This window comes from Streptomyces ardesiacus, from assembly GCF_003112575.1.
Taxonomy (GTDB): domain Bacteria; phylum Actinomycetota; class Actinomycetes; order Streptomycetales; family Streptomycetaceae; genus Streptomyces; species Streptomyces ardesiacus.
In genome coordinates this window covers 1,300,432-1,354,498 of the sequence record NZ_BEWC01000001.1, presented here as the reverse complement: position 1 = coordinate 1,354,498, position 54,067 = coordinate 1,300,432, and the positions used below count along the sequence as shown (strand labels likewise).

Genomic DNA, 54,067 nt, shown 5'->3' with positions numbered 1-54,067 from the left:
CCGCGGCCCGGGTGTGCGCGAAGCCGGAGCCCGGACCGGACCGGGCGCCCGAGGGAGCGGTGAGCGTCGACCCGGGGGTCGTCGGCGACCTGGCCGCCAAGACCCGCAACAGCCCCGCGCACACCACCTTCTGGCTCATGCCGGGCAGGCACCGGCTGGAGTCCGACCGCTTCTCGCAGGTCGTCCCCAAGGAGGGGAACCGGTACGTCGGCGCGCCGGGCGCGGTGCTCGACGGCCGCGGCACCAACCAGTACGCGTTCGGCGGCACCGCGCGCGACGTCACCCTCAGCCACGTCACCGTGCAGGATTTCGCCGCACCGCACGACGAGGGCGTCGTCAACCACGACTCCGCCGACGGATGGGTGATCGAGCACGCCACGATCCAGAACAACTCCGGCGCGGGGCTGATGGCCGGCGACCGGCAGGAGGTCCGCGCCAGTTGCCTGCGCGGCAACGGCCAGTACGGCATGAACGCGTACAAGGGCGACGGCGTCATCCACGACCTGGTGGTCGAGGGCAACGAGATCACGGGCAACAACACCGGCGACTGGGAACGCAGGCGGCCGGGCTGCGGCTGCACGGGAGGCGTCAAGTTCTGGGCCGTCCAGGGTGCCGACGTGCGGGGCAACTGGGTGCACGACAACCGCGGGACCGGCCTGTGGGCGGACACCAACAACAACGACTTCCTCGTCGAGGACAACGTGCTGGAGTCCAACGACGGCGCCGCGCTGATCTACGAGACCAGCTACAACGCGGTCGTCCGGAACAACACGATCCGGCGCAACAACTGGGTGGAGGGCCGCGAGAACACCGACGGCGGCGACACCTTCCCCTACGCGACCGTCTACATCTCCGAGTCCGGCGGCGAACCGAGGGTCGAGGCCCGCACCGACCGCATCGAGATCTACCGGAACGTGCTGGAGGACAACTGGTCCGGGATCACCCTGTGGGAGAACGCCGACCGGTTCTGCAACAGCCCGGCCAACACCTCCTCCGGTGACTGCACGCTGCTGGTCGAGGACACCGACCGCTGCGCACGGCCGGGGATCGCCAAGGCGCCCCTGTACGCGGACTGCCGGTGGAAGACCCAGCGGGTGGACATCCACGACAACCGCTTCGTGCTGGACAAGACCGTCGTCGAGTGCGCGGAGAACTGCGACCGCATGGCGCTGCTGGCCAACTACGGCACCTATCCCGACTGGTCCCCGTATCAGGGCGAGCGGGTGGCGAAGGCCGTCACGCTTCGGCAGGACAACCGCTGGCACGACAACGTCTACGTCGGACCGTGGCGGTTCGTCGCCCACGACCCGAGCCGGGTCCTCGGCTCCGAGGCGTGGCGGGCCGCGCCCTACCGGCAGGACGCGGGCAGCACCTTCCGTGCCGGGGAGGGTGGTTGAGATGGCCGGGGACCGCACGCCGAAGCTGGTCGGGACCGCCTGGGGACTGCTGGTCCTCAACACGCTGGGCTCCACGGGGGCGGAGACCGTCGTCCCGCTGCCCCGCTCGCTGATCCAGATGGTGACCATGGGCGCGCTGGCGCTCGCGTTCACGCTGGCGCTCGCGCTCAATCTCCGGCTGCGCGTGCGTCCCAGCGCCTACCTGCTCCTGCTCACCCTGCTGCTGGTGCCGAGCGTGATCTCCAGTGCCGACCTGCAGTCCGGGCTCGGCGCGCTGTTCCGCTGCGCCCGGCTGGCCCTCTTCGCCGGCACCCTGTGGCTGCTCAGCCGCTGGTGGGACGGTGGCACGACGTTCGTACGGCACCACATCCGGTGGTACTTCGTGGTCCTGTGCTCGGTGGCCGCCGGTGCGCTCGTCTCTCCGGGGGCGGCCATGCCGGACCTGTACGGCGGGCGGCTGGTCGGCGCGTTGTGGCCGCTGACCCCGCCGCAGATCGGTCAGTACGCCGCGGTGATCATCGGGCTGTCGGTGCTGCTCCTGCTCGGCGGCCGTACCGACCGGCGCAGCGCGGCCCTGGTGATCGTGCCCTCGCTCGTCCTGCTGCTGCTGACGCACACCCGTACGGCCACGCTGGGGCTGCTCGTCGGCCTGGCGCTGGCGATCGGCTCGCTCACCCTGACCAGTGCCGCCGCCCGGCGGTTCTTCTCCTGGGCGGTGCTGTGCGCCGCGGTGGCCGCCGTGGTGTTCGCCTCGGCGCTGCAGGCGTGGTTCCTGCGGGGGCAGAGCGAGGAGAACTTCAGCAATCTCACCGGCCGGGCCAAGGTCTGGGACGCGCTGCTGGCGGCACCCCGGACGGCCGGGGAGAAGGTGTTCGGCACGGGTCTGGGCGACAAGTCGTTCGACGGCCTGCCGATCGACAACAGCTGGCTGGCCGTCTACCACGAGCAGGGCCTGATCGGCGTCGCGCTGGTGGCCGCGGTCCTCGCCGTGCTGGGCGGCGTCGCGCTGCTGCGGCCGCCGTCGCCGGCGAGGGCCTGCGCGATCTTCCTGATCGGCTACTGCGCCCTCGCCTCGTACACGGAGGCGGGTCTCGGCGACGCCTCGCCGTACCTGCTGCACCTGGCCGTGGCCGCCTCCCTGCTGGCGCCACCGGCCCCGGCCGTACTCCCGACGGCCCCCGCACCCCCTCGGCGCCGCGTCCCGCGCTGGGCCCGTACCTCGGAGGTGGCCTGAGCATGCACGTCGTCGTGGTGCACAACCGCTACAACTCGGCCCAGCCGAGCGGCGAGAACAACGTCGTCGACCAGGAGGTGGAGCTGCTGCGCGGCGCCGGCCACCGGGTCGGGGTGTTCGAGCGGCGCAGTGACGACATCGCCGGCCGGTCCCTGCCCGGCAAGGCCGCGGTGCCGCTCCTGGTGCCGTGGAACCCGGCGGTCCGCAGGGAGCTGGCGGCCCGGCTGCGTGCCGAGCGGCCGGACGTGGTGCACGTCCACAACGTCTTCCCGCTCCTGTCGCCCGCGGTGCTGGCCGCCTGCGCCGACGCGGGGGTGCCGGCCGTCGCCACGCTGCACAACTACACGCAGGTCTGCCCGCCCGGCACGCTGCGGCGCGAGGGCCGGCCGTGCACCGAGTGCGTCGGGGGCACGCCGCTGCCCGCCGTGCGGCACGGCTGCTACCGGAACTCGCGGCTGGCGACGGTGCCGCTCGCGGTCAGTCTGTCGGCCAACCGGCGGCGCTGGTGGTCGGGGGTGGAGCGGTTCTTCTGCATCTCGGCGGCGCAGCGCGACATCCTGGTCGCGGCGGGCATGCCGGCCGGGCGGCTGACGGTGAAGCACAACTTCGTGCCCGACCCGGACGCCCGCCGCTCGGACACCGGCGAGCACGTGCTGTACCTGGGCCGGCTGGCGGAGGCCAAGGGGGTGCGGCTGCTGATGGCGGCGTGGGACGAGATCGCCGCCGGCCAAGGCGTCGGGGTGCCGCTGGTCGTCGCCGGGGCCGGTCCGCTGGAGCGCGAGGTGACCGCGTGGGCGGCGGGCCGGGACGACGTGCGGTACGTCGGCCTGTACGACCCGGAGCAGTGCCGTCGGGCGGTGGCGCGGTCGGTGGCCGTGGTCGCGCCCTCGACGTGGCTGGAGGCGTTCGGGCTGGTGGTCGTGGAGGCCATGGCGGCGGGGGTTCCGACCGTCGCCGCGGGGCACGGTGCCTTCGTCGAGCTCGTCGAGGACGGGGTGACCGGGCTGCTGCACCGGCCGGACGACAGCGCCTCGCTCGCCGCGTGCCTGCGCCGGATCACGGCCGAGCCCGGCCGCAACCGGCAGATGGGCCTGGCGGCCCGGCGCCGTTACGAACAGGGCTTCAGCCCGGCCGTCGGGCTGGAGCGCCTGCTGGAGGGGTACCGCACCGCGATCGCGGGGCGGTCGGCAACGGCTCGCGGCGGGGACACCCCCGCGGGCAGGGGGGATGGGGGCAGAAGATGACACGATGCCGACTCTGCGGCTCGGCGGCGATGGAGAGCGTCGTCGATCTGGGAGCGACACCGCCGTGCGAGAGCTTCCTCGCCGCGGACGAACTGGACCGGCCGGAGCCGGCGTACCCGCTGCACCTGCGGGTGTGCACCGACTGCTGGCTCGCGCAGATTCCCGCGCTGATCACGCCGGAGGACACGTTCACGCAGTACGCGTACTTCTCGTCGTACTCGACCTCCTGGGTGGAGCACGCGCGGACGTTCGTCACCGGCGCCGCGGAGCGGCTGGGACTCGGTCCCGACTCCTTCGTGGTGGAGGTGGCGAGCAACGACGGGTACCTGCTCAGGCACATGGTGGACCGCGGGATCCGCTGCCTGGGCATCGAGCCGTCGGTGAACGTCGGGGCGGCGGCGCGGGAGGCGGGCGTGCCCACGCTCACGGAGTTCCTGAGCCCGGACACCGGCGCGGGGGTGCGCGCCGAGCACGGACCGGCGGACCTGGTCGTGGCCAACAACGTGTACGCGCACATCCCGGACGTCATCGGCTTCACCAAGGGGCTGCGCGCCCTGGTCGCCGACGACGGCTGGGTCTCGATCGAGGTGCAGCACCTGCTGACGCTGATCGAGGAGAACCAGTACGACACGATCTACCACGAGCACTTCCAGTACTACACGGTCGCTTCCGCGATCAGGGCGCTGGCCAGCGGCGGCCTCGCCCTCGTGGACGTCGAGCTGCTGCCCACGCACGGGGGTTCGATCCGGCTGTGGGCGCGGCCGGCCGAGGTGGCCGGTGAGCCCGGCCGTCGGGTGGCGGACGTGCTGGACCGGGAGAAGGCGGCCGGGCTGCGGGAACTGTCCGGGTACACCGAGTTCTCCGCCCGGGTGGCCAAGGTGCGCCGGGACCTGCTGCGGTTCCTGATCGAGGCGGCCGAGCGGGGCGAGACGGTGGTGGGCTACGGCGCGCCGGGCAAGGGCAACACGCTGCTCAACCACTGCGGCATCCGGCCCGACCTGCTCCCGTACACCGTCGACCGCAACCCGTACAAGCACGGCAGGTTCACCCCCGGCACCCGCATTCCGGTCCTGCCGCCCGAGCGGATCGCCGCCGACCGGCCGGACTACGTCCTGGTCCTGCCGTGGAACCTGCGGGCCGAGCTGGTCGAGCAGCTCGCCTTCGTGCACGAGTGGGGCGGCCGGCTGGTCTTCCCCGTCCCGGAACTGAGCGTCGTCGAGGGCCCGTCCCGAAAGGTCACAGCATGAAGGTCGTACTGTTCTGCGGCGGTTACGGGATGCGGATGCGCGAGGGCGCCTTCGACGACGTGCCCAAGCCGATGGCGATGGTGGGCCCGCGGCCGCTGATCTGGCACGTGATGCGCTACTACGCGCACTTCGGGCACAAGGAGTTCATCCTGTGCCTGGGCTACGGGGCGCATCACATCAAGGACTTCTTCCTCAACTACGAGGAGACGACGTCCAACGACTTCGTGCTGCGGGGCGGGCGGACCGAGCTGCTGTCCACCGACATAGCCGACTGGACGATCACGTTCGCCCAGACCGGCATCGAGTCGCCGATCGGGGAGCGGCTGCGCCGGGTGCGGCACCACCTGGACGGCGACGAGATGTTCCTCGCCAACTACGCCGACGTGCTCACCGACGCGCCGCTGCCCGAGATGATCGACTCCTTCGCGCGCCGGGACGCCGGTGCGTCGATGATGGTCGTGCCGCCGCAGTCCTCCTTCCACTGCGTGGACCTCGGTGAGGACGGCCTGGTGGGGGGCATCACGGCGGTGAGCGATCTGCCGCTGTGGGAGAACGGCGGCTACTTCGTGCTCCGCCAGGAGGTCTTCGACCACATACCGGAGAACGGGGACCTGGTCGCCGACGGCTGCACCCAACTGGCCAAGCGCGGACGGCTGGTGGCGCACCAGCACCGGGGTTTCTGGAAGCCGACCGACACGGTCAAGGAGCGGGCCGCGCTCGACGCCGCCTATGCCCGGGGCGAGCGTCCGTGGGCCGTGTGGGAGCGGGTCGGCGCGGGTGCGGCCGCCGGGGTGAGCGCGTGAGGCACCTCAGCGCCGGGCGCCCGGACCGGGTCGTCGCGGTGGGCGCGCACTGCGACGACATCGCCATCGGCGCCGGCGGCACCCTGCTGACGCTCTGCCTGGCACGGCCGGGGGTGCGCGTGGACGCGCTGGTGCTCTCCGGCGGTGGCGGCGACCGGGAGCGGGAGGAGCGGGCGGCGCTGGCCGCCTTCTGTCCGGGCGCCGACCTGCGGCTGACCGTGCTGAAGCTGCCGGACGGCCGGGTGCCGGCGCACTGGGAGGAGGCCAAGGCCGCCGTCGAGGAGCTGCGCGGGCGGACCGATCCGGACCTCGTGCTGGCCCCGCGCACCGACGACGCGCACCAGGACCACCGCGGCCTGGCGAAGCTGATGACCACCGCGTTCCGCGACCATCTCGTGCTGCGCTACGAGATCGTCAAGTGGGACGGCGACCTCGGCCGTCCGTCGGCGTACCAGCCGCTGACGCCACAGATCGCCGAACGGAAGGTGCGGCTGCTGCAGGAGCACTACCCCTCGCAGCGGCACCGTCCCTGGTACGACCGGGAGGCCTTCCTCGGGCTGGCCCGGATCCGCGGCATCGAGTGCCACGCCCGCTACGCCGAGGCGTTCGACGTCGCCAAACTCACTCTCAACCTGGGGGGTTGAACCTTGCGCGTACTGCTCACCGGACACCAGGGGTACCTGGGCACCGTGATGGCCCCGGTCCTCACGGCCGCCGGACACGAGGTGGTCGGCCTCGACGCCGGTCTGTTCGCCGACTGCGTCCTGGGCCCGGTGCCCGACGACCCGCCCGGGCGGCGGGTGGACCTGCGGGACGTCACGGCCGAGCACGTGGCCGGGGTGGACGCGGTGATCCACCTGGCCGCGCTCTCCAACGACCCGCTGGGCTCGCTGGCGCCCGAGCTCACCTACGACATCAATCACCACGCGTCCGTGCGCCTGGCCCGCCTGGCCCGGGACGCGGGCGTGCAGCGTTTCCTGTACGCGTCCACGTGCTCGGTCTACGGTGCCGCGGGCGGCGACGAGCTGGTGACCGAGGACGCGCCGCTGCGCCCGGTGACGCCGTACGCGGAGTCCAAGGTGCGGGTGGAGGACGACCTGCACGCGCTGTCCGACGGCGACTTCAGCCCGGTGTACATGCGCAACGCCACCGCCTTCGGCTACTCGCCCCGGCTGCGCGCGGACATCGTGCTGAACAACCTGGTGGGTCACGCGCTGCTGTCCGGCGAGGTGCTGGTGCTCTCCGACGGCACTCCGTGGCGTCCGCTGGTGCACGCCGCCGACATCGCGCGGGCCTTCGCCGCCGCGCTGGTCGCGCCGCGGGAGGCCGTGCACGACCGGGCGTTCAACATCGGCAGCGAGGTCAACAACGTCACGGTCGCCGAGATCGCGGAGGAGGTCGCCGCCGCGGTGTCCGGTTCGAAGGTGGTGATCACCGGGGAGACGGGTGCCGATCCGCGCTCCTACCGGGTGGACTTCTCCCGGTTCCGGGCCGCGGTCCCCGGCTTCGACTGCGCGTGGACGGTGAAGCAGGGCGCGCTGGAGCTCGCCGACGCCTACCGCGAGCACGGGCTGACCCGGGAGGACTTCGAGCGGCGCTTCACCCGCCTGGCCGTGCTGCGCGGGGCCTCGGAGGCCGGCGTCGTCGACGACACCCTGCGGTGGCGCCGATGACCGAGTCCGGGGAGGAGATGTACGCGCTGGTGGAGCGGATGTACCCGCTGTGCCGGAGCATCACGGGCGACGGTGTGCGTGCCACCCTGCGGATCGTCGACGAGTACATCCCTCTGCACGTGCACGAGGTACCGACCGGCACCCAGGTGCTGGACTGGACGGTGCCCAAGGAGTGGAACGTCCGGGACGCGTACGTCGCCGACGCGGCCGGCCGCCGGGTCGTCGACTTCGCCGCGTCCAGCCTCCATGTGCTGGGCTACAGCGTCCCGGTGTCGGCGACCATGTCGCTGGCCGAGCTGCGCGAGCACCTGCACACCCTGCCGGAGCAGCCGTCCCTGGTGCCGTACCGCACGAGCTACTACGAGGAGCGGTGGGGTTTCTGCCTGGCCCAGCGGACGCTGGACGCGATGGCGGAGGGCGACTACGAGGTCCGCATCGACTCCACGCTGGCCGACGGCCACCTCACCTACGCCGAGCACGTGGTCCCGGGGCGGGTGCCCGACGAGGTGCTCGTCTCCTGCCACGTCTGCCACCCGTCGCTGGCCAACGACAACCTGGCCGGCATCGCGGTGGCGGTGTTCCTGGCGCGGGCGCTGGCCGAGCAGAACCCGTACTACACCTACCGGTTCGTCTTCGCGCCCGGGACCATCGGGGCGATCACCTGGCTGGCCCGCAACAGGGAGCGGGTGGAACGCGTCAAGCACGGCCTCGTGCTGGCCTGCGCGGGCGACCCCGGCGACCTCACCTACAAGCAGAGCAGGCGCGGGGACGCGGAGATCGACCGGGTGCTGCGGCACGTGCTCGACGCCTCCGGACGCCCGCACCGGATCACGGAGTTCACCCCGTACGGCTACGACGAGCGGCAGTACTGCTCGCCCGGCTTCGACCTCGGCGTGGGTTCGCTCACCCGGACCCCGTACGCGGGCTACCCCGAGTACCACACCTCGGCGGACGACCTGGACTTCGTCTCCCCGGCGGCGATGGCGGACACCCTCGCCGTGTGCCGCGAGGCGTTCTCCCTGCTCGACCGCAACCGGCGGTACGTCAACCTCAGTCCGTACGGGGAACCGCAGTTGGGCAGGCGCGGGCTGTACGGCTCGCTCGGCGGCCGCAGCGACGCGAAGGAGGCCCAGATGGCCATGCTGTGGGTGCTCAGCCTCTCCGACGGCACGCACGCGCTGCTGGACGTCGCCGAGCGCTCCGGCCTGCCGTTCGACACCGTCGCCGCCGCCGCCGACGCCCTGCACGGCGCCGGGCTGATCAAGGCGTGACGCAGATGACCGTCGAGGGGGAGAAGTCCACGGCAGCGGCGGGATCCGCCCGGCGGGGCGTCGTCGGCAGGCTGTCCTGGGGGCTGGCCGACCAGGCGGCCTCCAGCCTGTCCAACTTCCTGGTGGGCATCTACGTGGCCCGCTCGCTGGGGCTGACCGCGTTCGGCGTGTTCAGCCTGGCCTGGGTGACGTACGGCGTGGTGCTCAACGTCTCCCGGGGGCTGGCCACCGACCCGCTCGTGGTCCGCTTCAGCGCCGTGCCGGAGGCCTCCTGGCGCGGTGCGGTGGCCCGCTCCTCGGGCGCCGCGCTCCTCGTCGGCACCTGTATCGGCACGGTGTCCCTGGTCGCCGGTCTGAGCATCGGCGGCCAGGTGGGCGCCGCGTTCGCCGCCCTCGGCGTCGTCCTGCCGGGGCTGCTGCTGCAGGACGCCTGGCGGTACTCGTTCTTCGCCGCCGGTGTCGGGCGCAAGGCGTTCGTCAACGACGTCGTGTGGGCGGTGGCGCTCGTCCCGGCGATGGTGGTGGCGGCCCAGGTGGGCAGCGTGACGGCCTTCCTCCTCGCCTGGGGCGGCTCCGCCGCGGTGGCCGCGCTGTACGGCTGCCTCCAGTCGGGCGTCCGCCCCAGGGTGACCGGGGCACGCGAGTGGCACCGCGACCACCGCGACCTGGGCTACCGGTACCTGGTCGAGAACGTCGGCGTCAGCGGTGCGAGCCAGATACGGGCGTACGGGCTCGGCGCGATCGTCGGGGTCGGCGCGGTGGGCGTGATCCGGGGCGCGGAGCTGCTGCTCGGCCCGTTCCTCGCGCTGCTGATGGGGCTGTCGCTGGTCACCGTGGCGGAGTCGGCGCGGGTGCTGCGGCAGGCCCCGGAGCGGCTGGGCAAGTTCTGCTTCCTGCTCGGTGCCGGGCAGACCGTCGCCGCGCTGCTGTGGGGCGCGGCGCTGCTGCTGGTGCCGGACCGGCTCGGCGAGCTCGTCCTCGGCGACGTCTGGAGCGCCTCCTCGCAGCTGATCGTGCCGGTCACGCTCAGCGTCGCGGGCGCCGGGCTGGGCACCGGCGCGGCGGCCGGACTGCGGGCGCTCGCCGCGGCCCGGCGCAGTCTGCGCTGCCAGTTGTTCGCCTCCGCCTGCTACGTCGCCGGCGGGCTCGGCGGCGCGGTCGCGGGCGGCACCGTGGGCTCGGCCTGGGGTGCCGCCGCCGCGTCCGTCTGCGGCTCGGTCGCGTGGTGGCTGCACCTGCGGGCCGCCCTGCGCGAGCGCGACCACCATCCCCTTCCCGAAGTGAGGACCACATGACCCCCCACCCCCGGCTGAGCGTCGGCCTTCCCGTCTACAACGGCGAGGAGTACCTGGCCGAGTCGCTGGACGCTCTCCTCGGGCAGACCTACGAGGACTTCGAACTGGTGATCTCCGACAACGCGTCGACCGACGGCACCGAGGACGTCTGCCGCCGGTACGCAGCACAGGACTCCCGCATCCGGTACATCCGGCTGCCCCGGAACGTCGGCGCCGCCCCCAACCACAACTACGTGTTCACCCAGTGCCGCGGGGAGCTGTTCAAATGGGCCTCGCACGACGACCTCTACGCCCGGGACCTGCTGCGCCGTTGCGTAGAAGCCCTGGACGAGCGGCCGGACGTGGTGCTGGCGCACAGCGGCCAGGCGGTCATCGACGGCGACGGCAAGGTGAAGGTCCCCTACGAGTACGGCCTCGCCACCGACTCGCCGCGCGCTCCCGAGCGCTTCCGCAGCCTGCTGTTCGAGCCCGGGGGCGACGACTTCTACGGGGTGATGCGGGCCGACGTGCTGCGCCGGGTCAAGCCGCACGACAGCTACCACCACGCGGACCGCACCTTCGTCGCCGAGATCACCCTGCACGGGCGCTTCCACCAGGTTCCGGAGCTGCTGTACTTCCGCCGCGACCACCCCACCCGTGCGGAGCGGGCCAACCCCTCCAAGCGCTCCCGGTGCGTCAACCTGGATCCGCGCCGGGCGGGTCCGCTGCACCCGACGCCGCGCCTGCTCGCCGAGTACGTCTGGGGCTTCGTCTCCGCGATCGGGCGGGCCCCGCTGTCCTCGGCCGACCGGCGCGCGTGCCACCGGCATCTGGCCGCGTGGATGACCAGCCGGGTCCGGCCGGGCGCCGGCGAGCGGGTCGAGGACCGTACCCCCGTCGGCCCCGGCCGGCTCACCGTCTCCGTCGACGCCCTCGTCGCCGGCCGCGAGAAGAGGCAGGCATGACTTCCGACGAAACTCCGCTGCGCGTGGGCCTGTTCGGCCTGTTCGGCGCCGGCAACAGTGGTAACGACGGGTCGCTGGAGGCCGTGCTCGACCACCTTCGTGCCACGCGCCCCGGGGCGGCGGTGGACGCGATGTGCGGCGGTCCCGAGACCGTCGCCACCCGGTACGGGATACCGGCGACGCGGCTGAACTGGTACCGCGGGGAGTACCGGACCGCCTCCCGTGCGAGCGCGGTCGCGGGCAAGGGGCTCGGCAAGCTCGTCGACGTCGTCCGCACCGCCGCCTGGGTGCGCCGGCACGACGCGGTGATCGTGCCGGGCACGGGTGTCCTGGAGACCACGCTGCCCCTGCGGCCGTGGGGCTTTCCGTACTCACTGTTCCTGCTCTGCCTGACGGGCCGGCTGTTCGGCACCCGGGTCGCCCTGGTCAGCGTGGGGGCGGGCCGCATCGGCAACCGGCCGACCCGGTTCCTGACCCGCTGGTCGACGCGGCTGGCCGCCTACTGCTCCTACCGGGACGTCCAGTCGCGCGAGGCGATGCGGGCGATGGGGGTGGACACCGGGCGCAACGAGGTCTACGCGGACCTCGTGTTCGCCCTGCCGTCGCCGTCGGCGAACGAGTCCGCGGGCCTGCCGGGGCCGGTCTGCGTCGGTGTCATGGACTTCCACGGGAGCAACGACGAACGCGACCGGGCCGAGGAGATCCACCGGCGCTACCTCGACGGGACCACGCGGTTCGTGCGCGCGCTGGTCGCGGAGGGCCGGCCGGTGCGGCTGCTCACCGGCGACGAACTCGACCGGCCGGTGGCGGCCGCGATCGTCGACGCGGTGGGCTCGCCGCTGGTCACCGTCGCCGAGGCCGCCTCGCTGGCCGACCTGATGAAGGAGACGGCGTGTGCCGACAGTGTGGTGGCGACCCGCTACCACAACATCGTCTGCGCCCTGAAGACCGGCACACCGACGCTCGCCCTCAGCTACTCGGCGAAGAGCGACGCGGTCATGGCCGAGATGGGGCTGGGCGCGTACTGCCACCCGGTCCGCGAGGCCGACGCGGACCGGCTGCTCGCACAGTTCCGCGAGCTGGAGCGGGACTCGGCCCGGCTGCGGCGGACGCTGGCCGAGCGCAATCTGGCCGTCGCCCGGCGCGTCGAGCAGCAGTTCACCGACCTGGCCGCGGCGCTGTTCCCGGCGGCCGGCCGTACCGATGCCCCGCGGGAGACACCATGAAGGCGAAAGAAGTTCCCCAGATCGCCGGCGCCCACCTGTTCGAGCCGACGCCGCACGCCGACGCACGCGGCTTCTTCTGCCGCACCTTCGACGCCGACGTGGTCCGCTCGGTGGGTCTCGACCCGGCCGCCTTCGTCCAGGACAGCGTCTCCCGCTCGGTCCGGGGCGTGCTGCGCGGCCTGCACCTGCGCTCCGGGGCGGGCGAGGCCAAGCTGGTGCGGTGCTCGTACGGCAGGATCTTCGACGTCGTCGTGGACCTGCGCCCCGACTCGCCCACCTACCTGGGCCGGGCCTTCTTCGAACTGTCCGGCGAGACGCAGGCGACCCTCTACGTCCCCGCGGGGTGTGCGCACGGCTTCCAGTCGCTGACGGACGTCTCGGACGTGTCGTACCGGATCGACCGCCCGCACGATCCCGCCGAGGACGTGACGATCGCCTTCGACGACCCGGACCTCGCCATCGACTGGCCGCTGCCGGTCACCTCGGTGTCGGAGCGGGACCGGCGGGCGCCGAGCCTGGCGGAGGTCCTCAAGCAGAGGGAGGAGGGAAGCCCGAAGTGAACGCGCAGGAGCCGGGTCTGCCCCGGTCGCGGCAGGCGAACGAGCGGCTGCACGCCCTGGTCCCGGGGGGTGCGCACACCTACGCCAAGGGCGACGACCAGTACCCGCAGGACCTGGCCCCGGTGATCAGCCACGGCAGCGGCGCCCACGTGTGGGACGTCGACGGCAACCGGTACATCGAGTACGGCTCGGGCCTGCGGTCGGTCAGTCTCGGCCACGCCCATCCCCGGGTGACCGAGGCCGTGCGGCGCCAGCTCGACCGGGGCAGCAACTTCGTCCGGCCCTCGGTCGTGGAGGTGGAGGCGGCGGAGCGGTTCCTGGCGACGGTGCCGACCGCCGAGATGGTGAAGTTCGCGAAGAACGGCTCCGACGCCACCACCGCCGCGGTCCGCCTGGCCCGTGCCGCCACCGGACGGCCCCGGGTGGCCGTCTGCGCCGACCATCCGTTCTTCTCCGTCGACGACTGGTTCATCGGCACCACGCCGATGTCCGCGGGTGTCCCGGCGGAGACCGACCGGCTCACCGTGGCGTTCCCGTACGGCGACCTGGCCGCCACGGAGGAGGTGCTCACCCGGTACCGGGACGAGGTGGCCTGCCTGGTCCTCGAACCGGCCACCCACACGGAGCCGCCGCCCGGTTACCTCGCCGGTCTGCGCGCCCTGGCCGACCGGTACGGCTGCGTCCTCGTCTTCGACGAGATGATCACCGGTTTCCGCTGGTCGGAGGCGGGAGCGCAGAGCCTGTACGGCGTGGTCCCGGACCTGTCCACGTTCGGCAAGGCGCTGGGCAACGGGTTCGCCGTCTCGGCGCTGGCCGGGCGCCGCGAGCTGATGGAACGGGGCGGGCTGCGTCACTCGGACGAGCGGGTGTTCCTGCTGTCCACGACGCACGGTGCGGAGACGCACGCGCTGGCGGCCGCGATGGCGGTGCAGGCCACCTATGCCGAGGAGGGCGTCACCGCGCGGCTGCACGCCCTCGGGGAGCGGCTGGCGGCAGGTGTCCGCGAGGCGGCGGCCGGAATGGGCGTGGGCGACCACGTCGTGGTCCGGGGCCGGGCCAGCAATCTGGTCTTCGCCACCCTCGACGAGCACCGGCGGCCGTCGCAGGAGTACCGCACCCTGTTCTTGCGCCGGCTCCTCGCCGGCGGGGTGCTGGCCCCGTCGTTCGTGGTGAGCAGCGCGCTCACCGAGGCCGACATCGACCGGACGGTCGACGTGGTGGCGCAGGCCTGCGCGGTGTACCGGAAGGCGCTGGACGCCGCCGACCCGGCGCCGTGGATGGGCGGACGGGCGGTGAAGCCCGTCTTCCGGCGCCTGGCGTGACGTGAGGGGGACGGCGGAGGGGGACGACGTGACCGGACGCGGTGTCAGCGCAGCCGCTGCCCGCCGGCGTCGACGCTCCGCTCGTCCTCGGGGCCGGCCGGTCCGGCGGCCCTGCGGAGGGCCAGCCGGTCACCGGTCCGGTCGACCAGCCACGCGCTCACCGGCAGCACCGCGAGCGCGGTGCAGCAGCCGCCGAGGGTGTCGGTCGCGTAGTGGGAGCCCAGCGCGACCTGCGCCCAGCCCATGACCGCGCCGGCCACCAGCCCCGCGGCGCACACGAGGGACGTGCCCGCCGCCCTGCCGAGACCGAGCCGGTCGGCCGCGAGCAGCGACACCATGAGGGCGAGGGCCGTGAGGAAGGCGGTGTGTCCGCTCGGAAAGGACAGGTTGTCGCCGTGGATGGTGCGTCCCACCACGGGTTTGAGCAGGGCCGTCGTCCCCACGGTCAGACCGGAGCCGGTCACGAGGAACACCGCGGCGCGCGGGTGCCGCAGCAGCAGGCAGCCGGTCACCAGGGCCGTGACCAGCAGCACGGCTCCCACGGGCTCGCCGAGGAAGTCCGTGGCCACGGCGACGTGCCGCCACGGCGCGCCCACCCCGTCCACCGCGGCGAAGATCCGCGCGTCCGTCGGGCCGGGTTCGCGGTCGCCCGCGTACGTGGCCCCGAGGACGAGGACCACCAGCGCGGCGACGGACGCGACGATCCCGAGCAGGCCGCGCAGCGACGGCGGCAGCACCGGCTCGCGCGGGCCCGTCGCACGTCCGCCACCCCCGGGGGACCTGTCGTACTCTCCCACGTTCTCGTCCACTCCCCCGGGTCGCCCGGCGCACGGGCGGTCCCACCGATCACCCGGGCCTGGGCCACCGTAGTCGCTGCCGCTCGGCTGACAGAAGCCGATTCGAGCCATGGGACCAAGGGTGCCGTGAATTGTTCGGCGGTGTCCCGAAATCCGCCCGCCGCAAGGGGGTTCGGGCCCGGACAAAGGGGCACCGGTCGACGCGGCATCCCTGCTAAGGTGCGCGGATGTCGTCGATCAGACAGGTCCAGATCACCTTCGACTGTGCGCAGCCCGAGCGCGTCGGCCGCTTCTGGTGCGAGGTACTCGGATACGTCGCGCCGTCCGCGCCCGAGGGGTTCGCCACGTGGGACGAGTTCAACCGCTCCCTGCCTCCCGGGGAACGGGACGCCTGGTTCGCGTGCAGTGACCCCTCAGGGGTGGGCCCGCGCCTGTACTTCCAGCGCGTGCCCGAGGGGAAGACCGTCAAGAACCGGGTCCACCTCGATGTGCGGGCCGGCACCGGGCTGGTGGGTGAGGAGCGCCTCGCCGCGCTCGAGGCCGAGTGCGCGCGGCTGGTCGCGCTCGGTGCGGTGCAGCAGCGGGTCCTGCTCGCCGACGAGGAGAACGAGTCGTGCATCGTGATGCAGGACGTCGAGGGCAACGAGTTCTGCCTCGACTGAGCCTCGCCTCCGCCGGATCACGGCTTGCGGGCCATTCCGGCGGCGATGAGACGCTCCCACACGGTCAGCTCCCGCACCCCGCCGTCGTTCCACGCGGTGCCGGCCGCCCCGGCACGCCACCGGGGCGCCGGCACTATCCCGGGCTCCAGGATCTCCAGGCCGTCGAGCAGGGCCTCGATCTCCTCGTCGGTCCGCCACCGGCCGCGGCCGAACGTCGCCTGGAGGACCTTCTCGGCCTCCGTGGTCTCCGGGTTGTTCCCGGAACGAAAGTGGCTGACGAAGAAGCAGCTTCCGGAGGGCACGTGGTCGCGCCAGTAGCGGACGATCCCGGCGGGGTCCTCGTCGTCGTTGACGTGGTGGAGGACGGCGCTGAACATGACGGCGACGGGGCGGTCGAAGTCGATCAGTTCACGGGTGTCCGGGTGGTTCCTGATCCCCTCGGGGTCGCGCACGTCCAGGGGCACGACCCGGGTCCGGTCGTTCTCCTCCAGCAACGCCCGCCCGTGGACCAGTACTTGGGGGTCGGTGTCGACGTACACCACCCGGGCGTCCGGCGCCTGCCGCTGCGCGACCTGGTGCACGTTGTCGGCGGTGGGCAGGCCGCTGCCGAGGTCGATGAACTGCCGCACCTCGGTGGTGGCCACGATCTCCCCCACGGCCCGGACCAGCGCGGCGCGGTTGGCGAAGGCGATCGCCACCGAACCGGGAAGGTCGCGTTTGAACACGTCACCGATCTCCCGGTCCACGGCGTAGTTGTCCTTGCCGCCGAGCAGGTAGTCGTAGACGCGGGCGATGCTGGGCCTGGTGCTGTCGATCGCGGAACTCTCTCCCGTCATGGCACCCATCTTCTCCCCCGACGAGCCGCCCCGGCCACCACTTCTTTGACCTTGACACGGTGACAGGGTCTTCACTCGGCTGCGAGGAGGTGGTCCCGATGACCATGGAGGGACACACGACGGACCCGGTGCGGGCGGCTCGCGGTCTGGAGGACGGGAACGCGTCCGTGCGGCTGCGGGCGGCCCTGGCCGTCGGCACGGCACCGGACCCGCGCTTCGTGGACACGCTCGTCGAGCGGTCCGCCGTCGAACCGGAGTTCTTCGTCCGCGACATGCTGACCTGGGCGCTCACCCGGCACCCGGTGTCCTTGACGCTCCCCCGGCTGGTCCGCGAGGTCCGCTCGCAACGGCCGCAGGCGCGGAGCCAGGCGCTGCACACGCTGTCCAAGATCGGGGACCGGGCGGCGTGGCCGGCGATCACGCCGGCGGTGCTGTCCGACGCGGACGACGAGGTGGCGCGCAGCGCCTGGCGGACCGCGGTCGTGCTCGTCCCCGAGGGCGAGGAGGCCGCCCTGGCCGCGGCGCTGGCGACCCAGCTGGGCCGCGGCGGGAGACAGACGCAGTTGAGTCTCAGCCGGGCCCTGGTCGCCCTGGGCGGGGCGAGCGAGGCGGTGCTGGAGGAGGCGGCGGGCGCGTCGGACCCGCTGGTCGGTGCCCACGCCCTCGCCACGCAGCGCCTGCTGCGCGACCCCGAGGCCGGGTTCGAGTCGGCGATCGAGGAGGCGAAGCGCGTCGTGGCGCTCGGCGGACCGGGCAGCGGGGGACGATAGAGCGTGTTGATCGGTGAGGTGGCGCGACGGTCCGGGGTCAGTGCCCGCATGCTCAGGCACTACGAGTCGCTCGGCCTGGTACGGCCCTCGGGCCGTACGGGCTCGGGCTATCGGGAGTACTCCCGGGACGACGTCCGGCGGATCTTCCACATCGAGAGCCTGCGCTCGCTGGGGCTGTCGCTGCGCGAGATCGGGCGCGCGCTCGACGAACCGGGCTTCGCGCCCTCGGCGCTCGTCGACGACCTGGTCCGGCGGACCCGCGAACGCATCGCGGCCGAGACCGAGTTGCTCACCCGGCTCGGCCGGATCGACGCGGCCGGTCCGGCCGACTGGGAGGACGTCCTCCAGGTGGTCGCCCTCCTCCAGGCGCTGGGCTCGAAGAGCCCGGACGCGCGCCAGCGGGCGGCCCTCTCCTCGGTGCACGAGGCGGCGGTGCCGGTGGCGGCCCTGGTCGAGGCCGTGCTGAGCGAGACGGATCCCCACGTCGCCGGGGCCCTCCGCTGGGCGCTGGCGCGCTCGGGCGACGACGGCACGGCCCTGCTGGCGGAGGGGCTCGGCTCGCCGGTGGCCGCGGTGCGCCGGCGCGCCGCGCAGGCCCTGGCCGAGCTGCCCGGCGACGAGGCCGCGGCGCGGCTGCGGCACGCCCTCGAAGGCCCCGACACCGTGGTGCGCGGGTATGCCGCGCTGGCGCTGGGGGCGCGCGGCGTGGCCGAGGCGGTGCCGACGCTCGTCGACATGGTCGTGGAGGGGAGGAACGACACGGACGCGGCCGACGCCCTGAGCGTGCTGGCGGGCGACACCGCGGCGGCCGACCGGATCGCGGCGCTGCTCGTCGGCCGTCTCGGCGACGCCCCACCGGCCGCCCGCGGCCGGCTGACCCAGGCGCTGGCGGGCATTCCCGGCCCCGGGGCGTCCGCCGCCCTGGCAGAGCTGGCCGAGGACACGGACCGTGCCGTGGCACTGACCGCGACCTACCTGCTCGGACTGCGCGGGGACCGGGCGCGGCCCGCCGAAAAGACGTCGACAGCCGCGCCGCGCGCCCGGAAGAATGCCCGTCCGTGACCAGCAGCGAAGTGTGGACCCGAGAGACCGCCGACCGCTACGACGCCGAGGAGGCCGGGCACTCCTCGGCCGCCGCCCTCGCACCGGCCCTCGATTTCCTGACCGGGCTCGCCGGAGACGGCCGGGCACTGGAGTTCGCCATCGGGACCGGACGCGTGGGCGTCCCGCTGCGGAAGCGGGGCGTGCCGGTGGCGGGCATCGAACTGTCCGCGCACATGGCGGCGGTGCTGCGCCGCAAGGTGGACGAGGAGACGCTGCCGGTCTCCCTCGGGGACATGGCCACGACGGTCGTCCCCGGCGAGTTCACCCTGGTGTACCTCGTCTACAACACCATCACCAACCTGCTCACACAGGACGAGCAGGTCGAGTGCTTCCGCAACGCGGCACGGCACTTGAGCCCCGGCGGCCGGTTCGTCATCGAGCTGGGCGTGCCACCGCTGCGGTTCCTGCCGCCCGGGCAGGTCGCGGTGCCGTTCGACGTCTCCGAGCCGCATGTGGGCCTCGACACCTTCGACCTGGTCGAGCAGATGCTCGTCTCCCACCACTTCACCCGCGACGGGGAGGACGGCCGCTACCGCCGCGACTACTCCCGGCACCGGTACGCCTGGCCGGCCGAGCTGGACCTGATGGCCCGCATCGCCGGTCTCGCACTGGAGCGCCGCGTCGGGGACTGGGACGGGTCGCCGTTCACCCAGGACTCCGCCAAGCACGTCTCGGTGTGGCGCAAGCCGTCCTGAGGCGCGTCGCGGCGCCCCTCCCGGCCCGCGCACGGACCGGGGACCCCGCCGCACGGTGGCGTCCCCGGTCCGCCGGCGGTGCCGGCTCAGTTCCGGCCGGCGAACCAGTCCCGCCCTGTCGCCTTGGCCGCCAGGGCGCCGCAGTTGGAGCCGTAGTTCCAGGCCTGCTGGTTGCCGATGACGCCGCCCCACTCCACGCAGGCGCCGCGTGCGAACGCGTACACCGGTCCGGCGTACGAGCGGTAGTTCCCCGCGTCGGTCTGGTCCTCGCTGCTGTCGACGTTGCGCACGTAGGCCACCATGTACGTCGCCGTGCCCGTCGTGTTGCGGATGGTCACGGTGCAGTTCTTGCCCGTGGTCGAGTTGTAGGTGAGGTACACCGTGCCGGTACTGCCGATCGGCATGGAGTTCACCACCTTGTAGCCGGAGCCGCAGACTCCGTTGTACGCCGCGGTCGCCCCGGTGGTCGCCGCGCCGGCGGTGGGAGCCGTCACCAACAGCCCCGCCCCGATGGCTCCGACGGCGGTCAACGTCGCCCCTACGGCCTGGATGGAACGCTTCATGGCACCTCGATCCGTGAATCGCCCGGCTTCGCCATGGTGTTGCTGAAGCCACCCGTTGAGACCTTTGCACCCCTTGGGGGGTTGTACGCCTTTGACAGTTGTTTACGGCCGTTCGCGAAGAAGATCGGCGGCGTGGGGGCCGGAGCGCCCCGGCGGGGCCGTCGCCACGGGCGAGTCGCACTTCAGGTACCGAGTAGGTACCATGCCCGTATGCCATCACTGAACGTGACCTTCACCGAGGAAGAAATGGAAGGCGTGCGCGCGGCCGCGGCGGCCGAGGGCAAGAGCCTCAAGCAGTACATGCACGACCTCGGCGTCCGCGAGATGCAGCGCAAGCGGTTCGTCGCCGGCGCCGCCTCGTGGGCGGACCGGCTGCGCGCCGAGTTCGACGAGGCCTTCCCGGACGAGATCCCGCCGTCCCAGCGCGGCGAGGGAGCCAGCGCCGCCTGATGAGCGAACCCCTGTACATCGACGTCCCGTGGCTCCTGGACGTCCAGGACGCCGCCCTCGACACCGAGGACGTGTCGGTCACGGACTACTCGGCCCTGGTCGCGGCCGTGGCACGGCACAAGACCCGCATGCCGACGCTGGCCGCCTCCAACCCCGACAGCGCCTGGCGGGCGGCGGCCCTGCTGCACACCATCGTGCGCCTCGAACCGCTCCCCCACCGCAACAGCCTCTTCGCGGCCTTCGTCACCGGTCAGTACATGGACCAGTCCGGTGAGGGAATCGACCCTCCCTACGGGGCCCTGTCCGAACTGATCAAGAAGGTCCGCGAGACGCGGCTGAGCATCTACGACGTCGCCGAAGCGCTCCGTTCCTGGCGCATCTGACCGGCGCGGCGGGTCACCGCCGGCCCCACGGCCGCAGCTTCTCGGGATTGCGGACCGCCCAGATCCGGGTGACGCGGTCCCCGGCCACCTCGAACGCGGCCACGGTCGCCACGGCACCGTCCCTCCGGGCCACCAGGCCCGGTGCGCCGTTGACCGACCGCTCCAGCAGTTCGAGTCCCGGGGCCCTCTCGGCCATGGCCGCCATGTACCGGGCGATGCGCGCGGCGCCCTCGACGGGGCGCAGTGCGGCACCGGCCACGCCCCCTCCGTCGGCGGTCATGACGGCGGCCGGGTCGAGGAGGTCGACCAGGGCCGCGATGTCCTGGGTCTGCCACGCCTCCTTGACCTGCCGCACCACATCGGCCCGCACGGCCTGCGCCGTCGCCGGAGCCCGCGCGGCACGCACCCGGCGCCGGGCCGACGCCGCGAGCTGCTTGCAGGCCGCGGGAGTCCGCCCGAGGATGCCGGCGATCTCGGCGAACGGGTAGCGGAAGACGTCGTGCAGCACGAACGCCACCCGCTCGGCGGGGGTCATCGACTCCAGGACGACGAGGAAGGCCATGGACACGGATTCGTCCAGGACCATCTGGTCGGCGGGATCGGCCCCGGGGCCGTTCTCCCGCCCGGCGTGGTCGGGGAGCGGCTCGGGCAGCCAGGCTCCGACGTAGCGTTCGCGCCGGGCCCGCGCGGAGCCGAGCACGTCCAGGCAGATGCGGCCGGTCACGGTCGTCAGCCAGGCTCCGGGGGACGCGATCCCGTCCTGCCGCTCGGGGGGCAGCGCGTACCAGCGCGCGTACGCCTCCTGCACGGCGTCCTCGGCCTCGGCCAGCGAGCCGAGCAACCGGTAGGCGACGTTGATCAGTTGGCGTCTTTCACCGACCGCCGCGTCGGTATCCGCCCCCGCCGTGCCCATGCCCGACCGCCTCCTCGCCTTACCTTTCGCAGGCCCGTGTCGTCGGGCTGGTGAGAGCGTATCGATCTACTGCCCCACGGGGGTAGAAAAGGGGACCGTGGCATGACGACGACCCAGGTGACGGCACAGCGCCGCTTCTCTTTCCTGCGGATCGCGATGGCCCTGCAGACACTCACCATCCTCCTCCAGGCCGTCTCCGCCGGACTGCTGCTGACCGCGTCCTACGGAGAGACGCTGCACAGTGCCGGAGCGCGGGTGATGTACGGGGCGTCGATGCTGTACGTGCTCGCGGCGGTACTGGCGTGGAAGCCGGGCGGCGGCCCGGTCACGCCCGTGTGGCAGGCCTGCGGCTTCCTCGCCCTCGCCTCGGTCCAGGTGGTGCTCGGCATCGCGCACGTCCCGTCGGTCCATCTCCCCCTGGGCGTCCTGATGTTCGGGCTGAGTCTGCTGGTGCTGGCGCGGCGCTGAGCGCGCGCGGAACGGAGGTCAGGCCCGGCGGCGGGCGTGGTGGAGGCAGGAGGCGGCCACCACGAAGGGCCACACCGACTGGAAGGAGGTGACGACCCGTTCGGCGACGCCGGCGTGACCGTGCCCTTGCATCTCGATCAGGAACCACACGCCGCCGGCGGCCATCAGGGCGGTGGCGAGGAGCGAGGGCGCGAGGCGCAGCGCCCAGGGAACGGCCGATCCCCCGTGGGCGGCCAGCACCGGCCACACCGCGAGGAGCGTGAACCCGACCACCACCACGGCTCCGTGACGCAGGGAGCCCCCGCTGCTGGGCGCGGGGAGCGCCACCAGAACCAGCGCGGCCAGGCCGCCGCCGCCCAGCGCGAGGCGTCCGGCGAGGGCTGCCACCCGCAGCCCCCACGCGGTCAGCAGATGGCAGACGCCCAGCGCCAGGAACCCGGCCGTCATCACCCAGAACCCGGCGGCGCCGTAGGACCCCAGGACGCTGATCGTCTCGGTGACCGGGTCGTAGGAGGACCCTTCGAACCGCGCCGCGCCGGCCCAGCCCGCGGTCAGCAGGACGGGGGCGCATCCCGACGAGAGCAGGACCCACCTGGGGACGTATCGCATCAATACACCATAAAACGCTCACCGCTGTGCGGCCGGACTCATGCTCCTCACACGGGCGGGTTGAGCCTGCGGAAGTACGTCCAGCTCGTCTCGTTCGGCTCGCTCCACCGCTCCGGGGCCCGGGCGAATTCCGGGTGGTGGCCGGCGATGTGGGCGCGGGTGCGGCCGGGGACCTCGGTGTACGCGCCGAGCTTGCGGCCCCGGCAGTGGTAGGCGAGGCCGCCGGGCCGCCCGCCGGGGGCCATCCACGGGACCCACGGCGACATCCGGGTCCACGACATGGTGGCCGGGACACCGGGCGCCGGTCCGTCCAGGTCCGCGCGGTGGGCGAAGAACTGGAAGAGTTCGAGCGCCCGGTACGTGTCGCCGGCCGAGTGCAGGGGGTACTGGGCCGGCGGCAGGGGCGAGGGGTAGGAGAGCGGGATCTCCAGGCTGAAGCAGACCTGCCCGCCGAGGTCGGTCGTCGGGACCGGGAAGGGGCGCCACCTCTGGTTCGCCGGATCGTTCCAGACGTGCACCACCGGCAGGTCCCGCCAGGTCTCCAGGATCTCGCCGGTGACCGGGTCGAGGTAGAAGGCGGCCTCCCGGCTGAGCAGCCGGTAGGAGTCCGGGCCGTCCTCGGCGTCGTGGACCAGGCGGGCGACGTTGACGCCCTCGAAGCCGAAGAGGCGCTCGTAGGGCTCGTCCGGCGCCCAGGAGTACACGCTTCCGGACCACCAGTAGGTGACCTCCTCGCCGTCCAGGGAGGCCCGGGTGCGGGCGAGGGAGCGGAGGGACTGTGCGGGTGTCGTCATGGCCACCACTGTGCGCGCCGGCCGTCCGCGCCGGGCGGGAAACGCCGCGCACCGCCCCGGAATCGGCCGGAAGCGGCCGTTCCGGGGCGCGTCGGGTCCCGGTCAGCCGAGGGCCGGTGCCGCGGCGGGGGCGGGGGCCGGGGTGCGCTGCGCGAGCGGGATTATCCCGGGAGCTGTCTCCTGACCGAGGAAGAAGTGGCGCACCACGCGCTCCGCGGCGTGTCCGTCGTCGTACGGGCAGAAGCGCTCGCGGAAGGCCGCGCGCAGGCCGGCGGTCTCGGTGTCGCGCCAGCGGCCGCTGCGGAAGGTGTCGATGAGCTCGTCCTCGGTGGTGGCCACCGCGCCCGGGGTGTCGCCGGGGCGGCCGGAGAGGAGGTCGAAGGTGACGCCGCGGACCTGGGAGTAGATCTCCCAGTCGTCGGCGTGGACGACGATGGGCCGGTCGAGGTTGGCGTAGTCGAAGGTGAGGGAGGAGTAGTCGGTGACGAGCGCGTCCGCGGCCAGGCAGAGGTCCTCGACGCAGGGGTGGCCGGACACGTCGATGACCGCGCCCCGTGCGGCGAGGTCGCTCAGCTCCGGACTGCGGTCGTAGAAGTAGTGGGTGCGCACCAGCAGGACGAACTCGTCGCCCAGAGCGCCGGCCAGGCGGGCCAGGTCGAAGGAGGGGGTCCAGTCCGTCCGGTAGTCGCGGTGGGTCGGCGCGTACAGCAGCGCGGTCCGGCCCGGGGCTATGCCGAGCCGGGCGCGGACGGCGGCGACCTCCTCGGCGCCGGCGCGGTAGTAGCGGTCGTTGCGCGGGTAGCCCACGTCGAGGGACTCGTAGGAGCCGGGGTAGACGCGCTCCCACTGCTTGGTGGAGTGCGGGTTGGAGGAGACGCTGACGTCCCACCGGTCCACGCGGTCCAGGAGGCGGTCGAAGTCCATGCCCCGGGCGGCCGCGGGGTAGGCCCTCTGGTCGAGGCCCATGCGCTTGAGCGGGGTTCCGTGGTGGGTCTGGAGGTGGAGCTGTCCGGGGCGCTTGACGATGTGGTCGGGGAAGTTGACGTTGTTCACGAAGTACCGCGCGCGGGCCATCACTTCCCAGTAGCGGCGCGAGCCGCGCACCACGTGGTCGATGCCCTCGGGCACCCGCCCGGCCACTTCCTTGCGCACCACCCAGACGCCGTGCACGTCGGGGACGAGTTCCCTGGCCTTCTCGTAGACGGCGAGCGGGTTGCAGGACGGCAACCGGTCCCAGTACGAGGAGTAGACGGCGAGGCGGGGGTCGGGGGAACGTCTGCGCTGGAGGGTGTACAGGCCCGCGTAGGCCCGTCTGCCGACCTTGGTCTTGGCCTTGAGGACCCTGGTGGGCCCCGCCGCCTTGGCGCGGGCCGCGAACTGGGTTGCCCGGTAGGCGCGGTAGAGCCGTTTGGCCACGGCCCGCATGTACACCCCGGTCGGCCCGTCGGGCACCGTGAAGCCGTCCGGGACGTGGGCGGCGTAGAAGTCGGCGGTGCGCTCGAAGAACTCCTTGCGGTCGGCGGCCCGGACCCGCTCGGGGCGCTTGAGCGCGAACAGCATGTGGAACACGGCCCGTTCGAACAGCATGGGGGTGGCCCAGGCCAGCTCGGGCCGCTCGGCGAGGAACGCGAACAGCCCCTCGTACTGCGCGAAGATGTCGAAGTGCTTGCGTCCCGGCGTCTTGGTGATCGCGCCCTGGCGGCGCTGGCGGTACTCGACACCGACCCGGTTCAGGCAGCCGATGCGCTCGGCCGTGACCATCGCCATGTGGGTGACCGGCGCGTCCTCGTACAGACCGGGGGCGTACTGCAGGCCCTGTTCGAGGAAGAACTCGCGGCGGAACGCCTTGTTCCAGGCCACCAGGAAGAGTTCCACGTACTCCGGCCGGTCCTGGAGGCGGAAGACGTCCGTGCCCGCCTTCTCGAACAGGCCCGCGGTCTGGCTGCGGCCGCCCCTGCCCCACCAGTAGGTGCGCACGTGGTCGAAGACGAGGATGTCCAGCTCCCCGACGGCGTCGAGCCGGCCGGCCAGCGCCTCCAGCAGGCCGGGGGTGTAGGTGTCGTCGCTGTCGAGGAACAGGACGTAGTCGCCCCGCGCGTGCCGGAGCCCGGCGTTGCGCGCCCGGCCCAGGCCGACGTTCTCCGGCAGGTGGACGGCCTTGACGCGGTCGTCGCGGGCGGCGTACTCGTCGATGATCGCGCCGCAGGAGTCCGGTGAGCAGTCGTCCACGGCGATCACCTCGATGTCCCGGTACGACTGTCCCACGACCGAGTCCAGGCACTCGCGAAGGTACCCCTGCACCTTGAACACCGGAATGACAATGCTGAACCGAGGCATGCGGACAACTCCAGGTGAAGCGTGGATTGAGCGTGGCTGAACAGGGAGACTCGCGACGCTTTCGAAACGTTGTACGCCTGCTGTGCACGGGTCCGCGCACCCGGGAACCGGCGGCGGTCGTCCCCGGCCGCCGGGCCCGCGCCTCACTGGAAGCCGGTGCGCGGGGCCGTGACCTCGACGGTGTCCTTCACCAGGGCCAGTGCCGCTCCCACCGGACTCGACCGGCCGCCGCTCACGGTCACGTCGCCCGCGTCGGGGCAGCCGAAGACAACGGCCTTCTCGGGTCCGCTCAGCGCGTGCAGCGGATCCCCGGGCTCCGTCTCCTCCAGCCGTACGCGTACGACACCCGGTTCGTCCGCCGAGGCGCCGGCGACCGCCCGCAGCCGGCGGGACCGGGCAGCGGCGTCCCGGGCCCGGGCCGCGGCGGCCGCGTCGACCGGCTGCGCCCGCACCCGTACCTCCGCCGGGTCCCAGCCCCAGAGCAGCGCGGCCAGCAGGCGCACCTTGGTGGCGGCGTCCTCGCCCGACAGGTCCGCCGAGGGGTCCGCCTCCGCGATGCCCCGTAGCTGCGCGGCACGGACCGCGTCGGCCAGGGTGCCGCCTTCGGCGAGGCGGTCGAGCACGAAGGTGACGGTGCCGTTGGGACAGGCACGGACCGTCCGGCAGTCCAGGCCGCGCAGGGAGGTGCGCGCCAGGTCGCCCGCCGGGAGCGCCGCGCCGGTGGCCCCGGAGATCCTGATCGTGCTGCCGCCCGCCCGGGCGGCCTCGGCCAGTTCCCGCCAGTGGGTCAGCAGGTGGCTCTTGGTGGCCGTCACCACGTGGATGCCCCGGCGCAGTGCGGCGACGGCCTCCTCCGCCGCGCGCTGCCGCACTCCGGGCGTGGAGGGGACGGCCTGGACGAACACGCGCGCGCCGGTGCGCTCGAACGTCTCGCCCAGCGGTCGCAGGGGACCCCACTGCGGGCGCGGCGGCACCGACCCGTCGGCGCCGGTGGCGCACTGGGCCGTACTCGCGCGTACGGCGGCGACCCGCGGCCGTACGCCGTGACGGTGTGCGAGCGCCGCCGAGTCCCGTTGCAGCCAGTCGGCGAACGCCTGCCCCACCGGGCCGTACCCGGCGAGGACCACGGCGGCCCGAGTCGCTTCAGTCGCTTCCCTCATGGACCCGGGATCCTGTCACACCGTCCGGCCCGCCGCCGGTGGGCCGTCGTGCGCCGGGCTCACCACCCCAGTTGCTCGAGGTGCGCGGCGACCCGTGCACGGTCCCAGGCGCCGTCGGCGACGAGCACGCGGTAGGTCCGGGCCAGGGTCTCGCCCGGCGGCAGGACCAGTTCCTCGTGGAAGGCCCAGGAGGGTGCGACCGCGGCGAAGGGGTCGCTGCGCACGAACCAGTGCGCCGGGTGGGCACCCTTCTCTCCCAAGTGGTCGTTGGACGGGGCGTGTTCGAAGACGAGCGTGGCGTGGCCGTCCCGTCCGTCGTGCTCGCCCACATAGGCCAGCCAGGGGGACTGGGAGCCCATCGGAGGGGCCTCGCCGGACCCGGCCCCGTCGGCGGTGAAGACCCGGCCGCCGCGGAAGGCGCGCGGGCCGCGCCAGAACAGTCCGGTGTATCCGGCGGCGGGGCGCCCGTGGGTGGTCGGGCTGCCGAACCGCAGTGGTTCGGCACGCCGGTTGGTCACCGCCGAGGTCCAGGTGAGCGTCCAACTGCCGCTGTCCGGGTCGATGTCGCCGACCTCGATCCGGCGCTCCTCCTCGGCCCACAGGTCACCGTCGTGCGGGTGCCAGGTCAGCTTCTCGGCGACGACGGCGCGGTCCCCCTCGGCGCCGACCTCCTCGAAGGAGACGTGGGCCATCGAGCCGACCCTGTCCGGCAGCGCGAGGTACCCCTGGCCGTGGACGTAGGTGTTGCCGCCCCACAGGTTCTGTCCGGAGAGGTGGGAGGCGGTCAACTGCAGGCCCTTGTGCCAGCGGTGGTCGTGGGGCCGGTAGTCGGTGACGGGCGCGCCGGACAGGGTCCGGACCGGGTGGAGGTACGGCTTGGGCGCCTCCCAGCCGGCCTCGGGGCGGTACACGTAGGAGAACAGCTCGGTCCCGGCCGCCCCGTGGGCCACGGTGACGCGGTCGCCGTGCACATGGGTGAGTGAGAGCGTCATGCGTGGTCCTCTTCGTTGTAGAAACCGCTTACCATCCGGGCGTGCCCACGTTCTAACCGGCGCGCACCCACAGGGTCAAGCCCGTCGCCGGGCGGCGCACCCCCGGGCCCCGCGACACCACCGGGCCGCACGGGCACCGGCGGGGGCAACGACGACTGCCCCCGTCGAGAGCACTCCCGCTCGGCAAGACACCTGGTCGCACGCCCTGCCGCCCTACGCTTTCCGACCATGGAAATCCCGAGACGACTCATCGAACTCAGGCGTGCCGTCGAGGCCGCGGACGACCGCTACCGCAACAACAGGGGTGAGAACGCCACGGTCGCCCTGGCCGTCTGGTCCGACGCCACCGCGGCCCTCGCCCGGGGCATCGCCGACTACGCCGCCGAGACCGGCCTCCCGCACCGCGAGGTGGAGTCGGCCGTCCGGCGCGCGACAGGACGGCCCGCCCCCGCCGACCGGGGGCCGGGGGCGGGCCGTTGACAGCCTTGGCTAATGGCAGTAGCTTTTAGTTAATGTCATTAGCCAGCGCCATCGGCCACCCCTGGGAGTGCGACATGACCGAGTACCTCGCCGTCGACGGCGGCACGATCGCGTACGAGGTGGCGGGATCGGGCCCGCTGATCGTGCTCGCCCACGGCATGGGCGACAGCCGTGCCGCGTACCGCGCCGTGGTCCCGCGGCTGGTGGCGGCCGGTCACCGGGTCGCCTCGGTGGATCTGCGCGGCTGCGGCGAGTCCGGCGTCGACTGGGCGGAGTGGAGCCGCACCGCCCTCGCCGGTGACCTGCTCGCCCTGATCCGGCACCTGGGCGGCCCGGCCGTCCTGGTCGGCCACTCGATCTCGGGCGGCGCCGCCACCATCGCCGCGGCACGGGAACCCGCGCTGGTCACGGCGGTCGTCGAGCTGGCGCCGTTCACCCGCAAGCAGTCGGTGCGCCTCGGCGACCTGCGGGTGCGGCGGTTTCGGCGGGGCATGGTGCGGCTGCTCGGCGCGGGCCTGTTCGGCAGCCTGCGCCTGTGGCGCTCGTACCTGGACGTGGCGTACCCGGGCGTGAGGCCCGCCGACTGGGCCGAGCGGCTCGGCCTCGTCGAGTCACGGCTGCGCGAGCCGGGCCGGATGAAGGCCCTGCAGAACATGGGCCGCAGCGCGCCGACCGACGCGGGCGAACAGCTCGGCAACGTGCGCTGCCCGGTGCTGGTCGTGATGGGCACCCTCGACCCGGACTGGGCGGACCCGTACGCCGAGGGCGCGGCGGTCGTCGGCGCGCTGCCGTCCGGCCTCGGGCGCCTGGAGATGATCGAGGGCGCCGGTCACTACCCGCACGACCAGTTCCCCGACCAGGTGGCCTCCCTGGTGCTGGCCTTCCTGCGCTCGGACGCCGCCCGTGCCTAGGGCGGGCCTGGATCCGGCGGCCGTGGTGGCGGCCGGTGCCGCACTGGCCGACGAGGTGGGCCTCGCCGGCCTGACGATGGGCCTGCTCGCCGGGCGGCTCGGCGTACGCACACCGTCCCTGTACAAGCACGTCGGCGGTCAGGACGACCTCGTCCGGCGGATCGCGGTCCTCGCGCTTCAGGAGGCCGCCGAGGCCGTCGGCGGCGCGGTCCGGGGGTACGCGGGCCGTGACGCCCTGGCGGCCGCGGCGCGCGCCTTCCGGGCCTTCGTCCTGGCCCACCCCGGCCGGTACGCGGCGACACTCGGCCAGGAGCCGTCGGGGCCGGACGACCCCCTGGCCGCCGCGGGACAGCGGCTGCTCGATGCGTTCAACGCGGTCCTGCGCGCTTACGACATCCCCGACCGCGACGTGAACCACGCCCTGCGCCTGCTCCGCAGCCTCTTCCACGGCTTCGCCACACTGCAGGCCTCGGACGGCTTCCAGTGGAGCACCGACGTCGACGAGAGCTTCGAGTGGCTCGTCGCCTTCGCCGACCGGGGCCTGCGCACCCTGTGACACCGCCGGGGCCGCGCGGGTCCCCCGGTCAGAGCCGCACGTCCGCGGACCGGCTGCGCACGGCGTCGAGCGCCGCGAGGGACGACGCGTCCAGGGCGATCCCGCCCACGGCGAGGTTCGCGTCCAGGTGGCCGGGGTCGGCGGTGCCCGGGATGAGCAGCACGTTCGGGGCGTGGTGGAGCAGCCAGGCGAGACCCACCTGGGCCGGCGTCACGCCGAGCGCCGCGGCGACGGTGCGCACCGCGGGTTCGTCGACGACCTTGGGCAGGGCGGGGAAGGCGCCGCCGAGCGGGAAGTACGGCACCCAGGCGATGCCCTCGGCGGAGCAGAGCGCGAGCATGTCCTCGTCGTCGCGGCTCACCACGCTGTAGGCGTTCTGCACGCAGACGACGCCCGCCGGAAGGGCCCGGCGCAGTCCGTCCGGGGTCACGCTGCTCAGACCGATCGCGCCGATCTTGCCCTCGTCGCGCAGCCGTGTCAGCTCGGCGAGCTGGTCGTCGAGGCCCACCCGCTGGTCCCCCTCGGCGCGCAGGCCGGGGCCGGCGTCCAGGCGGCGCAGGTTCACGACCGCGATCCGGTCGGTGCCGAGGCTCCTGAGGTTGTCCTCCACGCTCGCCCGCAGTTCCTCCGGCCGCTGGGCGGGGCGCAGCGGCCGGGGGCCGCCGGGGTCGGAGTCGGCGCCGACCTTGCTCACGACGACCACGTCGTCGGAGGGGCCGAGCGCCTCCCGGATGATCCCGTTGACGAAGCCGTCGCCGTAGAACTGGGCGGTGTCGAGGTGGTCGACGCCGCGGTCCACCGCACGGCGCACGAGGGCGACGGCGGCGGCGCGGTCGGAGCGCAGGCGTTCGAGCTGCATGGCGCCGTAGCCGATCCGCGAGACGGTGCGGCCGGCGAGCGGTGCCGCCCCGCCGGGGCGAGGGGTGCCGGAGCCGGTGGCACGGGAAGAGGAGGAGGAACCGGTCGAGGTCATGGGAAGTCCGTCCTCGTGAGAAGATGACAGAAGCGGAGGACCCTCCGCTTCTGCGACTGTAGCACTACCGGAGGATCCTCCGCTTTGACTCCCGACCAGGATCCGCGCGCCGCCGCGGACCGGCCCGACCGGGGCACCGGCGCCGAACGGCCGTTGCGCGCCCACGCACGGCGCAACCGCGAGAAGCTCGTCGCCGCCGCGCGGGCCGCCTTCACGGCCGCGGACGACACCGTCCCCCTGGACGGCATCGCCCGCGAGGCGGGGGTCGGCATCGGCACGCTCTACCGCCACTTCCCCACCCGCGAGGCCCTGGTGGAGGCCGTCTACGCCGCCGAACTGGACGACGTCACGGCCGGCGCCGCCGCGCTGCTGGAGGAGTTGCCCCCCGACCGGGCCCTGCGCGCGTGGATGGAGCGCTACGCGGCCTTCGTCGCGACGAAGCGCTCCATGCTCAACACCCTGCACAGCGCCTGGGCCTCGGGCCGCCTGGCGACGCCGGCCACCCGCGAGCGCATCACCGCCGCGATCGGCACCATGCTCGCCGAGGGTGCGCGGGCGGGCACCCTCCGGGCGGACGTGGCCCCCGACGACGTCACCGCGATGCTCCTCGGCGTGTTCCTGTCGACGGCCGCCGACGACGAGGCCGAGCGCACCCGCCGCCTGCTCGACCTCGTCGTCGACGCCCTCCGCCCGCCCGGGAGTTCATGACCCGGGCCGGTGGCTCACCGGCGGGCCGACGCCGCCAGCATCGGGAGCGAGACGATGTCGGCGAGGGCCTGCTGGCCGGCGATGTTGGCGTGGACCCCGTCACCGGTGTCGTAGGGCGGGTGGATGCTGTTCGGCCGCACGGGGTCTTCGAGCACCCGGTCGAAGGGGAGGACGCCGTCACAGGTGCCGCCGCAGTTGTTCCACTGCGCGACGAACCTGCCGACGGCGTGCCGGTCGCGGTTGTGCTGGTCCGTGTAGCCCGGGCGCGGGGTGATGGGCGTGACGTACACCTTGATGCCGGCGGCCCTCAGGCGTCCGAAGACCGCGCGGTAACTCGCCTCGATCTGGGCGGCGTCGCAGCCGGCCGGGAGGTCGTTGGTCCCGTAGTAGTAGAGGACGCCCGTGACCCCGTGCAGGGCCAGGACGTCGCGCTCCAGCCGGGCGGCGGCGTCCAGGCCCCGGACCGGTTCACCGATGCCCGGGCAGGTCGCGGCGCTGGTGGTGCCGCCGATGCCCGCGTTGGCGAGGGCGAACTGCCGGGTGGGCGGCAGTTCCGAGGCGATCCGCCGGGCGAGGACGTCGGTCCAGCGCAGGTCGGCACCCGGGCGGCTGCAGTCCGGCCCGCAGTTGGTCGACCCCGTTCCGTCGACGACCGAACTGCCGTAGGCGACGAGGCTGCCGCGCAGGCGCGGGTTGCGCACGTCGACCGCGCTGACCAGGAGGGTCGAGCCGGTCGTCGCGGTGTACGCGGTGCCGGCCGGATCGGCGGTGTGGTCGCCCGATCCGGGCGGGGTCAGGTAGTTGGTGCGGAAGGCGCTCTCGTGCCGCCCCGGAGCCACCGTGCCCGAGACGGAGAGCGACACCGCGAGGTCGTCCTGCGCGGCGGTCCTGAGCGCGGTGGTGTCGCTCCACACCTCGCCGCCCGCCGGGACGACGACCCGGCGGCTGCCGTCGAACGTGACGGCGCTCGGGCGTCCCCGGGTCGCGGCGTCCTTGCCGTCGCTGTGGGCCACCGTCGCCGCGTCGACGGTGAGCGGCGTCCGGCCGAAGGTGTTCTGGACGCGTATCCGCACCGCGTCACCGCCCTGGCTCAGGTGGGTGATCATGCGCAGCGACTGGTCCCGCAGCGGGGTGGGCGCGAGGCCCTGCTGCGAGGCGGCCCAGGACGTGAACCAGGCGTCGCGCCCGGGGTGATGCTCCGCCCCCGCTGTGGCGGGAGCGGCGGCCGTGCTCGTGGACGCGGCGAGGACGGAGGACGCCACGGCGAGGGCCAGGGCGGCCGCGACGCCTCTGGCCAGGGGGGCCCGGGCGGTGGCGAGTGATCGGGCGAGGAGACGGCGCATCGGTGCCTGCCTTTCCGACGTGAGTGGTGGGGTGCGGCTGGATCCTCCCCGTGGCCGTCCCGCCTCACGCCGGGCGCCGGTACTGGGCGCCGGTGCCGTGCCGGGGACGGGCGCCGGTGCCGTGCCGGGGGCGGGCGGCGAAGGAGGCCATGGACAGCCACCGACCCGCTGTGATGTGATCCCCGCGGCGGAACGGCCCTGCTGGGCGCGGTCACCGGGTGATCCCCGGGCAGCGCCCACGGCTTGGGCCGCCCCCTCGACGTGCCTCCGCCGCCGGTATGCCCGCCGGCCCGCTCCGCCTCGCCACGGCGAGCGGACGGGTCCGTCCCCCCAGGCCCGAAAGACCCGAACACATGCAGAAGACCAAGGCCGCCCTCTGGGAATTCCTCCAGGGGCTCGGCAAGACGTTCATGCTCCCGGTGGCCCTGCTCGCGTTCTGCGGGATCATGCTGGGCATCGGCTCCTCCCTGTCCAGCGAGGCGGTCACTGACAACGTTGCCTTCCTGAAGGGCGAGGGCTTCCACCTCGTCTTCACCTGGATGGCCAACACGGGTCTGGTCGCCTTCACCTTCCTGCCCGTCCTGTTCGCCATGGCGATCCCGCTCGGTCTCGCCCGCGAGGACAAGGGCGTGGCCGCCTTCTCCGGTTTCGTCGGCTTCGTCGCCATGAACCTCGCGGTGAACTTCTACCTCACCGCCAAGGGCGTCGACTTCGAGGACGAGAAGGCGGTCGAGCACTACGGCATCGCCGACGTGCTGGGCGTGCAGTCCATCGACACCGGGCTGCTCGGCGCCGTGGCCGTCGGCATCGTCGTCAGCCTGCTCCACCGGCGTTTTCGCACCCAGCGGATGCCGGACGCGCTGGCCTTCTTCGGCGGGCTGCGCTTCGTTCCCATCGTGTCCGCCCTGGTGTTGAGCGTGCTCGGACTGCTCATTCCGCTGGTGTGGCCGACCTTCAACGGCTGGATCAACGCCGTCGGCCGCGGCATCGGGCACACCGGCGTCTTCGGACCGTTCTTCTTCGGCATGGGCGAGGTCCTGCTGCGCCCGATCGGCCTGCACCACATCCTCGTCGCCATGTTCCGCTTCACGGACGTCGGCGGTTCGGGAACGGTGTGCGGCGACCACGTCTCCGGCGCCCTGAACCTGTTCTACGCCCAACTGGACTGCTCGGCCGCTCCCGACGCCGCGGTCACGGATGCGACGCACTTCCTCTCCCAGGGCAAGATGGCCGTCTACCTGGGCGGACTCCCGGGTGCCGCGCTCGCGATGTACCACTGCGCGAACCGCCGGATGCGCCCCGAGATCAAGGCCCTGCTCGTGTCCGGCGTGGTCGCCTGTGTGGTCGGCGGCATCACGGAGCCGCTGGAGTTCCTGTTCCTCTTCGTCGCCCCGTGGCTGTACGCCGTCCACGCGGTCCTCGTGGGTCTCGGCTTCCTCACGGCGGCCGTCCTCGGCGTCTTCATCGGCAACACGGACGGCAACGTCATCGACTGGCTCGTCTTCGGTGTGCTCCAGGGCTCGTCGACCAAGTGGTATCTGGTGCCGGTGATCGCGGCGGTGTGGTTCGCCGGGTACTACTTCCTGTTCCGCTGGGCCATCACCCGCTTCGACCTCAAGACGCCCGGCCGCGAGGACCCGCCCGCCGAGGACGGGGACGCACCCGAGCACGGCGGGGAGCGGAAGGAGGACCCGGACGGGACGCCGGGCGGCGGGATTCCCGAGCCCGCGCGGGAGTTGGTCGCGGGGAAGTACGACGCGGTCGCGATGCTCGAAGCGCTCGGCGGCGCGGGCAACATCCGGTCGCTGGACAACTGCATCACCCGCCTGCGGATGACGGTGGTCGACGCCGGGCAGGTCGACGAGGCACGGCTGAAGAAGCTCGGGGCGGTGGGTGTCATCAAGCTCGACGGGCACACCGTGCAGGTCGTCGTCGGCCCGCAGGTCCAGTCCGTGAAGGACGCCATCGCGACGATGCTCCCGGTGGGCTGACCATGACCGAGCGCTCCTCCCCCGCCCCGCCGGCGCCCGCAATCGCGCCGTACGACTTCGACACGCCCGTGGACCGGCACGGCACCTGGTGCACGCAGTGGGACTACGTCCAGGACCGTTTCGGGGTGCCGGACCTGCTGCCGTTCACGATCTCCGACATGGACTTCGAGACCGCCCCGGAGGTGCTGGCGGCGCTGCGCCGCCGTCTGGACCACGGGGTGCTCGGCTACTCGCGCTGGCGCCAGGACGACTTCCTCTCGGCGGTCGTCCACTGGTACGCGTCGCGGCACGGCACGGAGGTGGACCCCGCCACGGTCGTGTACGCGCCGTCCGTCGTCTACCAGATCTCGCGGTTGCTGCGCCTGTGGTCGCGGCCGGGCGACGGCGTCGTCGCCCACACCCCGATGTACGACGCGTTCCCCAAGACCGTTGCCGCGAGCGGCCGGCGACTCCTGGCCTGCCCCCTCGACGACTGGGCGGAGCTGGAACGGCTGCTGGCGCTGCCGGACACGGCCGTGCTGCTGTTGTGCTCGCCGCACAACCCGACGGGCCGGGTGTGGTCGGCCGGTGAACTGGACCGGATGGCCCGGCTGTGCGCGCGGTACGACGTCGCGGTCGTCAGCGACGAGATCCACTCCGACCTGGCGCACGCCCCGTACGTCCACCGGCCCTGGGCCCGGCACGGCGGCGACGGCCGCTGGGCCGTGGTGACTTCGGCGTCCAAGTCCTTCAACATCCCGGCACTGACCGGGAGTTACGGCATCATCGGCGACCCGGGCTCACGCGAGGCGTATCTGCGGGAGCTGAAGGAGGCCGACGGGCTCTCCTCCCCCGCGGTGCTGTCGCTGGTCGGCCACATCGCGGCGTACCGCGAGGGAGCGCCCTGGCTGGACGCGCTGCGGGACTATCTCGCGGGCAACCTCGCGCTGGTCGCCGGCCGTCTCCGCGAGGCGTTCCCGCACCTGGAGTGGCGGCCGCCGCAGGCGGGTTACCTGGCGTGGATCGACCTGCGTCCGCTGGGCGTCGACGACGAGGAGTTGCAGCGCGAGCTGGTGCGGGTGGAGAAGGTGGCGATCATGCCCGGGTCGGCGTACGGGTCCCCGGGACGGGTGCGGCTCAACGTCGGCTGCCCCCGGTCGAAGGCCGAGGCCGGTGTCGCGGCCCTGGTGCGGGCGTTGCGGCGACTGGACGGCCCGGACCGGCCCTGACCGGGGGCGGCCTCGTGCTTCCCGGGTGTCGCGGTGTCAGTGGCGCGGCTGGGCCGGGGCGGGCGGGTCGAGGGCGAGGGCGGCGAAGGTCGCCAGCCAGTGGTCGGTGGTGAAGTCACCGCGCTCCACCGCCGGCATGCCCGCCGTGAGGTGCGCGGCCGCCGCCTCGGCCAGGCGGGTGCGGACCGCGCCGTCGGGCAGGGCCTCGGCGAGGGAGCGCAGTGCCGCGGCCCTGCTGAGCGTCAGGCCGAGCAGGTGGCCGATCTGGGGGTCGGCGTGGTCGGAGACCACCGGCACCTCCAGCAGCGCGCACGGCGCACCCGCCCCGAGCCCGGGCAGGAAGCGGTCGAGCCATGCCGCGAGCCGTTCCGGGGCGAGGACCCGGCGCATCGCGTCGGCCTCGGTGAGCGCCGGGGACAGGAAGTCCTGTCCCGACGGTTCCCAGTGCGCGGGCGCGTCGTGGTCGTCGGCGAACCAGCTCAGCAGCCGCTCCCGCACGGCCCGGCCGGTCCCGTCCGACAGTTCGCCCGAGTCCAGGGCGAGGCTCAGCGCGAAGGCGCTGTTGGGGTGGTTGCCGTGGCGTACGGGATAAGTGGCCCTGGGCAGCCAGCCGGCCAGCAGACCGTCGACGGCGTCCACGGCCGGCCGCAGTGCCGTGGTCCAGCGTTCGCCCTCCGCGCCGCCGTGCGCCCGGCACTCGGCGGCGAGGGCGAGCAGCCACGCCCAGCCGTAGGGCCGCTCGAAGGACGGCCGGTCGCGCAGGTAGGCGGCCTCGGCCGCGAGGTTGGCGGGGGTGAGGTGCCGGTCGAGCACGGCGACGACCGTCTCGGTGTCCGGGAGCGCGGGGGTGCCGCCGTGGCGGCGGAGCAGGCGGACGAGCAGCCAGTGCATGTGCACCGAGGAGTGCCAGTCGTAGGCGCCGTAGAAGGCGGGGTGCAGCAGGCGGGGTTCGAGCTGCTCGTCTGCCGACGTGACCAGGTGGGCGGGGAAGTTGGGGTACTCGCGGGTGACGTTCGCCAGGGCGAGCTGGGCGAAGGCGGCCGCGTGGGCGCTGAGCGGCATCAGTGGGTGGCTCCTTCGGTGACCTTCAGGTCCTGCTCGGCGGGGGTGCGGGCGGCGGTGGCCAGCAGGGCGCGCAGGCCGTGGGCGACGGTGGCGGGCGGCAGGGCGGGCGCGGTGCCGTCGGGGACCTGTTCCGGCGCCCAGGGCACGTGCGCGAACCCGCCGCGCAGGTGCGGGAACTCGGTGGCGATGAGGTGGCCGAGACCGTAGGCGACGTGGTTGCAGACGAAGGTGCCGGCCGTGTGGGAGACGGCGGCCGGGACCCCGGCCTCGCGCATCGCGGCGACGCACGCCTTGACGGGCAGGGTGGAGAAGTAGGCGGCGGGGCCGCCCGGGACCACCGGTTCGTCGATGGGCTGCGCGCCGGCGTTGTCGGGGATGCGGGCGTCGTCGATGTTGATGCCGACGCGCTCGACGGTGACGCCGGGGCGTCCGCCCGCCTGTCCCAGGCAGAGCACCAGCTCGGGGCCGACCGCCCGGACGGCCTCGCGCAGGGCGTCGAGGGACGCGCCGAAGACGCAGGGCAGTTCGACGGCGGTGACCGTGAGCCCGGCGGGCGGTTCGGCGGCCACCAGGGACGCCGCCTGCCAGGACGGGTTCACGCGTTCGCCGCCGAAGGGGGCGAAGCCGGTGATGAGGACACGGGTCATGGGCGTTCCTTGCCTTGCGGTTCGGGTCGTACGGGGGCCGGCCGGGCGGGGCCCGCGCCGGCGGTCGGGGGCGGGGCGGTCAGAAGGCGAAGAGCGCCATGATGACCGTGCAGCAGCCGAGCAGGGCGATGCCCGTCGGGAGCTGTGCCTTGATCGGCCCGTACTGGTCCTTCAGTTCGAGCAGGGTGGCCGGGACGATGTTGAAGTTGGCGGCCATCGGCGTGCACAGCGTGCCGGCGAAACCGGCCAGCATGCCGATCGCGAGGACGGCGGGCTCGTTGCCGTGCATCTGCTGGATGAGCACCGGCCAGCCGATCGCCGCGGTCATCACGGGGAAGGCGGCGAAGGCGTTGCCCATGATGACGGTGAACAGGAACATGCCGACGCAGTAGGCGAGGACGGCGAGGTACTTCGAGTCGTCGGGCAGGACCTTGTTCATGATGTCGCCGACCTGGTCGCCGACTCCGGCGGCGGCGAAGATCGAGCCGAGCACGGCCAGGAGCTGGGGCAGCAGCAGGGCGGAGCCCATCGCCTCCAGCATGGAGCGGCCGGAGTGGATCGGGACGGAGACCTTCTTCTCGCCGGTGACGAACATGCCGACGACGAGCGCCGCGATGCAGCCGAGGCCGAGCCCGAGGAGGGTGGCCTTGCCCGACTCGAAGAGCCCGGACTCGTCCAGCACGGAGGCGCAGACGATGGCGACGAGCGGGATGGTCAGCGCGGGGATGAAGATCTTGTTGCCGAGCCGGCCCGCGGCGGCCTCGCGCTGCTCGCCGGTGGTGGTGACCGGAACGCCCTTGCCGAGGAAGTTGAAGCCGGCCAGCACGATCAGGGCGAGGACGGCGACGCCGAGCGGTTCGGCGGGCAGGGTCCAGCCGCCGTTGTCCGCGGTGGCGTTGGCGACGCCGGTGCCGTAGGGGAAGGTGAGCCCGAGCAGGCCCCAGAACGCGGCGGACGTCCACCGCTTGGGGTTGCTGCGGTCCGTGGCCATTTGCACGGCCATGACCACGAAGACGAGGCCTATCAGCCAGTACAGCCATTCGACCTTGATCACTTGTCGGCCCCCTCGGGAAGCGGCAGGTCGTGCTCGGCGGCGGCCTGTGCCATCTCGCGTTCGAGCTGCTTGTCCATGAGCAGCAGCCGGGCACCGTGGATGAGGAAGGCGCAGACGGCCAGCGGGATCGCCCACAGGGCGAGCTGGGTCGGCTCGATGTCCTGGTGGTACGTGGAGTTCACGAAGCCGGTGATCAGCAGGATGGAGCCGATGGCGATGAAGCAGTCCTCGCCGAAGAAGACGCCCACCGTGTCGGCCGAGGCCGAGTAGGAGCGCACCTTCTCACGCAGCTTGTCGGGCAGCCTGGCCCCGGTGGAGCGTTCGGCGGCGGCCTCGGCCATGGGTGCCACCAGGGGCCGCACGGTCTGCGCCGGGCCGCCGATGCTGTTGAGGCCGAAGGCCGCGGTGACCTGCCGGACCAGCAGGTAGACGGTGAGGAACCGGCCGGCGCTGAGCTTGCCCAGGCGGCCGATGAGACGGCGGGCCTGCTCGCGCAGGCCGTAGCGCTCGAGCAGCCCGATCACCGGGAGCACGATGGCGTAGACGGTGACCGAGCGGCTGTCGGCGAAGGACCGGCCGAAGGCCGCGAGGACCTCCAGCGGGTTCATCTTGCCGAGCAGTCCGGTGACGATACCGGCTACGCCCACCACGAGGACGGGGTTGCGGCGCGTGACGAATCCGAGGATCACCACGACCACACCGAGGAGAACGATCATTCGGTGGCCTTCTTCAGGCATGAGGGGGCAGGGCACGGATCCGGAGCTTCGGAACGTGACTCATCGGTCCCGGGGACCATAGCTCCGGATACGTGGCAGATGCACGGACACTAGCGATCGTTCAACGATCTAACAAGAGGTGAATCCTCACCGTTCACGGAAGACGACGAGCCACGCATCTCTTGTCGGATCGTTCAACGATCGTCTACTTTCGGAGGGTGATCGACCTCAACGCAGATCTCGGTGAAGGCTTCGGCCGCTGGACCCTCACCGACGACGACGCCCTGCTCTCCGTCGTCACCAGCGCCAACGTCGCCTGCGGCTTCCACGCGGGCGACCCCTCGGTGATGCGTCGCGTCTGCGACCTCGCCGCGGAGCGCGGGGTGCGGATCGGGGCCCAGGTCTCCTACCGCGACCTGGCGGGCTTCGGACGGCGCGCCATGGACGTCCCGGCCGGCGAACTGGCCGCCGAGGTGGCGTACCAGATCGGCGCGCTCCGGGTCTTCGCCGAGGCCGCCGGGGCCACCGTCGCCTACGTCAAGCCGCACGGCGCGCTCTACAACCGCACCGTCCACGACGACGACCAGGCCCGTGCCGTCGTGGCCGGGGTGCGACTGGCGGGCGGCGCGCTGCCCGTGCTCGGCCTGCCCGGCTCGCGGCTGCTCGTGGCCGCCGCCGAGGCGGGGCTCACCGGTGTCCCGGAGGCCTTCGCCGACCGCGCCTACACCGCCGGGGGCACCCTGGTCCCCCGCCGCGAGCCGGGCTCGGTGGTGACCGACGCGGACGCGGTGGTGCGCCGTGCGGTGGCGTTCGCCGTGGACGGCTCCGTCGAGGCGGTGGACGGTACGGCGGTCACGGTCGCCGCCCGCTCCCTGTGCGTGCACGGCGACACCCCGAACGCCGCCCGGATCGCCGCCCGGGTGCGTGCGGCCCTGGAGACGGCCGGGGTCGGGATCGGGGCGTTCGCGTGAGCGGCGGGCGGTCCCTCGCCGCGCGTCCGGCCGGCCGCCATGCCCTCCTGGTCGAGTTGCCCGACGCCGAGCACACCGCGGCCTTCCACGCCGAGGTGCTGCGCCGGCGCGCCGCCGGGACGCTGCCGCCGGTCACGGAGGTGGTGCCGGGGGCGCGGACCGTCCTGCTGGACGGGGTGGCGGACCCGGAGGCGCTGGCCCGCGCGGTGGACGGCTGGGAGGTGCCGCCGGTCGCCGACGACACGGGCGAGGCGGTGGAGATCCCCGTGCGCTACGACGGGCCGGACCTGGCCGACGTGGCGGCCCTGTGGGGAGTCGCGCCGGAGGAGGTCGGCGCCCTGCACCGGGCGCACACCTACCGGGTGGCGTTCTGCGGCTTCGCTCCCGGGTTCGGCTACCTCACCGGGCTGCCGCCCCGCCTGCACGTCCCCCGCCGGTCCACGCCCAGGACCCGCGTACCGGCCGGCGCGGTCGCCCTCGCCGGTCCCTACAGCGCCGTCTACCCGCGGGCCACCCCGGGCGGCTGGCAGCTCATCGGCACCATGCCCGACCCGCGGCCGCTGTGGGATCCCGCACGGGAGCGTGCGGCGCTGCTCACACCGGGGACGCGTGTGCGGTTTGTCACAGCGGACGCGGCGGCGGACGGCACCGGGACCGGCTCCGCGGCGGCGCAGGCGACGAGCCCGGAGGCCGGGGCATGACGGCCGGGCTGACGGTCGCGCGCTCCGGCGCGCTCACGACCGTGCAGGACGCGGGCCGGCCCGGCCACGCCCACCTGGGCGTCCCCCGCTCCGGCGCGCTGGACGCGCCCGCGATGCGGCTCGCCAACCGCCTCCTCGGCAACGACCCGGACGCCGCCGTCCTGGAGACGACCCTGACCGGCTGCGCCCTGCGGCCCGACCGGGACGTCACCGTGGTCGTCGGCGGGGCGCCCTGCCCGGTGACGGTCGACGGCGGGCCGGCCGCCTGGGGCACCCCGGTGCGGGTGCCGGCGGGTTCCGTCCTGGACGTCGGCGCGGCGACCGCGGGAGTCCGCTCGTACGTCGCCGTCGCGGGCGGCGTGGCCGCCGAGCCCGTTCTGGGCAGCCGCTCGACGGACCTGCTGTCGGGGCTGGGCCCGGCCCCCCTGCGGGACGGGGACATCGTGCCGGTGGGTTCTCCGCGGCGGCCGGTGCCGGCGTCCGCCGCCGCACCCTGGCCCGGACCGCCCGCCGAACTGGTCCTGCCGGTGCGCCTGGGCCCCCGCGCCGACTGGTTCTCCCCGGCCGCGCTGCGCACGCTCACCTCGGCCGCCTACCGTGTCTCGCCGCACAGCAACCGCATAGGCCTGCGCACCGAGGGGCCGCCGCTGCAGCGCACCTCCACCGGGGAACTGCCCAGTGAGGGCATGGTGCTGGGCGCCGTGCAGGTTCCGCCGGACGGGCGCCCGGTGATCTTCCTGCACGACCACCCGACGACGGGGGGCTACCCCGTCGTCGCGGTCGTCCCCGAGCCGGCGCTCGCTGCGGCGGCCCAGGCCACGGCCGGAACCCCGGTGCGTTTCACCCTCGCCTGACGGCCGGCGGGCCGGTCACCTCGCCGACGAAGCACCCTGACGGATCCGGCCGGTCGCGGGCGGAGCCGGGGACGAGCCGGGCCGCCGCGCTCTCCCGGGCGAGGTGCTCCGGCACGTCGGTGAGCCGGCGGAACTCCCCTCCCCGGCTCACCGCGAGCGCCGGCGCCGCGGCCCTGACGGGTGTGGCCACCGGCGCCGACGGTCGCCACCGGCGCCGCCGACGAGTCGTCAGCAGGTGGGCACGTCCGGGAGCCAGGCGTCGGCCACGTCGAGGAAGACGTTGGAGACGTAGCCGCCGTAGTCCGGCAGGTAGGACCAGGCGTCGTTGCTGTAGCCGTCGTAGTCCACGAGCTGGCCGTGGACCTGGCACCGCACCCGCACGGTGGTGGGCCCGGGCAGGCTCGCCACGCGCGTGGACGCGGTCGTCGCCTGCTGCCGGACGCTCACGTCGGTGCCCCAGGTCGAGAACGACGTGGTGTCGCCGCCGCCCTCGGTCCACAGGTAGGTGACGGTCACCCAGCCGTTGTCGTCGAGGCCGACGTTGTAGAAGGTGCCGTCGGCCAGGTCGATGCCGGCCGGGTTGGCGACCTGCCGGTTGAACTCGTCGCGCCCGCCGTTGTAGCCGTCCTCGTAGGCGGCCTGCGCCTGGGGACGGCCCTGCGGCAGGTCCTTCCACTGCTCGCGCTGCGCCGAGGGGTTCCAGTGGTCGTCGTGCGTGTTCCACGGGCCGACGTCCCACACCGGCGCGGTCTCGCAGCGGACGGGCCCGCACACCTGCACCGAGTACTGCGCACTGCCGTTGGGCGACAGGGCGCGGCGGGAGGGGAGGGCCACGAAGTGGTCGTTGGTCTGGATGACGTGCCCGTTGGCGGTGGTGTGTCCGACGAGGCCCTCGCGGGTGGCGTAGACGCGGGCGGAGAAGGCGGAGGCCCTGGTCGACGGTGCGGGTTCGGCGGGGGCGGTGCCCGCGTCGTCCGCCGTCAGGGTCACCGCCCGTACGGTCGCGGTGGGCTCGCCCGCGGCGTTCCACAGGGTGAGCCGGGCCTGGACGTCCACGACGTCGCGGGGCAGCTCGGCCGGTGCGCCGGGCGCCGCCCGCCGCCACTCGGTCCAGGTTCCGCCGGCCGTGCGTCCGCGCACGTCGGTCTCGACGCTCGCCGCGTCGGGCACCGTCGCGTCCAGGTCCACGGCGACCCGGTTCACGGGCCGGTCCACGTGGTGCGTCTCCAGCACCGCGGAGGCGTAGCCCCGGTCGCGGCCGAGGGAGGCGGGGCTGACGGAGCCGTCGCGCACCCGCAGCGCGCCCGCGTCGTACCGGACGTTCACGTCGTCGGCGCCGGTCCGGGACAGGTCCGCGCGCCAGGAGACCGGGGCGGGCGGTTCCGCGGCGCCGGTGGCCGGGGCGGGAGCGGCGGGCGCTGCCGGCGCGGAGGCGAGGGCCGTACCGGCGAGGGCGAGCAGGCACACCGTGCCGTTCAGGGCGCGCGTGGTGCGGGGCCCGCGACGGCGGGGCGAAGGGGTCGGCATGGGGGCACTCCTGGGAGCCGGGCGTCGTCGGCGTCGACGAGGGGACGGGGGCGCAACCGCCGTGGCCGGGGTAAGACCGGGCGTCGTTGCTGTAGACGTCGTACTCGACGGGAGCGCCGGAGGCCCGGCAGGCCACGCGGACGGTCGCCGGTCCGGCCGGACTCGCCACCCGTGCGGAGTCGGTCCTCGGCGCGACCTCGTGCACCATATATACAGTCCAACCTGTACAGCTCGCCCTGTGGACATTAGCCTGGGGGCATGAGCGAGAACGAGAGCCCCTCCGCCTCGGCCGTCCAGGCCTCGCGCGAGGTCCGTGCGGTCATCAGCCGGCTGCGCCGGCGCATCCTGAAGGCGTCCGAGGTCGAGGACCTCACCCTCGGTCAGTCCTCGGTCCTGGCCCGGCTGTCGGACAAGGGGGATGTCACGGCCAGCGAACTCGCCGCCACCGAGGGGGTCCGGCACCAGTCGATGACGGCGACGGTCGCGGCACTCGCCGCCAGGGGGCTGGTGGAGCGCCGTCCCGACCCGGACGACGGACGCCGCCTGCTGATCACGCTGACCGCGGAGGGCGTGCGCCGAGTGGAGGAGGGCCGGCAGGCCCGGACGGAGTGGCTCGCCGACCGCCTGCAGGCCAGGTGCACGGAGGAGGAGCGCCGCGCGGTGATCGCCACCATGGCCGTACTGGAGCGACTGACCCGTGACTGAGGCGAAGGCGGGCGCGGCGGCCGGCGCGGCGGAGCCCGCCTTCGACCGCCGCCTGCTGCCGCCGATGCTGCTCGGTTCGGTGCTCAACCCGGTCAACTCGACGATCATCGCGGTCGCCCTCGTCCCGATCGGCAGGGCGCTGGGCGCGCCCGCCTCGCAGACCGCCTGGCTCGTCTCCGCGCTCTATCTGGCCACGTCGCTCGGCCAGCCCGTCGTCGGCCGGCTCATCGACGTCTTCGGGCCGCGCCGGCTCTTCCTCCTGGCCACCGGCCTCGTGGGCGTCGCCGGCGCCGTCGGCGCCCTCGCCCCCGGCCTGGGGGTCCTGATCGGCGCCCGCGTCCTGCTCGGGTTCGGCACCTGCGCCGGCTACCCCGCGGCGATGGCCCTGGTCCGCAGCGAGGCCGAGCGCACCGGGCGGGACGGCCCCGGCGGGGTGCTCACCGCGCTGGCGGTCGCCAACCAGACCATCGCCGTCGTCGGACCGCTGCTGGGCGGCCTGCTGATCGCGGTGGGCGGCTGGCGCGCCACCTTCGCGCTGAACGTGCCCCTGGCCCTCGCGGCCTTACTGCTGGGGCTGCTGCGGCTGCCCAGGACACGGCCGGCGGGCGGACCCGTCCGGCACGGGGGCCTGGCCTCCCGCCTCGACCTGCCCGGCATGGCCCTGTTCGCCGCGATGCTCGTCTCGCTGCTGCTCTTCCTGATGAACCTCCACCTGCGCGACTGGTACCTGCTCCTGCTGTCGGCCGCCGCCGCGGCCGCGTTCGCGGTCCGGGAACTGCGGGCCGCCACCCCCTTCGTCGACCTGCGCGTGCTCGGCGGCAACACCCCGCTGCTGGCCACCTTCGGCCGGGCTCTGGTCGCCTACACCGTCGCGTACGCCTTCCTCTACGGCTTCACCCAGTGGACCGAGGAGGGCTTCGGCCTGACGCCCTTCCACGCCGGTCTGGCGCAGATCCCCATGTTCGTGCTGGCGATCGCGGTCTCGATCGTGTCGGGGCGCAGCACGCGTGTGCGGGGGAAGCTGCTGCTCGGCGCGGCCGGGCAGATCGTCGCCTGCCTGCTGATCCTCACGCTGAGCGGGGACAGCCCGCTGTGGACGCTGCTCCTGGTGGCCCTGGTCTTCGGCGTCCCGCAGGGGCTGAACAACCTGGCCCTGCAGAACTCCGTCTACTTCCAGGCCGATCCGGGGCGCACCGCCTCCTCGGCCGGGCTGCTGCGCACCTTCGCCTACATCGGCTCGATGGTCGCCTCCTCCGCGACCGCCGCCTCCTTCGGGCAGCGTGCGGACACCGGCGGCCTGCACCGGCTCGCCTGGGTGATGCTGGCCGCCGCCGTGCTCGGTCTGCTGCTCACCCTCTTCGACCGCACGCTCGGCAGGGCGGCGGAGCCGGACACGCGCACTCCGGCCTGAGCAACCCCCGAAGGGGCAGGTCCGCGGGGCCGGACCCCAACAACTGTTTCCCGCAAGTGCATTGACCACAACGGCGTTTGTGCCTAACGTCCCGTCAAGCTCCATTGAATCCTTTCAGTGCCCGGCCCCACGCCCGGGCGGCCCCACGCGTGCGCGCAACCGCAAGACCGCCACGGCTGAACGCACCTGGTGAACGGTCTTCGACCGCCGCACGTCGACCCAGCGAAAGAAGCACATGCTCAGAACCCCCGCACGCCGTGCCTCCGTACTCGTAGCCGCCGTGTCCTCCCTCAGTCTCCTCACCGCCGGGTGCGGTGAGGGCGACGCACCGGCGGACGGCGACACGGCGACGAACGCCAAGAACGCCGAGGCCTCCCCCAACGCCCCCACCAGGACGGGCCTCACCGTCGGCTTCCTTCCCAAGCAGGTCAACACGCCGTACTTCTCGGTCGCCGACCAGGGCGGGGAGCGCGCCGTCAAGTCCCTCGGCTCGACCTTCAAGGAAGTCGGCACGGACCAGGGTGCCGACGCCACCGGGCAGGTGTCCCACATCAACGACCTCACCAAGCAGGAGGTCGACGCCATCGCCGTCTCGGCCCTGGACCCGGACGCGCTGTGCGACGCCCTGAAGCAGGCCATGGAGGAGGGCGTCAAGGTCGTCACCTACGACTCCGACACGAAGCCGGAGTGCCGCTACGCCTTCGTCTCGCCCGCGAGCGCCGAGGACATCGCCGTACGGCAGCTGGAACTGCTCGGTGAGCAGATCGGCTACCAGGGCGACATCGCGATCCTGTCCGCCGCCCGGACGGCGACGAACCAGAACGCCTGGATCAGCAGCATCAAGGAGGAGCTGGCCGACCCGCGCTACAAGGACATGCGGCTGGTCGAGGTCGCCTACGGCGACGACGAGGCCGAGAAGTCGTACCAGGAGGCCGAGAAGCTGCTCGGCAAGCACGGGAAGCTGAAGGGGATCATCTCCCCCACCACCAACGGGATCAAGGCCGCCGCGAAGTACCTGTCCCAGTCGTCGTACAAGGGCAAGGTGAAGCTCACGGGGCTCGGCGCGCCCAACGACATGCGTCCCTACATCGAGGACGGCACGGTGGAGGCGTTCCTGCTGTGGGACCCGGCCAAGCTCGGGGAGCTGGCCGGTCACGCCGCCGTGGCCCTCGCCTCCGGGCAGATCACCGGGCGGGAGGGGCAGATGTTCCTGGCCGGCGACATGGGCTGGTTCAAGCTCGGCGAGAACGGCGTCATCACCCTCGGCGACCCGACGGTCTTCAACTCCCGCAACATCGACGACTACGACTTCTGACGTCCGTCTCCGGCGGCGGTGGCCCCCGCCGCCGGAATCACCGGGCGTCCGCTCCGGGCGTCCCGGGGCCGCCCGCGTTCAGGTGCTGGAGCGCCTCGACCAGTTCCTGGCAGGCCCGCTCCACCGACCGTCTGGTGTTGAGCTGTTCGCTGATCACCGAGGACAGCAGGAGCGCGGTCAGCCCCAGCGTCCCGTTGAACGCCTGGAGCTTCACCATCGTCTCGATCTCGGTCAGCCTGCCGAAGGAGCCCGCGCCCTGCCGGGCCGTGACGGTGGCCATCACCGAGGCGAACAGGGCGCACGGGATGCCGCCCGCCAGCTGGAAGCGCAGCGCCGTCAGGATGAGGATCGGAAAGGTCAGGAACATCACGCTGACCGAGCTGTACATGATCAGCGGCACCAGGACGCCCACGACGACGGTGAGCCCGGCGGCCTCGGCCCAGCGCGCGGACGGGGGCGGCAGCCGGGCGCGGTACAGCAGGAGCAGCAGCGGGGTGACGAGCACGACGCCCACGGCGTCGCCGACCCACCAGGCCAGCCAGACGATCCCCAGATGCTCCATGGGGAGTTTGCCCGACACCAGGAGCATGCCGACGCCGGTTCCCGAGCTGATCAGCATCGCCACCAGGGCGCCGAGGAAGACGAGCGCCAGTCCGTCCCGCAGGCGGCTCAGGCTCAGGCGGAACCCCACGGCGCGCAGCATCAGCCACGCGCAGACCGGGGCGGCGGTGTTGCCGGCCACGATCCCGACGGTCTCGGGTCCGGCGTTGCCGAGGGAGAGGACGACCAGCAGCGCGCCGAGGGCGATGCCCGGCACGCACCACGGCCCGAACAGGAGCAGGCAGGCGAGCGCCAGTCCGGTGGGCGGCCAGATGGGCGTGACCACCGCTCCGTCGGCCGTCAGCTGCTGCGACAGCCCCAGCCGCCCCGCCGCGTAGTAGACGCCGGCCACCAGCAGCGTCGCGCAGGCGAGGAGGACCGGTCGCGGCCATGCACGGATACCCACCACGGGAGCCATCAGACACCGGTGGCGCCGGGTCGGCGAGGCAGGAGACCCCGCGTCCCGCCCTACGGCGTAACGGTGCGCCCGTCGTGGCCGACGACGAGCACGGCCGCGTCGTCCTCGTGTCCGATCAGCTCGGCGTTCTTGAGCACGGCGGCCGCCAGGGCGTGCGCCTCCATGCCGACCGCGGTGGCGAGACCGGCCAGCCGCACCACCCGCTCCAGGCCGTCGTCGACGCTCAGGGACGGCCCCTCCACCACGCCGTCCGTGACCAGGACGAAGACTCCCCCGCTGGCGAGCCGGTACCGGGTCACCGGGTAGTCGGCGCCCTCCAGGACGCCCAGGGGAGGCCCGCCCTCGTCCCGGCAGACCTCGGCCCGGCCGTCCGCGGTGGCCCGGACGCACGGGACGTGTCCGGCCCGGGCGCTCTCCAGCAGGCCGCTCGCCGGGTCGTAGCGCATGAAGGTGCAGGTGGCGAACAGGTCCTTGTTGAGGGCGAGGAGCAGTTCGTTGGTGCAGGCCAGGAGGTCGCCGGGTTCGCTGGTCACGGAGGCGAGCGCCCGCAGGCCGACCCGCACCTGGCCCATGAAGGCGGCCGCGTCGATGGCGTGGCCCTGGACGTCGCCGACCGAGAGACCGATGCGGCCGTCGGGGAGGGTGAAGGCGTCGTACCAGTCGCCGCCGACGTTGAGCCCGGCGTACGCGGGCGAGTAGCACGCGGCCAGGCGGACGCCGGGGATGGCGGGCAGGTCCGCCGGGAGCATGTCGCGCTGCAGGGCGATCGCCAGCTCCACCTGGGACCGCCGCAGCTCGGCCAGCTCCCTGGCCTGCGTGGTCAGCGTGGCCAGCCGGGCGAGCAGTTCTTCACCGTCAGGTGCGGGACGCTTGCGGAACATCGGCCACTCCCGCCAGGCCGCCTTCCCGGCGGGGCCTTGCGGCCCCTGGACAGTGCAAGTCTGTCACCCGGGACCGAAAAGGTCATGCCGAGCCGTCCGGGCCCTCGTCCCGTCCCCCGTCCCCGCCCCCGTCCCGTCCGGCGGCGCGTTCCGTACCCTTGCCGCATGCGCATGCGTCCCACTCTGAGCTGGACCCCGGGAGACGATCTGCCGCCGGGCACCACGGACCTCGCGCCCGTCACCGAGGCGCTGCGGGCCGGCGGGGTGCTGGTGCTCAGCGGGGCGGGCATCTCCACGGAGTCGGGCATCCCCGACTACCGGGGCGAGGGCGGCAGCCTGAGCCGCCACACGCCGATGACCTACCAGGACTTCACCGGTTCGCCCGAGGCCCGCCGCCGGTACTGGGCGCGCAGTCACCTCGGCTGGCGCACCTTCGGCCGCGCCCGGCCCAACGCGGGGCACCGGTCGGTGGCGGCGTTCGGGCGGCACGGTCTGCTGACCGGTGTGATCACCCAGAACGTCGACGGTCTGCACCAGGCGGCGGGCAGCGAGGGTGCCGTGGAGCTCCACGGCAGCCTGGACCGGGTCGTCTGCCTGTCCTGCGGCGCCTTCAGCCCGCGCGGCGAACTCGCCCGGCGCCTGGAGGAGGTCAACGCGGGCTTCGCGCCGGTGGCCGCCGGGATCAACCCGGACGGCGACGCGGACCTCACCGACGAGCAGGTCGGGGACTTCCAGGTGGTGCCCTGCGCGGTCTGCGGCGGCGTCCTCAAGCCGGACGTGGTCTTCTTCGGCGAGAACGTGCCGCCGCGGCGCGTCGAGCACTGCCGCGAGCTGGTGCGGGCGGCGTCCTCGCTGCTGGTCCTGGGCTCCTCGCTGACGGTGATGTCCGGCCTCCGTTTCGTCCGCCAGGCGGCCGACGCGGGCAAGCCGGTCCTGATCGTCAACCGCGACGCCACCCGCGGCGACCGCCTGGCCCTCACCCGGGTCGCACTCCCGCTGGGACCGGCCCTCACCGCCGTGGCGGACCGGCTGGGCCTGGCCGTCCCGGCCGCCGCGACGGCCTGACCAGGCGGCTCGCGCCCCCCGCCGGGTCCGCAATCTCCCCGCTCCACCCCCTTGACCGTGGTCCCCGCACTCCATATGGTCCTCGCACCTCACGAGGTACATCGATTAACCAATCGTTAACCGCTTGGTTGGAGACCACCCCTGTGCGCTCATCGCTGACACGGCGCGACCTGCTCGCCGCCGGTTCCGGTCTGGCCGCGGCCGCGGCCCTGCCCGCTCTGTCCGGCTGCTCGTCGCTGGCGTCGGCGGACTCCGACCCGGACACCCTCGTCGTCCACACCCAGCTCGGCACCACCGCGCCGGGCTCCCCCACCTACCTCGCGGCCGTGGACCGTTTCCGCGAGGAGAATCCGGGAGTGAAGGTCAAGAACCTGGTCAACGGCGACGACCTCGCGCAGGTCTACGAGACCTCGCGGCTGGCCCGCAAGGAGGCCGACGTCGTGATGGTCAACCTCTACGACAAGACGCTGGCCTGGACGGACGTGGGCGCGACCGTCGACGTCCGGCCCTACCTCGACGACTGGGGGCTGCGCGGGCGCGTCCTGCCCGCCGCGCTGGCCGACTGGACCGACGACGAGGGCCGGCTCCGGGCCTTCCCCTACTTCGCCACCAACTGGCCCGTGGCCTACAACCGCGCCCTGCTCGACCGGGCCGGGGTCGACGCGGTCCCCACGACCGGGGACGCGCTGATCGCCGCGGCCCGCAGACTGCGCGCCAAGGGCATCGCCCCGGTGACCGTGGGCGGCAACGACTGGACCGGGCAGAAGCTGATGGCGCAGATCATCCAGACGTTCCTGTCCCAGGAGGAGGCCCGGCACGTCTACACCACGGGCGACTTCTCGGGACGCGGCGCGCGCCGGGGCATCGAGTACTTCACGCACCTGCGGGACGCGGGTGTCTTCGCGGACAAGGCCCAGGGGCTGACCTCCGACTCGATGACGACGCAGTTCAACACCGAGGAGGCGGCCGTGCAGTCGGCGATGTCCTCGGCCCTGGCCAAGGTGCCCGAGAAGGTGGCCCGGCACACGGAGGTGGGCGGCTGGCCGCTCGCGGACGGTGCGGCGCACGACGGTCCGACCGTCATCCGCGCCTACACCCTCATCGGTTTCTGGATCAGCCCCAACGGCGTCCGCAAGATCGAGCACGTCGAGAAGTTCCTGCGGTTCATGTACCGCGAGGACACGGTGGCCCGGTTCGTGACGGAGAGCGGACGGGACATGGCCCTGCGCACGGACGCCGTCTCCACCGGCTTCCCGCTGGTGGGGGCGGCCCAGCGGCTCGGCTCCGAGGTGAGCCAGGTGCTCCTGCCCGACGTGTACGTGCCGCCCGCCGCCGCGCAGCCGCTGATCACCGCGACCAGCACCTCGTTCACCCGGGGCACCAGCGCGGCCCGCGTGCGCGCCGCGCTGGAGTCGGCGTACCGGTCGGCATGAGCCGCCGCCCCCGCCGCGCCGGCGGCGCCGCCCGCTTCGCCCTCGTCCCCCTCCCCCGTTCCCCCCGTACTCCGGGAGTCACCGCATGACGACGCTCACGACGACGCCGGACGGGAGCGCGGCCCGCAGGTCCGCCCCGCCCGCCTCCCCCGCCCCGGCCGGGCGCCGGCCCCGGCAGGGCGGCACCGTCCTCGCGGTGCCCGCGCTGGTGTGGTACCTGGTCTTCATGGTCGGGCCGCTGCTCGCCATCTTCGTGATCGCGGCCCTGCACTGGCCGGGCATGCTCCAGCCGGTGTCCTTCGCCGGGCTCGACAACGTCCGGACGGTGCTGGACGACCCGGTGTTCTGGGACGCGGTCCGCAACACCGCGGTCCAACTGGCCGTCGCCGTCCCGGTGATGATCGTCTGCGCGTTCATGCTGGGGTACTACGTCGCCCAACGGCCGCCCGGACACAGGGTCATCCGCTATCTGCTCTTCATCCCCGGGCTGATCTCCACGCCCGCGAAGGCGATGGTCTTCTACGCGGCCCTGTCCCCGGACGGTCTGCTCAACGGAGGGCTGGAGAGCGTCGGCCTCGGCTCCCTCGCCGACGCCTGGCTGGCCTCGCCGTCGACGGCCCTGGCCTGTCTGATCGCCCTGGACATCTGGGCCGGCATCGGTTTCACCGCCGTACTGTTCGCCGCCCGGCTGGGCAGTGTGCCGGACGAGCTGGGTGAGGCCGCCCAGTTGGACGGGGCGGGGCACTGGCGGACGATGTGGTCGGTCCACTTCCCCGTCGTCCGCGACTACGTGGGCGTCGTGACGATGCTCCAGTTCCTGTGGACGCTGTTCGGCTCGGCACAGCACGTGCTGCTGCTCACGCAGGGCGGTCCGGGCACCTCGTCCACCACGCTGTCCTTCCTCGTCTACCAGAAGGCGTTCATCGCCGCCGACCTCGGCTACAGCCAGACCGTCGGGGTCCTCCTCTTCCTGGCCGGACTCGTCGGGCTGCTGACGATCCGCCGCGTCTTCCGCCAGAACTACTGATCGGAGCAGCACTGATGAAGCTCGGCAAGCGCTGGCTCCCGGCCCACATCCTGGTGTGGACGTACGCGGTGCTGCTCGTCGTCCCGCTGTACTACTTCCTCGCGTCGGCCTTCAAGTCGAACGACGAGATTTTCGCGCACCCCTTCGCCCCGCCCACCTCGCTGGGGTTCGGCAACTTCCGTACGGCCTTCGAGAGCGCCGACCTCGGTCTCGCGGTCGTCAACTCGGCGCTGGTGACGCTGTTCTCGCTGGCGCTGACACTGCTGCTGGCGATCCCGGCCGCGTTCGCGCTGGCGCGTTCGACCGGGCGGCTGGCGGGCGTGGTCGAGAAGGTCTTCTCGCTGGGCTTCCTGATCCCGACCTTCGCGGCGCTCTTCCCCACCTTCCTCCTCGCGGCGGCCACCGGGCTGTTCCACACCCGGATCTTCATGGTGCTGTTCCTGCCGGCCACGGCGCTGCCTCTGTCGGTGGTGATCCTGGTGCAGTTCATGCGCACCATCCCGCCGGAGATGGAGGAGGCCGCCCGGCTGGACGGGGCGTCCACCTTCGCGGTGCTGCGGCACGTCTACACGCCGATGTGCCTGCCGGGCATCGCCACAGTGCTGCTGCTGAACTTCCTGACCTTCTGGAACGAGTACCTGTACTCCCTGGTCATCATCGGTCCGGACCCGGCGCAGCGGACGGTGCAGGTGGCGCTGCCGACGCTGAAGTCGATCACCGGCACGGACTACGGCGTGCTGACGGCGGGCACGGTGCTGACCCTGGTGCCGGTGTGGCTCGTCTACACCCTGCTCCAGAAGCGCATGCAGCAGGCCCTGGTCAGCGGGGCGGTGAAGATGTGAGCGTGACCACCGGGCGGGCCGGCCGCCGGCCCACGATCAAGGCGGTCGCGGCGGCGGCCGGGGTGTCCACGGCCGCCGTGTCCCAGGCCTTCAACAACAAGGGCCGCCTCTCCGAGGCGACCCGCCGCCGGATCCTCGACACCGCGCTGGAGCTGGGCTGGTCGCCCAGCGCCTCCGCCGCGGCACTGCGCAACGCGCGCACCCGCAGCCTCGCCCTGGTGGTGCGGCGCCCCACGGACGTCCTCGGCTCCGACCCGCACTTCAGCGAGCTGATCACCGGCATAGAGGGCGAACTGGCGCCGCGCGGCTACGGTCTGCTGCTGCACCTGGTCAGCGGTCACCGCGAGGAGAACGCGCTGTACGAGCGGCTCGCGGCCGAGGGCCGGGTGGACGGCGCCGTGCTCACCGACGCCCGCGACGACGACGCCCGGCCCGCGCTGCTCGCCCGTCTGGGACTGCCGGCGGTGCTGCTCGGGTCGCCCGACGACACGGCAGTCGTGCCGCGCATCGGGCTGCGCGACCAGGGCGCGGGGATCGCCGAGGCGGTCGCGCACCTGCTGGACCGCGGACACCGGCGCGTCGCCTACGTCAGCGGGCCGCCCGAGCTCCAGCACACCCGCGTCCGCAGGGCGGCCTTCGAGCAGGCCCTGCGCGAGGCGGGCCTGCGCCCGTTCGCGGTCCTGCCCACCGACTTCAGCGAACGGCGTGCCGTGGGCGCCACGGAGGCACTCCTCGACGCCGCCGACCGGCCCACGGCGATCGTGTACGCCAACGACTCGATGGCGGTCTGCGGCATCGGCACCGCCCAGCGGGCGGGGCTGACCGTGCCCCGCGACCTGTCCGTCGTCGGCTACGACAACCTGCCGCTCGGCTCCTGGCTCCATCCCCGGCTGACCACCGTCGACCAGCAGGTGCA

Annotated in this window: 56 protein-coding genes (2 of these 56 running past the window's edge); 37 read left to right on the top strand and 19 right to left on the bottom strand. The window is 73.3% G+C overall.

Annotated features, from left to right (window positions below):
• The 13 genes in view from Sdi02f_RS05895 to Sdi02f_RS05835 are tightly spaced (at most 5 nt apart) and all read left to right on the top strand, a layout consistent with a single transcriptional unit that may run on beyond the window.
• Positions 1-1,397, top strand: the 3' portion of a protein-coding gene (locus Sdi02f_RS05895) for a right-handed parallel beta-helix repeat-containing protein (RefSeq protein ID WP_108932806.1). Its footprint begins 154 nt before the window's first position; the window shows 1,397 of its 1,551 coding nt (coding positions 155-1,551); its start codon lies off the left edge, out of view; its stop codon occupies positions 1,395-1,397.
• Between the two features lies 1 nt (position 1,398).
• On the top strand, positions 1,399-2,631 hold the full coding sequence (locus Sdi02f_RS05890; protein ID WP_030401225.1) for a membrane protein: 1,233 nt from the start codon (positions 1,399-1,401) through the stop codon (positions 2,629-2,631).
• Between the two features lie 2 nt (positions 2,632-2,633).
• The gene (locus Sdi02f_RS05885) at positions 2,634-3,875 is read left to right on the top strand and encodes a glycosyltransferase (protein ID WP_031083908.1); all 1,242 of its coding nucleotides are present in this window, start codon (positions 2,634-2,636) and stop codon (positions 3,873-3,875) included.
• A complete protein-coding gene (locus Sdi02f_RS05880) occupies positions 3,872-5,122 on the top strand; it encodes a class I SAM-dependent methyltransferase (protein WP_030401227.1) in 1,251 nt (416 codons plus the stop codon). Before Sdi02f_RS05885 ends, Sdi02f_RS05880 begins: the two co-directional genes overlap by 4 nt.
• Entirely contained in the window at positions 5,119-5,925 is an 807-nt protein-coding gene (locus tag Sdi02f_RS05875; RefSeq protein ID WP_030401228.1) for a glycosyltransferase family protein, read from the top strand. The genes Sdi02f_RS05880 and Sdi02f_RS05875 overlap by 4 nt, the downstream gene beginning before the upstream one ends.
• Positions 5,922-6,569: a PIG-L deacetylase family protein gene (locus Sdi02f_RS05870; RefSeq protein ID WP_030401229.1), complete on the top strand. Its 648-nt coding sequence runs from the start codon at positions 5,922-5,924 to the stop codon at positions 6,567-6,569. The genes Sdi02f_RS05875 and Sdi02f_RS05870 overlap by 4 nt, the downstream gene beginning before the upstream one ends.
• A gap of 3 nt (positions 6,570-6,572) precedes the next feature.
• A complete protein-coding gene (locus Sdi02f_RS05865) occupies positions 6,573-7,598 on the top strand; it encodes an NAD-dependent epimerase/dehydratase family protein (RefSeq protein WP_030401230.1) in 1,026 nt (341 codons plus the stop codon).
• On the top strand, positions 7,595-8,869 hold the full coding sequence (locus Sdi02f_RS05860) for a DUF4910 domain-containing protein (protein ID WP_031185006.1): 1,275 nt from the start codon (positions 7,595-7,597) through the stop codon (positions 8,867-8,869). Before Sdi02f_RS05865 ends, Sdi02f_RS05860 begins: the two co-directional genes overlap by 4 nt.
• A gap of 5 nt (positions 8,870-8,874) precedes the next feature.
• Complete coding sequence (locus tag Sdi02f_RS05855) at positions 8,875-10,164, top strand: MATE family efflux transporter (RefSeq protein WP_108932934.1); 1,290 nt, start codon at positions 8,875-8,877, stop codon at positions 10,162-10,164.
• Entirely contained in the window at positions 10,161-11,108 is a 948-nt protein-coding gene (locus tag Sdi02f_RS05850; protein WP_108932805.1) for a glycosyltransferase family 2 protein, read from the top strand. Before Sdi02f_RS05855 ends, Sdi02f_RS05850 begins: the two co-directional genes overlap by 4 nt.
• Positions 11,105-12,334 carry a polysaccharide pyruvyl transferase family protein gene (locus tag Sdi02f_RS05845; RefSeq protein WP_108932804.1) on the top strand — a complete coding sequence of 410 codons (1,230 nt, stop codon included), beginning with the start codon at positions 11,105-11,107 and terminating at the stop codon, positions 12,332-12,334. Before Sdi02f_RS05850 ends, Sdi02f_RS05845 begins: the two co-directional genes overlap by 4 nt.
• Positions 12,331-12,894 (top strand): dTDP-4-dehydrorhamnose 3,5-epimerase, encoded by a 564-nt coding sequence (gene rfbC / locus Sdi02f_RS05840; protein ID WP_031083916.1) that lies wholly within the window; start codon positions 12,331-12,333, stop codon positions 12,892-12,894. Before Sdi02f_RS05845 ends, rfbC begins: the two co-directional genes overlap by 4 nt.
• Positions 12,891-14,216, top strand: a complete 1,326-nt coding sequence (locus tag Sdi02f_RS05835) for a glutamate-1-semialdehyde 2,1-aminomutase (protein ID WP_031185009.1) — start codon at positions 12,891-12,893, stop codon at positions 14,214-14,216. Before rfbC ends, Sdi02f_RS05835 begins: the two co-directional genes overlap by 4 nt.
• Before the next feature lie 44 nt (positions 14,217-14,260).
• On the opposite strand, the gene Sdi02f_RS05830 is transcribed toward Sdi02f_RS05835, so the two are convergent.
• Complete coding sequence (locus Sdi02f_RS05830; RefSeq protein ID WP_438363734.1) at positions 14,261-15,013, bottom strand: phosphatase PAP2 family protein; 753 nt, start codon at positions 15,011-15,013, stop codon at positions 14,261-14,263.
• A gap of 227 nt (positions 15,014-15,240) precedes the next feature.
• Here Sdi02f_RS05830 and Sdi02f_RS05825 point away from each other — a divergent pair, with 227 nt between their 5' ends.
• A complete protein-coding gene (locus Sdi02f_RS05825; RefSeq protein ID WP_030401238.1) occupies positions 15,241-15,675 on the top strand; it encodes a VOC family protein in 435 nt (144 codons plus the stop codon).
• Between the two features lie 17 nt (positions 15,676-15,692).
• Here Sdi02f_RS05825 and Sdi02f_RS05820 read toward each other — a convergent pair whose 3' ends face one another.
• Entirely contained in the window at positions 15,693-16,511 is an 819-nt protein-coding gene (locus Sdi02f_RS05820; protein WP_108932802.1) for an SAM-dependent methyltransferase, read from the bottom strand.
• Between the two features lie 98 nt (positions 16,512-16,609).
• Here Sdi02f_RS05820 and Sdi02f_RS05815 point away from each other — a divergent pair, with 98 nt between their 5' ends.
• Genes Sdi02f_RS05815 through Sdi02f_RS05805 form a run of 3 tightly spaced genes read left to right on the top strand, consistent with a single transcriptional unit; the run spans position 16,610 to position 19,080 of the window.
• Positions 16,610-17,281: a HEAT repeat domain-containing protein gene (locus Sdi02f_RS05815; protein WP_055468753.1), complete on the top strand. Its 672-nt coding sequence runs from the start codon at positions 16,610-16,612 to the stop codon at positions 17,279-17,281.
• Positions 17,282-17,284: 3 nt separating this feature from the next.
• Complete coding sequence (locus tag Sdi02f_RS05810) at positions 17,285-18,343, top strand: MerR family transcriptional regulator (protein ID WP_078869417.1); 1,059 nt, start codon at positions 17,285-17,287, stop codon at positions 18,341-18,343.
• Positions 18,340-19,080, top strand: a complete 741-nt coding sequence (locus tag Sdi02f_RS05805) for a class I SAM-dependent DNA methyltransferase (protein WP_108932801.1) — start codon at positions 18,340-18,342, stop codon at positions 19,078-19,080. Before Sdi02f_RS05810 ends, Sdi02f_RS05805 begins: the two co-directional genes overlap by 4 nt.
• An 86-nt stretch (positions 19,081-19,166) precedes the next feature.
• Here the strand turns inward: Sdi02f_RS05805 and Sdi02f_RS05800 are convergent, their stop codons facing one another.
• On the bottom strand, positions 19,167-19,631 hold the full coding sequence (locus Sdi02f_RS05800) for a hypothetical protein (RefSeq protein WP_030401243.1): 465 nt from the start codon (positions 19,629-19,631) through the stop codon (positions 19,167-19,169).
• 222 nt (positions 19,632-19,853) lie between these two features.
• Here Sdi02f_RS05800 and Sdi02f_RS05795 point away from each other — a divergent pair, with 222 nt between their 5' ends.
• Complete coding sequence (locus Sdi02f_RS05795; protein ID WP_030401244.1) at positions 19,854-20,093, top strand: hypothetical protein; 240 nt, start codon at positions 19,854-19,856, stop codon at positions 20,091-20,093.
• A complete protein-coding gene (locus Sdi02f_RS05790; RefSeq protein ID WP_030401245.1) occupies positions 20,093-20,476 on the top strand; it encodes a hypothetical protein in 384 nt (127 codons plus the stop codon). Before Sdi02f_RS05795 ends, Sdi02f_RS05790 begins: the two co-directional genes overlap by 1 nt.
• A 13-nt stretch (positions 20,477-20,489) precedes the next feature.
• Here Sdi02f_RS05790 and sigJ read toward each other — a convergent pair whose 3' ends face one another.
• A complete protein-coding gene (gene sigJ / locus Sdi02f_RS05785; protein WP_108932800.1) occupies positions 20,490-21,389 on the bottom strand; it encodes an RNA polymerase sigma factor SigJ in 900 nt (299 codons plus the stop codon).
• Positions 21,390-21,491: 102 nt separating this feature from the next.
• Between sigJ and Sdi02f_RS05780 the strand changes: the two genes are divergently transcribed.
• Entirely contained in the window at positions 21,492-21,857 is a 366-nt protein-coding gene (locus Sdi02f_RS05780) for a hypothetical protein (protein WP_030401247.1), read from the top strand.
• Positions 21,858-21,875: 18 nt separating this feature from the next.
• Here the strand turns inward: Sdi02f_RS05780 and Sdi02f_RS05775 are convergent, their stop codons facing one another.
• The 5 genes from Sdi02f_RS05775 to Sdi02f_RS05755 form a co-directional block, all read right to left on the bottom strand.
• Complete coding sequence (locus Sdi02f_RS05775) at positions 21,876-22,466, bottom strand: DUF998 domain-containing protein (protein ID WP_108932799.1); 591 nt, start codon at positions 22,464-22,466, stop codon at positions 21,876-21,878.
• A 47-nt stretch (positions 22,467-22,513) separates the two neighbouring features.
• The gene (locus Sdi02f_RS05770; RefSeq protein WP_108932798.1) at positions 22,514-23,260 is read right to left on the bottom strand and encodes a DUF1838 family protein; all 747 of its coding nucleotides are present in this window, start codon (positions 23,258-23,260) and stop codon (positions 22,514-22,516) included.
• Between the two features lie 102 nt (positions 23,261-23,362).
• Positions 23,363-25,597, bottom strand: coding sequence for a bifunctional glycosyltransferase/CDP-glycerol:glycerophosphate glycerophosphotransferase (locus Sdi02f_RS05765; RefSeq protein ID WP_108932797.1), 2,235 nt, complete (start codon positions 25,595-25,597; stop codon positions 23,363-23,365).
• A 143-nt stretch (positions 25,598-25,740) separates the two neighbouring features.
• Positions 25,741-26,757 (bottom strand): homoserine dehydrogenase, encoded by a 1,017-nt coding sequence (locus Sdi02f_RS05760; protein ID WP_108932796.1) that lies wholly within the window; start codon positions 26,755-26,757, stop codon positions 25,741-25,743.
• A gap of 59 nt (positions 26,758-26,816) precedes the next feature.
• Positions 26,817-27,749 carry a DUF6807 domain-containing protein gene (locus tag Sdi02f_RS05755; protein ID WP_030401252.1) on the bottom strand — a complete coding sequence of 311 codons (933 nt, stop codon included), beginning with the start codon at positions 27,747-27,749 and terminating at the stop codon, positions 26,817-26,819.
• Between the two features lie 228 nt (positions 27,750-27,977).
• On the opposite strand from Sdi02f_RS05755, the gene Sdi02f_RS05750 reads away from it, so the two are divergent.
• The 3 genes from Sdi02f_RS05750 to Sdi02f_RS05740 all read left to right on the top strand — a co-directional run bounded on the left by Sdi02f_RS05750 (position 27,978) and on the right by Sdi02f_RS05740 (position 29,696).
• The gene (locus Sdi02f_RS05750) at positions 27,978-28,229 is read left to right on the top strand and encodes a hypothetical protein (protein WP_053639647.1); all 252 of its coding nucleotides are present in this window, start codon (positions 27,978-27,980) and stop codon (positions 28,227-28,229) included.
• Positions 28,230-28,303: 74 nt separating this feature from the next.
• Positions 28,304-29,140 (top strand): alpha/beta fold hydrolase, encoded by an 837-nt coding sequence (locus Sdi02f_RS05745; RefSeq protein WP_108932795.1) that lies wholly within the window; start codon positions 28,304-28,306, stop codon positions 29,138-29,140.
• A gap of 22 nt (positions 29,141-29,162) precedes the next feature.
• Positions 29,163-29,696 (top strand): TetR/AcrR family transcriptional regulator, encoded by a 534-nt coding sequence (locus tag Sdi02f_RS05740; protein WP_108932794.1) that lies wholly within the window; start codon positions 29,163-29,165, stop codon positions 29,694-29,696.
• A 28-nt stretch (positions 29,697-29,724) separates the two neighbouring features.
• On the opposite strand, the gene Sdi02f_RS05735 is transcribed toward Sdi02f_RS05740, so the two are convergent.
• Positions 29,725-30,669 (bottom strand): aldo/keto reductase, encoded by a 945-nt coding sequence (locus Sdi02f_RS05735; protein ID WP_108932793.1) that lies wholly within the window; start codon positions 30,667-30,669, stop codon positions 29,725-29,727.
• An 84-nt stretch (positions 30,670-30,753) separates the two neighbouring features.
• Here Sdi02f_RS05735 and Sdi02f_RS05730 point away from each other — a divergent pair, with 84 nt between their 5' ends.
• A complete protein-coding gene (locus Sdi02f_RS05730; RefSeq protein ID WP_030401257.1) occupies positions 30,754-31,377 on the top strand; it encodes a TetR/AcrR family transcriptional regulator in 624 nt (207 codons plus the stop codon).
• Between the two features lie 14 nt (positions 31,378-31,391).
• Here Sdi02f_RS05730 and Sdi02f_RS05725 read toward each other — a convergent pair whose 3' ends face one another.
• Entirely contained in the window at positions 31,392-32,720 is a 1,329-nt protein-coding gene (locus tag Sdi02f_RS05725) for an SGNH/GDSL hydrolase family protein (RefSeq protein ID WP_053639645.1), read from the bottom strand.
• 353 nt (positions 32,721-33,073) lie between these two features.
• On the opposite strand from Sdi02f_RS05725, the gene malX reads away from it, so the two are divergent.
• Positions 33,074-34,711 carry a maltose/glucose-specific PTS transporter subunit IIBC gene (gene malX / locus Sdi02f_RS05720; RefSeq protein ID WP_108932792.1) on the top strand — a complete coding sequence of 546 codons (1,638 nt, stop codon included), beginning with the start codon at positions 33,074-33,076 and terminating at the stop codon, positions 34,709-34,711.
• A gap of 2 nt (positions 34,712-34,713) precedes the next feature.
• Complete coding sequence (locus Sdi02f_RS05715; RefSeq protein WP_108932791.1) at positions 34,714-35,919, top strand: MalY/PatB family protein; 1,206 nt, start codon at positions 34,714-34,716, stop codon at positions 35,917-35,919.
• Positions 35,920-35,955: 36 nt separating this feature from the next.
• Here Sdi02f_RS05715 and Sdi02f_RS05710 read toward each other — a convergent pair whose 3' ends face one another.
• The 4 genes from Sdi02f_RS05710 to Sdi02f_RS05695 form a co-directional block, all read right to left on the bottom strand.
• Complete coding sequence (locus tag Sdi02f_RS05710; RefSeq protein ID WP_053639642.1) at positions 35,956-36,981, bottom strand: DUF2891 domain-containing protein; 1,026 nt, start codon at positions 36,979-36,981, stop codon at positions 35,956-35,958.
• Positions 36,981-37,631 carry a pyroglutamyl-peptidase I gene (gene pcp, locus Sdi02f_RS05705; RefSeq protein WP_030401262.1) on the bottom strand — a complete coding sequence of 217 codons (651 nt, stop codon included), beginning with the start codon at positions 37,629-37,631 and terminating at the stop codon, positions 36,981-36,983. The genes Sdi02f_RS05710 and pcp overlap by 1 nt, the downstream gene beginning before the upstream one ends.
• A 79-nt stretch (positions 37,632-37,710) precedes the next feature.
• A complete protein-coding gene (locus tag Sdi02f_RS05700; RefSeq protein ID WP_030401263.1) occupies positions 37,711-38,685 on the bottom strand; it encodes a DUF979 domain-containing protein in 975 nt (324 codons plus the stop codon).
• A complete protein-coding gene (locus Sdi02f_RS05695; protein ID WP_031083945.1) occupies positions 38,682-39,401 on the bottom strand; it encodes a DUF969 domain-containing protein in 720 nt (239 codons plus the stop codon). The genes Sdi02f_RS05700 and Sdi02f_RS05695 overlap by 4 nt, the downstream gene beginning before the upstream one ends.
• Before the next feature lie 218 nt (positions 39,402-39,619).
• On the opposite strand from Sdi02f_RS05695, the gene Sdi02f_RS05690 reads away from it, so the two are divergent.
• From Sdi02f_RS05690 to Sdi02f_RS05680, 3 genes are read left to right on the top strand one after another with little or no spacing between them, the layout of a single operon-like run.
• Complete coding sequence (locus tag Sdi02f_RS05690) at positions 39,620-40,372, top strand: LamB/YcsF family protein (protein WP_108932790.1); 753 nt, start codon at positions 39,620-39,622, stop codon at positions 40,370-40,372.
• Positions 40,369-41,073 carry a 5-oxoprolinase subunit B family protein gene (locus tag Sdi02f_RS05685; protein ID WP_053639640.1) on the top strand — a complete coding sequence of 235 codons (705 nt, stop codon included), beginning with the start codon at positions 40,369-40,371 and terminating at the stop codon, positions 41,071-41,073. Before Sdi02f_RS05690 ends, Sdi02f_RS05685 begins: the two co-directional genes overlap by 4 nt.
• On the top strand, positions 41,070-41,927 hold the full coding sequence (locus Sdi02f_RS05680; protein ID WP_053639639.1) for a 5-oxoprolinase subunit C family protein: 858 nt from the start codon (positions 41,070-41,072) through the stop codon (positions 41,925-41,927). Before Sdi02f_RS05685 ends, Sdi02f_RS05680 begins: the two co-directional genes overlap by 4 nt.
• Here Sdi02f_RS05680 and Sdi02f_RS05675 read toward each other — a convergent pair.
• Positions 41,914-42,117 (bottom strand): hypothetical protein, encoded by a 204-nt coding sequence (locus Sdi02f_RS05675; protein ID WP_051783372.1) that lies wholly within the window; start codon positions 42,115-42,117, stop codon positions 41,914-41,916. The genes Sdi02f_RS05680 and Sdi02f_RS05675 overlap by 14 nt on opposite strands.
• 38 nt (positions 42,118-42,155) lie before the next feature.
• Positions 42,156-43,454 (bottom strand): DUF8814 domain-containing protein, encoded by a 1,299-nt coding sequence (locus Sdi02f_RS05670; RefSeq protein WP_108932789.1) that lies wholly within the window; start codon positions 43,452-43,454, stop codon positions 42,156-42,158.
• A 258-nt stretch (positions 43,455-43,712) separates the two neighbouring features.
• Between Sdi02f_RS05670 and Sdi02f_RS05665 the strand changes: the two genes are divergently transcribed.
• From Sdi02f_RS05665 to rhaS, 3 genes are all read left to right on the top strand, one after another.
• Positions 43,713-44,159: a MarR family winged helix-turn-helix transcriptional regulator gene (locus Sdi02f_RS05665; protein ID WP_030401270.1), complete on the top strand. Its 447-nt coding sequence runs from the start codon at positions 43,713-43,715 to the stop codon at positions 44,157-44,159.
• Positions 44,152-45,570, top strand: a complete 1,419-nt coding sequence (locus Sdi02f_RS05660) for an MFS transporter (RefSeq protein ID WP_108932788.1) — start codon at positions 44,152-44,154, stop codon at positions 45,568-45,570. The genes Sdi02f_RS05665 and Sdi02f_RS05660 overlap by 8 nt, the downstream gene beginning before the upstream one ends.
• Before the next feature lie 235 nt (positions 45,571-45,805).
• Positions 45,806-46,885: a rhamnose ABC transporter substrate-binding protein gene (gene rhaS / locus Sdi02f_RS05655; RefSeq protein WP_030401272.1), complete on the top strand. Its 1,080-nt coding sequence runs from the start codon at positions 45,806-45,808 to the stop codon at positions 46,883-46,885.
• Between the two features lie 37 nt (positions 46,886-46,922).
• On the opposite strand, the gene Sdi02f_RS05650 is transcribed toward rhaS, so the two are convergent.
• Both Sdi02f_RS05650 and Sdi02f_RS05645 read right to left on the bottom strand, forming a co-directional pair.
• A complete protein-coding gene (locus tag Sdi02f_RS05650; protein ID WP_108932787.1) occupies positions 46,923-47,903 on the bottom strand; it encodes an MASE1 domain-containing protein in 981 nt (326 codons plus the stop codon).
• Between the two features lie 50 nt (positions 47,904-47,953).
• Positions 47,954-48,784: a PP2C family protein-serine/threonine phosphatase gene (locus tag Sdi02f_RS05645; protein ID WP_030401274.1), complete on the bottom strand. Its 831-nt coding sequence runs from the start codon at positions 48,782-48,784 to the stop codon at positions 47,954-47,956.
• 165 nt (positions 48,785-48,949) lie between these two features.
• On the opposite strand from Sdi02f_RS05645, the gene Sdi02f_RS05640 reads away from it, so the two are divergent.
• The 5 genes from Sdi02f_RS05640 to Sdi02f_RS05620 all read left to right on the top strand — a co-directional run.
• The gene (locus tag Sdi02f_RS05640; RefSeq protein ID WP_108932786.1) at positions 48,950-49,849 is read left to right on the top strand and encodes an NAD-dependent protein deacetylase; all 900 of its coding nucleotides are present in this window, start codon (positions 48,950-48,952) and stop codon (positions 49,847-49,849) included.
• A gap of 143 nt (positions 49,850-49,992) precedes the next feature.
• The gene (locus Sdi02f_RS05635) at positions 49,993-51,282 is read left to right on the top strand and encodes an ABC transporter substrate-binding protein (protein WP_053663626.1); all 1,290 of its coding nucleotides are present in this window, start codon (positions 49,993-49,995) and stop codon (positions 51,280-51,282) included.
• Between the two features lie 85 nt (positions 51,283-51,367).
• Positions 51,368-52,309, top strand: coding sequence for a carbohydrate ABC transporter permease (locus Sdi02f_RS05630; RefSeq protein ID WP_030401277.1), 942 nt, complete (start codon positions 51,368-51,370; stop codon positions 52,307-52,309).
• 14 nt (positions 52,310-52,323) lie between these two features.
• Positions 52,324-53,151: a carbohydrate ABC transporter permease gene (locus Sdi02f_RS05625; RefSeq protein WP_030401278.1), complete on the top strand. Its 828-nt coding sequence runs from the start codon at positions 52,324-52,326 to the stop codon at positions 53,149-53,151.
• Positions 53,148-54,067 carry the 5' portion of a LacI family DNA-binding transcriptional regulator gene (locus Sdi02f_RS05620; protein ID WP_030401279.1) on the top strand. Its footprint extends 124 nt past the window's final position, so the window shows 920 of its 1,044 coding nt (coding positions 1-920); the start codon lies at positions 53,148-53,150; its stop codon lies beyond the right edge, outside the window. Before Sdi02f_RS05625 ends, Sdi02f_RS05620 begins: the two co-directional genes overlap by 4 nt.

Excerpts from the sequence above, each read along its gene's own strand:
- Sdi02f_RS05680 (WP_053639639.1), top strand. The coding sequence starts at position 41,070 with ATGACGGCCGGGCTGACGGTCGCGCGCTCCGGCGCGCTCACGACCGTG.
- Sdi02f_RS05650 (WP_108932787.1), bottom strand. The coding sequence starts at position 47,903 with ATGGCTCCCGTGGTGGGTATCCGTGCATGGCCGCGACCGGTCCTCCTC.
- Sdi02f_RS05710 (WP_053639642.1), bottom strand. The coding sequence starts at position 36,981 with ATGCCGCTCAGCGCCCACGCGGCCGCCTTCGCCCAGCTCGCCCTGGCG.
- Sdi02f_RS05860 (WP_031185006.1), top strand. The coding sequence starts at position 7,595 with ATGACCGAGTCCGGGGAGGAGATGTACGCGCTGGTGGAGCGGATGTAC.
- Sdi02f_RS05795 (WP_030401244.1), top strand. The coding sequence starts at position 19,854 with ATGCCATCACTGAACGTGACCTTCACCGAGGAAGAAATGGAAGGCGTG.
- Sdi02f_RS05665 (WP_030401270.1), top strand. The coding sequence starts at position 43,713 with ATGAGCGAGAACGAGAGCCCCTCCGCCTCGGCCGTCCAGGCCTCGCGC.
- Sdi02f_RS05645 (WP_030401274.1), bottom strand. The coding sequence starts at position 48,784 with ATGTTCCGCAAGCGTCCCGCACCTGACGGTGAAGAACTGCTCGCCCGG.
- Sdi02f_RS05775 (WP_108932799.1), bottom strand. The coding sequence starts at position 22,466 with ATGCGATACGTCCCCAGGTGGGTCCTGCTCTCGTCGGGATGCGCCCCC.
- Sdi02f_RS05880 (WP_030401227.1), top strand. The coding sequence starts at position 3,872 with ATGACACGATGCCGACTCTGCGGCTCGGCGGCGATGGAGAGCGTCGTC.
- malX (WP_108932792.1), top strand. The coding sequence starts at position 33,074 with ATGCAGAAGACCAAGGCCGCCCTCTGGGAATTCCTCCAGGGGCTCGGC.
- Sdi02f_RS05780 (WP_030401247.1), top strand. The coding sequence starts at position 21,492 with ATGACGACGACCCAGGTGACGGCACAGCGCCGCTTCTCTTTCCTGCGG.
- Sdi02f_RS05770 (WP_108932798.1), bottom strand. The coding sequence starts at position 23,260 with ATGACGACACCCGCACAGTCCCTCCGCTCCCTCGCCCGCACCCGGGCC.
- Sdi02f_RS05875 (WP_030401228.1), top strand. The coding sequence starts at position 5,119 with ATGAAGGTCGTACTGTTCTGCGGCGGTTACGGGATGCGGATGCGCGAG.
- Sdi02f_RS05890 (WP_030401225.1), top strand. The coding sequence starts at position 1,399 with ATGGCCGGGGACCGCACGCCGAAGCTGGTCGGGACCGCCTGGGGACTG.
- Sdi02f_RS05630 (WP_030401277.1), top strand. The coding sequence starts at position 51,368 with ATGACGACGCTCACGACGACGCCGGACGGGAGCGCGGCCCGCAGGTCC.
- Sdi02f_RS05745 (WP_108932795.1), top strand. The coding sequence starts at position 28,304 with ATGACCGAGTACCTCGCCGTCGACGGCGGCACGATCGCGTACGAGGTG.
- Sdi02f_RS05855 (WP_108932934.1), top strand. The coding sequence starts at position 8,875 with ATGACCGTCGAGGGGGAGAAGTCCACGGCAGCGGCGGGATCCGCCCGG.
- Sdi02f_RS05765 (WP_108932797.1), bottom strand. The coding sequence starts at position 25,597 with ATGCCTCGGTTCAGCATTGTCATTCCGGTGTTCAAGGTGCAGGGGTAC.
- Sdi02f_RS05755 (WP_030401252.1), bottom strand. The coding sequence starts at position 27,749 with ATGACGCTCTCACTCACCCATGTGCACGGCGACCGCGTCACCGTGGCC.
- Sdi02f_RS05825 (WP_030401238.1), top strand. The coding sequence starts at position 15,241 with ATGTCGTCGATCAGACAGGTCCAGATCACCTTCGACTGTGCGCAGCCC.
- Sdi02f_RS05750 (WP_053639647.1), top strand. The coding sequence starts at position 27,978 with ATGGAAATCCCGAGACGACTCATCGAACTCAGGCGTGCCGTCGAGGCC.
- Sdi02f_RS05695 (WP_031083945.1), bottom strand. The coding sequence starts at position 39,401 with ATGATCGTTCTCCTCGGTGTGGTCGTGGTGATCCTCGGATTCGTCACG.
- rfbC (WP_031083916.1), top strand. The coding sequence starts at position 12,331 with ATGAAGGCGAAAGAAGTTCCCCAGATCGCCGGCGCCCACCTGTTCGAG.
- Sdi02f_RS05850 (WP_108932805.1), top strand. The coding sequence starts at position 10,161 with ATGACCCCCCACCCCCGGCTGAGCGTCGGCCTTCCCGTCTACAACGGC.
- Sdi02f_RS05760 (WP_108932796.1), bottom strand. The coding sequence starts at position 26,757 with ATGAGGGAAGCGACTGAAGCGACTCGGGCCGCCGTGGTCCTCGCCGGG.
- rhaS (WP_030401272.1), top strand. The coding sequence starts at position 45,806 with ATGCTCAGAACCCCCGCACGCCGTGCCTCCGTACTCGTAGCCGCCGTG.
- Sdi02f_RS05820 (WP_108932802.1), bottom strand. The coding sequence starts at position 16,511 with ATGACGGGAGAGAGTTCCGCGATCGACAGCACCAGGCCCAGCATCGCC.
- Sdi02f_RS05735 (WP_108932793.1), bottom strand. The coding sequence starts at position 30,669 with ATGACCTCGACCGGTTCCTCCTCCTCTTCCCGTGCCACCGGCTCCGGC.
- Sdi02f_RS05845 (WP_108932804.1), top strand. The coding sequence starts at position 11,105 with ATGACTTCCGACGAAACTCCGCTGCGCGTGGGCCTGTTCGGCCTGTTC.
- Sdi02f_RS05790 (WP_030401245.1), top strand. The coding sequence starts at position 20,093 with ATGAGCGAACCCCTGTACATCGACGTCCCGTGGCTCCTGGACGTCCAG.
- sigJ (WP_108932800.1), bottom strand. The coding sequence starts at position 21,389 with ATGGGCACGGCGGGGGCGGATACCGACGCGGCGGTCGGTGAAAGACGC.
- Sdi02f_RS05670 (WP_108932789.1), bottom strand. The coding sequence starts at position 43,454 with ATGCCGACCCCTTCGCCCCGCCGTCGCGGGCCCCGCACCACGCGCGCC.
- Sdi02f_RS05625 (WP_030401278.1), top strand. The coding sequence starts at position 52,324 with ATGAAGCTCGGCAAGCGCTGGCTCCCGGCCCACATCCTGGTGTGGACG.
- Sdi02f_RS05885 (WP_031083908.1), top strand. The coding sequence starts at position 2,634 with ATGCACGTCGTCGTGGTGCACAACCGCTACAACTCGGCCCAGCCGAGC.
- Sdi02f_RS05640 (WP_108932786.1), top strand. The coding sequence starts at position 48,950 with ATGCGCATGCGTCCCACTCTGAGCTGGACCCCGGGAGACGATCTGCCG.
- Sdi02f_RS05725 (WP_053639645.1), bottom strand. The coding sequence starts at position 32,720 with ATGCGCCGTCTCCTCGCCCGATCACTCGCCACCGCCCGGGCCCCCCTG.
- Sdi02f_RS05715 (WP_108932791.1), top strand. The coding sequence starts at position 34,714 with ATGACCGAGCGCTCCTCCCCCGCCCCGCCGGCGCCCGCAATCGCGCCG.
- pcp (WP_030401262.1), bottom strand. The coding sequence starts at position 37,631 with ATGACCCGTGTCCTCATCACCGGCTTCGCCCCCTTCGGCGGCGAACGC.
- Sdi02f_RS05815 (WP_055468753.1), top strand. The coding sequence starts at position 16,610 with ATGACCATGGAGGGACACACGACGGACCCGGTGCGGGCGGCTCGCGGT.